Below are 54,458 nucleotides of genomic sequence, written 5' to 3' on the forward strand. Positions count from 1 at the left end.
ACGGCGGTCAGGCGTGCCGCGCGCCCGCCGACGCCAGGCCGAGCCAGGTGTGCGGGTTGCCCTCCCAGCACCAGCCGAGTTTCGGGGCGCGCTTGCTGATCCACAGCGCCGGGACCCGGCGGTCCCCGCACCGTGAACCGCCCAGCGAGAAGCACTTGTTCTTGACCAGGACCTCCGGCACATGGGTCAGCAGGGCGATGCCCTCCTCGACGGTGAGCGGTGTGCGGCCCCGCTCCGCGACGGTGGCCAGCGCGTCGCCGGGCACGACCCCGCAGAACTCCTCCCCGCGCTCGACGTCGAACAGCAGGTGGACGCCGTCCCGCCCGGGCGGCCGGGTCGTGCCGGTGGCGACGAACCGCTCCAGGGCGCCCGGTTCGAAGCTGCGGTCGACGAACCCCGGCAGCCGGCCGTCGTGCAGCGTGGTCAACGGCATGGTCCCTTCGACCGGGGCGAGTTCGCGTCCGACGACCAGGACGAAGGGCACCCGGCCGGTCGCGGCGGGCTCGTACGCCGGGTACGCGGCCCGGTCCGTGCGGGCGACGGCCTCGGCACGCAGCGGCGCCACCAGCTCGGTGAACTGCTCGGGGGAGCGGTCGGACAGGGCCGGATAGCCGAGCGCGACGAGGGTGCGGACCTGCCGGTCGAACTCGGCGGCGGCGTCGAGGGCGGGGGCGGGGGAGTGCGGCGTGTCGGTCAAGCGGGTGTGTCCTTCCGGGTGCGGGTGCGGGTGCGGGTGCGGGTGCGGGTGCGGGTGCGACGCGGGGGCGCGGTCAGGCCGGCCGGCCCTGGATCCTGGCCAGGGAGCCGGTTTCCAGGGCGCACCACAGGGCGCCGTCGTGTACGGCGATGCCGTGCGGTTCGCAGTCGGTACGGGAGAGCGGGTACGAGGTGACGCGGCCGTCGACGGTGATCCGGCCGACCCGGCCACTGCCCCACTCGGTGAACCACAGCGCGCCGTCGGGCCCCGCCGTGAGCGCGTGCGGCCGGGCCGCGGGGTCGGACAGCGGGTACTCGGTGATGTCGCCGGTCACGGTGATCCGGCCGATCCGCCCGGCCCCGATCTCGGTGAACCACAGGGCGCCGTCGGGCCCCGCGGCGATGCCCACCGGCGCGGCGCCCCGCGTCGGCAGCGGGTACGCGGTGCCGTGGCCGTCGGCGGTCAGCCGCCCGATGGCGTTGCCCTGGTTGAGCGTGCACCACAGGGCGCCGTCCGGCCCGGTCGTGAGGGCGGAGGGGAAGGCGCCGGGCGCGGGATGCTCGGTGACCTCGCCGTCCATGGTGACGCGGCCGACGCGGTCGGCCGAGGAGAGCGTGAACCACATGGCACCGTCCGGCCCCGCGGTGATCCCGAACGGCCCGCCCTCGGGGGTGAGAGGCGCGAAGGACGTGTAGTGGCCCTCGGGGGTGATCCGGCCGATGCGGTGCGCCCGGTACTCGGTGAACCACAGGGCGCCGTCGGGCCCCGGCGCGATCACGGTCGGCCCGTCGCCGACCGGATGGACGGTGACCCGCCCGTCGTCCGGGTCCCTGCGGGCGACGGCGCCCCGGTGGACCAGGGTGAACCACAGGGCGCCGTCCGGTCCTTCGGTGAGCGCGTAGGGGCCGGCGTCCGCGTCGCTCACGGTGAACTCACGCACGGAGTCGGTGTCGTAGCTCTCGTTGAATTCGTTCATCGATAGTAAGTTTACTCAGAGGCTACTCTGGCCGTCAACATAAAAATACTACCGAGGTAAGATTTGCCCATGGATCCGAACACCACCCCGGCGCTGGGCCTGCGCGAGACCAAGAAGCGCGAGACCCGGCAGCTGATCTCCGACCACGCCACCAGGCTCTTCATCGAGCGCGGCTTCGAGCACACGACGATCGCGGAGATCGCCGACGCCGCCAGGGTCGCCAAGAAGACCGTGACGAACTACTTCCCGCGCAAGGAGGATCTCGCCCTGGACCACCAGGACGAGTTCGTCGCCGCCCTGGCCACCACCGTGACGGCACGCGGGGCCGGCCAGACCCCGCTGACGGCCCTGCGCCACGCCTTCCTGGCGGCCGTGGGCGCCCAGGACCCGGTCGCGGGCTTCGCCGGACAGGCCTTCACCCGCATGATCGCCGACAGCCCCACCCTCACCTCGTGCCTGCGCGGCCTGCTCGACCGGCGGGAGGAGGCACTGACCGCGGCCCTGGCCGACACCACGGACACCCCGCCCGACGACATCACCCCGCGGACGGCCGCGGCCCTGCTGGGCGGGGTCCACCGCGTCCTGTTCCACCGCATCCAGGAACTGACCCTGGCGGGCCGCGCCAACCCGGAGATCGCCGAGGTGCTGGCGCGGGAGGCGCCCCGGGCCTTCGACCTGCTGACACCGGCCCTCGCGGAGTACGGGCGCCGCTCCTAGCGGGTGCCGTACCGGCCGGGCCGGTGCGCCCCGGCGCCCGGATGCGCGGTCACCGGAGCGGACGCAGACTGGCCGGGTGAGCGGATCGCAGACGAAGCGGGACCCGAGCGCGCCCGGTGCCGGTCGCCGTCCTCCCTCCCAGTCGCTGGCCCTCGCCGCCATGATGTTCGCGGTGGCGATGACGTTCATCGACCAGACGATCGTCTCCATCGCGGCCCCCGACATCGTCTCCGAACTGGGCCTGTCGGCCTCGGGCATGCAGTGGGTGATCAACGCCTATCTGCTGGCCCTCGCCGCCTTCTTCGCCCTGGGTGGCCGCCTCGCGGACCTGTGGGGCCCGCGCCGCGTGGTCGTGCTCGGCACCCTGGTCTTCGTCGTCTCCTCGGTCCTGTGCGGCTGCGTACCCTCCGGCGACTACGCGCTGACCTGGCTCATCGTCTTCCGCGCCACCCAGGGCCTGGGCGCCGCGCTGCTCTTCCCGGCCGCCCTCGCCGTGGTCGTCGCCGTGTTCCCGGTGGAGCGCCGGGGCCGCGCGCTCGCCCTCTTCTTCGGCCTCACCGGTGCCCTGACCGCCGTAGGCCCGCTGCTGGGCGGCTGGTTGACCGCGTGGACCTGGCGGGCGATCTTCTGGGTCAACGTCCCGGTGGCGATCGCGGCGCTGGTGCTGACGGCGCTGGCAGGCATCCCCGACCGGCGGCGCGAGGAGTCGCTGGACGTGAAGGGCGCGCTGCTGATCGTCGCCGGCATGGGCCTGAGCGTGCTCGGCTTCCAGCAGTCGGCGGCCTGGGGCTGGGACAACGCGGCGACCTGGGTCTGCATCGCGGGCGGTCTCGCGATCCTCTACGTCTTCTGCCGCTACGAACTGCGCACCCGCCACCCCCTGGTCAACCTCGCGGTCTTCCGCGACCGCGCCTTCACGGTGGACGCGCTGGTGCTCTTCTTCGCCATGCTGGCGTTCGTCCCGCTGTTCTTCTTCGCCTCGGTCTATGCCCAGGTCTCGCTCAGCGCCTCACCCAACCAGGCCGCCCTGTACCTGCTGTACTTCTTCGCCGGGTTCGCCATCGCCTCCCAGTGGGGCGGCCGCATCCTCGACAAGCGGGGCGCCCGCCCGGCGCTGCGGATCGGCTGCGCGCTGGGCGCCGTCGGCTTCGCGCTGTGGGCCGGCAAGCTCACCGACCTGTCCATGCACGACCAGTGGCCCTACGCCGCGCTCGCCGGCGCGGGCATCGGCTTCGTCCTCGCCCCCGCGTCGACGGACGCCGTCAACCGCTCGATCGACTCCTCCTACGGCGAGGTCACCGGCATCACCCAGACCGTACGCAACTACGCCGCCAGCGTCGGCCTGGCCGTCTTCGGCACCATGCTGACGCACCGCATGACCGAACGGGTCGAGGAGACCCTCGGTGCGCGCGGAGTGCCGCCGGACGGGCGGCACGCCACGGCCCGGGACGTCACGGAGGCGATCACCGGCAACGCGGACGCCCGCACCCCGACGGGCGACGGCCCGACCGCGACGGCCATGCGGGACGCGATGCCCGCCATCCGCCTCGACTTCGCCGAGGCCAACCGGTGGGTCTTCTACGGCATGGCCGTCGCCCTCGCGATCGGCTACCTCTGCGCCCTGCGGCACCCGGGCGGCCGGGCGGACGGCGTGAACGCGGCGCCGGGACAGTCCGGTCCGCACGCTTCGGCCACCGGCGCCCCGGTCACCGGCGCTCACGGCGACGGGAGTTGAGACGGGCGGCCTGGCGCGTCAGATGGTCGCGCTCGGCGAGCCCGGGCGCCTTGTGGGCCGCCTCGGCGTACAGCCGCGCGGCCGTGTCCAGGTCGCCGTCGCGCTCGTGCAGGTACGCCGCCACCGCGGTGTGGCGGGGCAGCGTGTCGTCCAGCGCCGCGAGCGCCGCCAGACCGGCGCGCGGCCCGTCGGCCTCTCCGACGGCGACCGCGCGGTTGAGCAGGACGACGGGGTTGTCGGTCAGGCGCGCCAGCTCGTCGTACCACTCCACGATCTGCACCCAGTCGGTCTCCCCGGCGGTGGGCGCGTCGGCGTGCAGGGCGGCGATCGCGGCCTGGGCCTGGAACTCGCCCAGCCGGTCCCGGGCGAGCGCCGCCTGGAGGATCCGCACGCCCTCCGCGATCGACGCGGTGTCCCACCGGCCGCGGTCCTGTGCGGCGAGCGGCACCAGACTCCCGTCGGGCGCGGTCCGGGCCGCCCGCCGCGCGTGGTGGAGCAGCATCAGCGCCAGCAGCCCGGCCACCTCCGGGTGGTCGACCGAGGCCGCGAGCTGCCGGGTGAGCCGGACGGCCTCGGCGGCGAGGTCGACGTCACCGGAGTAGCCCTCGTTGAAGACGAGGTACAGGACGCGCAGCACGGTGGCGACGTCGCCGGGCCGGTCGAACCGCACACCGGACACGGTGCGCTTGGCCCGGCTGATCCGCTGCGCCATGGTCGCCTCGGGCACCAGGTACGCCTGGGCGATCTGCCGGGTGGTCAGCCCGCCGACCGCGCGCAGTGTGAGCGCGACGGCCGAGGACGGCGTCAGGGACGGGTGCGCGCACAGGAAGTAGAGCTGGAGCGTGTCGTCCACGTCCGGGGCCGGGCCGGGCGCCGGTTCCTCCTCGACGCGGTCCTCGCGCCGCCGGCGGGCGGTGTCGGCGCGGGTCGCGTCCAGGAACCGCCGCCAGGCGACCGTGACCAGCCAGCCCTTCGGGTCCCGCGGCGGGTCGGCCGGCCATCCGCGGACCGCCTCGACCAGCGCGTCCTGGACCGCGTCCTCGGCCGCCGCGAAGTCGGCTCCGCGGCGGACGAGAACGGTCAGCACGCCGGGCGTGAGACTCCTGATCAGGGCCTCGTCCATCGGCTGGGTCAGTCCGTGACGGTCGGGGAAGCGGTCAGGAACGGACGCAGCTCCAGCCACTCGTGGATCGGCTTCCCGCCCGCACCCGGGGCGGCGGACAGCTCCCCGGCCAGCTCGACGGCGCGCTCGTAGCTGTCGACGTCGATCACCATCCAGCCGGCGATGAGGTCCTTGGTCTCGGCGAACGGCCCGTCGGTGACCGGCGGCTTGCCCTCACCGTCGTAGCGGACCCACGTCCCTTCGGGGGCGAGCGCCTGCCCGTCGACGAACTCACCGGTCTTCTCGAGCCGGTCCGCGAAGTCGTGCATGTACCGCATGTGGGCCGAGATCTCTTCGGGCGTCCACTGGTCCATCGGCGCGGAGTTGACCGGCTCCGGGGCGCCTCGGTAGTGCTTGAGCAGCAGGTACTTGGCCATGATGGGTGGTCTCCTCGGTGCTGGTGCGGCCCATTGTGGCCGCCTTCACCCCTGGGACGGAGCGGAACGCGCGTTCTCGACACGGCCGGCGGGCCGGGCGGAAACTTTTTCCGAGACGTCTCTCAGGACCCCTTCCACGCCGTGCAGGAAGGTCTCGGAGATCAGCTCCGGGTCGAAGAGGCACCCGGCCGCCATCGCACCGTCCCGGAGCATGACGAGGTGTCGCCCGGCGGCGACGCCGTCACCGCCGCCGACCTGCGCCAGCAGCTCCGTGACGGTGTCCAGGAACCACTGCCGGTGGGCCAGTACGGCCCGGTGCACGGGGTGGGCCGGGTCCGGGTACTCGGCCACGGCGTTGAGAAAGGCGCAGCCGCGGAAACCGGGGGACCGGATCCCGTCCACGATGGACCGCGCGACGGCCCGGACCTGCCCGGCGGCGGACGGACTGCCGTCCCTTGCGGCGGTCACCTGCGCCCGGATGCCCCGGTCGGCCTGGTCGAGGTAGGCGAGGATGAGGTCTTCCTTGCCCGAGAAGTGCCGGTACAGCGTGGCGCGGGTGACCTGCGCCTCCGCGGTGATCCGGTCGATGCCGACCGAGTGGATGCCCTCGGCGTAGAAGATCCTCGTGGCGGTGCCGAGCAGCCGGGTTCGCGCTTCGGAGGGGGTGCGGGCGGCGGCTTCTGTGCTCGGGCTCATGCGTCCACCGTATCAAGGTGGCGAGGTAGAACGTTCGGTCTTGACAGGGGAGGCGGAAGGCCGTTGACTGCGTGACGAGACCGAACGTTCTACCTCACGTTCTGCCTCTCCAGATTCTGCTCGCCCGCCGCCCCGAAAGGCCCTCACCGTGGAAACCGTCGCAGTCGCACCGCCCGCCGGCGTCCCCGTCCCCGTCACGCTCCGAAAGCTGTACTTCTTCCGCTTCGCGTTCGCGGCCGTGTGGGCGGCCCTGCTCTTCACCAGCGCCGACGCGCTGGGCCCGCTGAGCACGGCACTGCTGCTGATCTACCCGCTGTTCGACGTGGCGGCCGCGGTCGTCGACGTCCGGTCGGCGCGGGCGAACGGCGGCCCCACCACGCCCCTGTACGCGAACATCGCGATCAGCTCCCTGACCGTCCTCGCCCTCGCCCTCGCCGCGACCTCGGGCATCCCTGCCGTCCTGCGGGTCTGGGGCGCGTGGGCGGTCACCGCGGGAATCGTCCAGCTCGTCGCGGGTGCCGTCCGCCGCGGGCTGGGCGGACAGTGGCCGATGATCGTCAGCGGCGCCATCTCCACGCTCGCCGGCCTCTCCTTCGTCACCCAGGCCGGCGCCGAGGACCCCTCACTGAGCAGCCTCGCGGGCTACGCCTTCCTCGGCGGCGTCTTCTTCCTGGTCTCCGCCCTCCGCCTGGGCCGCGGGGGACACGGTTCGGCCTGAGGGGACCGCGGCGACGAAACGGCTTGTCCGGCACGCGGCCGTCCCGGGAAGATCGTCACTCGTGCGCCTCGACGAACTCAACACCCAAGAACGCCGGTTGTGGGACGCCTTCCCCAAGGGCCGCCCCGTCGACCTCCGGGACGATCCCTCATCCCCGGACCCGGTGATCCGGTCCGAGGTCGTGGCGGCCCTGCTGCTGGGCGCGAACGCCGACCACACCCCCGGCGACCGCCCCGCCCTCCGGCTCACCGGCGCGCACCTCACGGGCCCCCTGGACCTCGGCTTCACGGAGGTCGCCGTACCGGTCCGCCTCACCGAATGCCGCTTCGACGAAGCGCCGTTGCTCCAGGGAGCCCGGACCCGTGAGCTGGCCCTGACGGGGTGCGTCCTGCCCGGGCTCGTGGCCGACACGGCGCAGATCGACGGGAGGCTGGTCGTCTCCCACTGCACCCTGACGGGCCCCCTGGTCCTCACCCGCACCCAGATCAACGGCGACCTGGACCTGCGCGACACGGTGGTCCGCTTCCCCGCCGGGGAGGCCATACCGGCCGTCCACGCCCAGGTGGGCGGCGACGCGCTGTGCGCGAACCTGGACGTCGAGGGGACGTTCCGACTCTCCGGCGCCTCCATAGAGGGCGAGTTCGACCTGGAGGGCGCCTCACTCCGCGCCCCCGGCGGCAACGCCCTGGACGCCTACCACGTCCGTGTCGCCGAGGACTTCACCTGCCACCCCGGCTTCAGCGCCGAGGGCCGGATCATCCTCTCCGGCGCCACCGTCGCGGCGGCCATCGGATTCTGCGGGGCCCGGCTGAGCAACCCGGGCGACATCGCCCTGGAGGCGGTGGACGTCACGGTCGACCGCAACTTCGACCTGGGCCTCGGACTCACGGTCGACGGCGAGGTGAGGCTCGACGGCACCCGCGTCGGCACGGAACTGAGCTTCCGCGACGCCGAACTGACCCGCAAGGACGGCACCGCCCTGTCCCTCCGGGCGACCCAGGCCCGGGAAACCGACCTCCGCACCCGCCGGCCGATCGACGCGGTGGTGGACGCCCGCAACGCCCGGCTGGGCACGCTGTACGACGCCCAGGAGACCTGGCCCACCGACCTCCGCCTGGCCGACGCGACGTACGAGGCCCTGGCGTTTCCGCTCCCGGCCTCGGAACGCGTCCGCTGGATCCGGCGCACCACCGGCGACTACCTCCCCCAGCCGTACGAGCAACTGGCGGCGGCCTACCGGCGGCTCGGCCACGAGGACGAGGCCCGCACGGTCCTGCTGGCCAAACAGCGCCACCGCCGTGCCACCCTCCCCCCGCACACCCGCCTGTGGGGCCACGTCCAGGACGTCTCCGTCGGCTACGGCTACCGCCCCCTCCGCGCCGGCCTGTGGCTCCTGGCCCTTCTGGCCTGCGGAGCCCTCTACTTCGCCCAGCACACCCCCGCCCCCCTCGAAGCGGCCAAGGCCCCGCCCTTCAACGCCGTCTTCTACACCCTCGACCTCCTCGTCCCGATCATCACCTTCGGCCAGGAGCCGGCCTTCGCACCACGAGGTTTGGGCCAGTGGCTGTCCTACACCCTGATCACGGCGGGCTGGATCCTGGCCACGACGGTCACCGCGGGGGTGTCCCGCGCACTGAGCCGACAGTGACCGGCCGCCCGGCCGGCCACCTTCGGCTACCTTCGGCCCATGGCGCTGAACGAGATCACCCGAGCCGCGATCCTGCAGTCCGTCGCGGAGTACGACCGGCTCGACCGCGACGCGTTCCTCCACCGGTACGGATTCGGGCCGTCGCGTACCTACCTGCTCAGGATCGGCGGCAAGGACTACGACTCGAAGGCCGTGGTCGGAGCGGCACACGGGTACCTGCCCGACCGCGACCCGCTGGGCAGCGACGAGTTCTCCGGCGGCAAGGACCACGCCGTCAAGCTGCTGCGGAACCTCGGCTTCGAAGTCGTGCTCCGCGCGGCGGACTGAGACCCGACGCCGCGACAGCGGGTGTCGACCACGAGGGGACGCCGTCGGGGATCCGGCCTTCCAGGTCGTGCCCTCCAGGTCGTTCAGCAGTGCTTGGATCGGGTGCGGGGCCGGTGGCGCGGGGCCGGCGCCTTCGGTGCCTGCCCCGCACCGGTGCGTGCGGTCAGCCCTTGCCGAGCAGTTGGTTCATCTGCTCGATCTCCGCGCTCTGCGAGTCGATGATCTCTCCGGCCATCTTCCTGGCCGGTCCGTGGACGCCGTCGGTGCGCTCGGTCCTCGCCATCTCGACCGCGCCTTCGTGATGCTTGATCATCAGCTCCGTGAACGCGGTGTCGAAGACCTTGCCCGAGGCGTTCTCGAGCCCGGTCATCTCCTCGGCCGTCATCATGCCGCCCATGTCGTGCATGGAGTGGTCCATGGCACCCTCGGCGGGCACGTCCTCGCCCCACGAGGTCAGCCAGCCGGAGAGCGTCCTGATCTCCGGGCCCTGGGCCTTCTTGATGTCGGCGGCGAGCTTCTTCACCTCGGCCGACCGTGCACGGTCGGGCGCGAGGCCGGCCATCTCGACGGCCTGGCGGTGGTGGGGGATCATCCCCTTCGCGAAGGCGACGTCGGCAGCGTTGTGCTGCCCCTGTGACGCCGACGCCGACGCCGATGCCGGGGCGGAGGAGGACGCGGTGGCGGCGTGGCCGCCGTGCCCGGCCGAGCCGTCGCCGCTGCCGTCGCCGCCACAGGCGGCCAGGACCAGTGCTGCCGCGCCCGCGGAGGCTACGACGGCGGTGCGGCGCATGAGGGAACGCTTGCGGATCATGGTGGTGCAACTCCTTGACGACGCGCGCCGTCGCGCGGCACGCGGTGGGAACGGATGGAGAGCGTGCGCAAGCACGGCACCCGTCACCGGCAAGGGCCGGGTGCACGGGAGCCGGGCGGGCCGCTCTATATCCGCAGGAGCTGCAGCTCGAAGAGGTCGGGCGGAGCCCGGCCGTCATGCGGTGCACCCGGGAACGCCGCGACGGGTGCGGGGGTCACGGGCGCGTCCAGCGGGGCGCCGGTCAGCGCGGGCGGCGTGTACGCCGAACCGATGCCGGCCGCCGCACACGTCCCGTCGGCATGATCGAGGTGGCCCGGTCCGCCGTTCGTGTGCGTACATCCCCCGTCCGCGTGCGGCACGCCGTCCGCCGCGGTCATCACCATCTCGTGACCGGCACCCGCCTGCCACGGCGGCATCGCACCGGGGGCGAGGCCGTGCATGCCCAGCAAACCGGCCAGCACCGCCGGCACCAGCAGCAGAAACAGCCGCCCGGCCGGACGGATGCTTGATCGGGTGCTGCTGGCCACGCGCTCATCGTACGGGCCTCTCGTGGTGCGCCCTCGTAGGAGACCATCGGGTCACGCGAACACCACCAGGAGGAACCGGTGTCACACCCGCGACGGTCCACCCCCGAGGAGACGCTCGTCGAGGCGAAGAAGCGGCTGAGTCTCCCACGCATCGTCGTGATCTGCGGCTCCACCCGTTTCATGGCCGAGATGACCGAGGCCGACGTACGGGAGACCGAAGCCGGAAGGATCGTCGTCAAGCCGGGCTGCGACATGAAGTCGCCGCACGCGCTCTGGTCCGACCCCGTCGAGGCCGAGGCGCTGAAGGCCCGACTCGACGAGCTGCACCGGGCGAAGATCCGGCTCGCCGACGAGGTACTCGTGATCGGCGACTACATCGGAGACAGCACCCGAGCCGAGATCGCCTACGCCCGGTCGCTGGAGAAGCCCGTGCGGTTCACTCACCCCGAAGTCGACCCCGACAGCTGACCGTCCACTGTCGATGCCCCGCCCACCGGCTTCTCCGGGGCGATCTCGGCGATCAGACCTCGACCGCGCGACCGGGGCGGGCCGGCGGTGGCGACTCCGCCCTTGGGCCTGATCGATCCACGCCTTCCTGAATTCAGGATTCCCTGTATCGTTACCTCGTGCTGACTGTCGCCCCCGACATCGAGGTGCTGGCCCGCTTCGGCCGCGCGCTCGCCGACCCGATTCGCTGCCGCATCCTGCTCGCCCTGCGCGAAGCCCCCGCGTACCCGGCCGACCTCGCCGACGCACTCGGCGTCTCCCGGACCAGGCTGTCGAACCACCTGGCGTGTCTGCGCGACTGCGGCCTGGTCGTCACGGTCCCCGACGGGCGCCGCACCCGCTACGAGCTGGCCGACGAACGGCTCGGCCACGCACTGGACGACCTGCGCACCGCCGTGGTGGCCGTCGAGACCGATCGCGTGTGCGCCGATGCCGACGAGAAGGGGTGCTGCTGACCATGAGTGCGGAGACGCCCCTGTCCCTCGGCCCTCCCCCCGCCCGCCGAGAGGCGCTGGCGAAGCGGATACGGCTGCTGGTCGCCGCGACGATCACCTACAACGTCGTCGAGGCGGTCGCCGCACTCACCGCCGGCTCGCTCTCCTCCTCCACCGCGCTGATCGGCTTCGGCCTGGACTCCGTCATCGAGGTGTCCTCCGCGGCCGCGGTCGCCTGGCAGTTCTCCGCAGTCGACCACGAGGTGCGCGAGGCCCGCGAGAAGACGACGCTCCGGATCATCGCGGTGTCGTTCTTCGCGCTCGCCGCGTACGTCACCGCCGACGCGGTCCGGGCGCTGATCGGAACCGGTGAGGCCGAGCGCTCCGTCCCGGGCATCGTGCTCGCCGCGCTCTCACTCGCGATCATGCCGTTCCTGTCCGCCGCTCAGCGCAGGGCCGGGCGCGAGCTCGGCTCCGCCTCGGCAGTGGCGGATTCCCGGCAGACGCTGCTGTGCACCTACCTCTCGGCCGTGCTGCTGGTGGGCCTCGTCCTCAACGCCACCCTCGGCTGGTCCTGGGCCGACCCGATCGCCGCCCTGGTCATCTCCGGCATCGCGGTCAGGGAAGGCCGCGATGCCTGGCAGGGCAAGGGCTGTTGCGCCCCCGCCCCTACGGTCGCGGCGGGGGCCGTTGCGGCCGATACCGAGGACTCGTGCGGCTGCGGTCGGGATCAGCCTTCTTCCCGTGGTGGTGCCGCCGTGCGTGGGGCTCGGTGAAGCAGGTCAGTAGTAGAGGAGGGTCTGGCCGCTGCCGAGTCGTCTCAGGCCCATGCCCTCCAGCGACTTGTCCTGCTCCTGACGTTGATCAAAGGCGCGCAACTCGTCGACCACCGAGGACGGCAGCGAGTCCGACACGTCGGTGATCAGGGTCCGGAGCGATGTGCCGAGCAGGGCCGCGGCGTCGTTGAGGGCTGCGAGCGGGTACAGGTTCTCGCGGGCGTCGCCGAGGCGCGCCTGCGCCATGCCGACGGCGACGAGGCCGCGGCGCAGCGTGTCCACGGACCCGGCACGGACGGCGGCCGAGGCCATGCGCTGTCCGTACACGCTGAGTACGGACGCGCTCCGCGTGCCCAGATCGTCGATCGCCCGTTGCCTGACGGGGGCGGTGCCCTTGAGGTACGAGGTGATCACCGCGTCGACGGCGGCGTCCCGTTCGTGGGGAAGGGGATGGCGCAGATAGCCGTCGAAGCGGCTGTCCTTGAGGCGGGACACGGGTACGGGCGGGGCCGCCCCGGGGCCCCGACCCTTGTCCGAAGGGCGTCGGCTCAGGGCCACACCAGGCAGTACGGCTGGTGCCCCGCCTCGTGCAGCCGGTGCGAGAAGTCCTGCCACTCGTGCAGCAGCTGGTACACGTTGAACGCGTCCCGCGGGCCGCCCCGGTCCGGGACCGTGGACCATATGAAGGCTGCCGCACCGACCGCCTCCTCGCCGATGCCGCGCAGGGGGTCGACCACGGTCATCGGGAGTTTGACGACCGCGTAGTCGGGGTGCAGGACGACCAGTTCCAGCGGGGGCACCTTGTGCAGGGGGACGCCCTCGATGCCGGTGAGGACCATGGCGGCCATGGTCTCCGGCTTGATCTTGGTGAACATGCCGTTCATCCCGAGCTCGTCGCCGCCCAGTTCCTCGGGGCGCATCGAGATCGGGACGCGGGCCGCGGTCGCGCCGTCGGGCGCGCCGAAGTACTTGTAGGTCACCCCCACCCGACCACCATTCCCGCTCCCCGCCCCCAGCCGGTCGGCCCGCCGGTCGAGCCGGTCGGGCTCGCCCGGGGTGCCGTGTGCCTGACGTGCTTCGGACGCTTCCTCCGCCTCGCGTCGGTGCCTTCCCCGCCGGGCACGTCGAGGACCCAGGTCATCGGTCCCCTCGCCCAGTCCGCCACCGCGATGCATATCTCCACCCGACTGCTTTTCTAGGACGCGTGGCCCCCGCCGCGCAACCCGATCATCGTGTCAGTGACCTCCCCCACGGCCGCTCGCCGAAACGTGCGGTGGGACATATGCCCGCCGGACGGTCGGCAGCCCCGTCCGCGTCGCCCCGGTGAGCTGCGTGGATGAGTTCCAGTCTGGCAGACGGCACGGCATTGGGGGCGGTTGTCTACCCTTGACGAAGTCACCCTGGGCAACCAGAGGCCGCGCAGGGTCCGATACGTCGGAGAAGGTCGAGAAGGTCGGAGAAGTCGCAGGTCATGAGCGAACTGGCATATCCATACGAAGCACCGGCCTCGCAGGCTCTGTTCGACCGCGCCGCGGCCGTCACGCCCGGCGGTGTGAACTCCCCGGTGCGCGCCTTCCGCGCCGTCGGCGGCACGCCCCGGTTCATGGTGTCCGGCACCGGGCCGTATCTGACCGACGCCGACGGACGTGAGTACGTCGACCTCGTCTGCTCCTGGGGGCCGATGATCCTCGGGCACGCGCACCCCGAGGTGATCGCCGCCGTGCAGGAGGCCGTCGCGCGCGGGACGTCCTTCGGTACGCCCGCCGAGGGCGAGGTCGCGCTCGCCGAGGCCATGGTCGAGCGGGTCGCGCCGCTGGAGGAGGTCCGGCTCGTGTCCAGCGGGACCGAGGCCACCATGTCCGCCATCCGGCTCGCCCGCGGGTTCACGCAGCGCACCAAGGTGATCAAGTTCGCCGGGTGCTACCACGGCCACGTCGACTCGCTGCTGGCCGCCGCGGGCTCCGGCGTCGCCACCTTCGCGCTGCCCGACACCCCCGGTGTCACCGGGGCCCAGGCGAGCGACACGATCGTGCTGCCGTACAACGACCTCGACGCCGTGCACGCCGCCTTCGCCGCCCACCCCGGCGAGATCGCCTGCGTGATCACGGAGGCCTCGCCCGGCAACATGGGCGTCGTGCCGCCGCTGCCCGGGTTCAACCAGGGGCTCAAGGACGCCTGCGCCGCCAACGGCGCGCTGTTCGTGTCCGACGAGGTCATGACCGGGTTCCGGACCAGTCGCGCCGGGTGGTACGGCGTGGAGGGGGTCGTTCCCGACCTGATGACCTTCGGGAAGGTGATGGGGGGCGGGTTCCCCGCCGCCGCGTTCGGGGGGCGGGCGGATGTCATGGCGCACCTCGCGCCGGCCGGGCCCGTCTACCAGGCAGGCACCCTCTCCGGGAACCCGGTCGCCACCGCCGCCGGGCTCGCCCAGCTGCGGCTCCTCGACGACGCGGCGTACGAGAAGGTCGACGCCGTGTCCGCGCAGATCCAGTCGCTGGTGACCGAGGCGCTCGCCAAGGAGGGCGTCGCGCACCGGGTGCAGACCGCCTCCAACATGTTCTCCGTGTTCTTCACCGACCGGCCGGTCGTCGACTACGAGGACGCGAAGGCGCAGGAGTCCTTCCGGTTCACCGCCTTCTTCCACTCCCTCCTCTCGAACGGCGTCTACCTGCCGCCGTCCTCCTTCGAGTCCTGGTTCGTGTCCACCGCCCACGACGAGCGGGCCGTCCAGCGCATCGCCGACGCCCTCCCGGCGGCGGCCCGCGCGGCCGCGGAGGCGACGGCATGAGCGACCACGGCATGAGCGACCACGGCAAGCACGACCGCGACGAAGAGCTGACCGTCGTCCACGTCATGCGGCACGGCGAGGTCGAGAACCCCACCGGTGTCCTGTACGGGCGGCTGCCCGGCTACCACCTCTCCGAGCTGGGCCGGCGCATGGCCGAGCGGGTCGCCGAGCACCTCGCGCCCCGCGACGTGACGTACGTCGTGGCCTCCCCGCTGGAGCGGGCGCAGGAGACGGCGACCCCGATCGCCAAGACGCACGGGCTCGACCTCGACACCGACGCCCGCCTCATCGAGGCCGACAACGTCTTCCAGGGCAAGACCTTCGGCATCGGTGACGGCGCGCTGCGCCGCCCCGCCAACTGGAAGCACGTGGTCAACCCGTTCAAGCCGTCCTGGGGCGAGCCGTACGTCGACCAGGTCGTGCGGATGAAGGGCGCGATCGACGCCGCACGGGACCGGGCGCGCGGGCACGAGGCCGTGGTCGTCAGCCACCAGCTGCCGATCTGGATCCTGCGGTCGTACGTCGAGCGGCGGCGGCTGTGGCACGACCCGCGCAAGCGGCAGTGCACGCTGGCGTCCCTGACCACGTTCACCTACCGGGGCGACAAGATCGTCTCCGTCGGCTACACCGAGCCCGCCCGCGACCTCGTCCCGGCCCACCTCCTCGCGGGGGCCAGGCCGGTGAAGGGGCAGGGAAAGGCGTACGGGGCCTGACGGTCGCCCCGGGCCCCGGGTCTCGGCCCCCGCGCCCCGGCGTCCGGGTCTCGGCCCCGAGCCCCGACCCCCGGGTCCCGGCTCCTTTCTGTGGGTCCGCTGTCCGCTGTTACCCAACCCGCACAAATTTCCGGAACCCGCTCGTTCGTCGCGTCCTCTCACCTAGTGACCACCAAGGACGCGACGAACGAGGTTGCGATGCGCACTTCCAACCGCACTCTCACCCGCAGGGGAATACTCGGACTCGGCGCGGGGGCCGCGGCGGCGGTCGGGCTCGCGGGCTGCGGTACCGGTTCCCACCCCTCGTCGGACGGCTCGCACCAGGCCGGTGACGCCGGGAAACCGTCGCCCTCCGGCAGCGGCAAGGCCCCGGCGAAGCCCATCGGCGACGGCTCCACGTCGTACACCGGCAAGCAGCCGCACCAGCCGGACGCTCCCGTGCCGCTGGAACCCGGCCAGACGCCGCCGCAGTTCGTCGTCTTCTCCTGGGACGGCGCGGGCGAGGTCGGCAACGGGCTCTTCCCCCGCTTCCTGGACCTGGCCCAGGAGCACGGCGCGCACATGACGTTCTTCCTCTCGGGCCTGTACCTGCTGCCCGAGTCGAAGAAGCGCCTCTACGACCCGCCGAACAACCCGCGCGGCGCCTCCGACATCGGCTACCTCACCGACGAGCACATCAAGGCGACGCTCACCAACGTCCGCCGGGCCTGGCTCGACGGTCACGAGATCGGCACCCACTTCAACGGCCACTTCTGCGGGGGCGGCGGCAGCGTCGGAAACTGGACGTCCGCGCAGTGGCGCAGCGAGATCGACCAGGCGAAGTCCTTCGTCAAGGAGTGGCGGACCAACAGCGGCTGGACCGACCTGCCGTCCCTGCCCTTCGACTACGACAAGGAACTCGTCGGCGGCCGCACGCCCTGTCTGCTCGGCCAGGACAAGCTGCTGCCCACCGCCCGCGAGCTGGGCTGGCGCTACGACGCCTCCTCGCCCGGCGGCCGCCAGGTGTGGCCGGTGAAGAAGGACGGGATCTGGGACCTGCCGTTGCAGCAGATACCGTTCCCCGGCCACTCCTTCGAGGTCCTCTCGATGGACTACAACATCCTCGCCAACCAGTCGGTCAACTCGACCAAGGCCCCCGCGCACAACTACCCGGGCTGGCGCGAACAAGCGACGAACTCGTACATATCCGGCTTCAAGCGGGCGTACGAGTCGAACCGGGCGCCCTTCTTCATCGGGAACCACTTCGAGGAGTGGAACGGCGGCATCTACATGGACGCCGTGGAGAACGCCCTCAAGCACATCGCGCGGGAGAAGGAGAAGGGCGAGGACATCCGGCTGGTCTCCTTCCGCCAGTTCACCGACTGGCTGGACGTGCAGAAGCCCGAGGTGCTCGCCAAGCTGCGGACCGTCGAGGTGGGCCAGCAGCCGGCCGGGGGCTGGAACGCCTTCCTCAAGGACACCTCCTCCCCGGGCTCGACACCCTCCGGGAACGCCGCCTGAAATGCGGGTTTCCGGCCGCGAGGGGGGTGCGCAAGATCCTCGGAACGGACATGCGAAACTTTTCACATGAGTGCCGCCAGCCGCGCCCCCCTGCGCTCGAACCGCACGAACCGCACCGCCGCCCGCGCCCGGCGCCGCGTCCGTAACCGGGCCGTCGTCGCCGTCGGCGCGGCCGCCGCGGCGCTCCTGGTGTCCGCCTGCGGCTCCGGCGGCACCTCGGGCGGCGGCGGCCAGACCGGCTTCATCACCGGCTCCGACGGCATCGCCACCGCGAAGCAGGGCGAGCGCGCCGACGCCCCCGAGCTGTCCGGCGAGACCGTCGACGGGGGACAGGTCGACGTCGCCGACTACAAGGGCAAGGTCGTCGTCCTCAACGTCTGGGGCTCGTGGTGCCCGCCCTGCCGCGCCGAGGCCAAGAACTTCGAGAAGGTCTACCAGGACGTCAAGGACCAGGGCGTCCAGTTCGTCGGCATCAACACCCGCGACACCTCCACCGGCCCGGCCCGCGCCTTCGAGAAGGACTACGGCGTCACCTACCCGAGCCTGTACGACCCGGCGGGCAGACTGATGCTCCGCTTCGAGAAGGGCACCCTCAACCCGCAGGCCGTCCCCTCCACGCTCATCATCGACCGGGAGGGCAAGGTCGCCGCGCGCACCCTCCAGGCGCTCAGCGAGGAGAAGCTGCGCAAGATGCTCGCCCCGTACCTCCAGCCGGAGAAGTGACGTGTCCGCAGTGACCACCCTCGCCGCCGAGGGCTACAACGGCACGGTGCTGAACGGCGCCCTGCTCGTGGCCCTCCCCATCGCGCTCCTCGGCGGCCTGGTCTCCTTCTTCTCGCCCTGCGTCCTGCCGCTCGTCCCCGGCTACCTCTCCTACGTGACCGGCGTCACCGGCACGGACCTCGGCGAGGCCCGCCGCGGCCGGATGGTCGCCGGAGCCTCCCTCTTCGTCCTCGGCTTCACCGCCGTCTTCGTCTCCAGCGGCGCGCTCTTCGGCTACTTCGGCTCCACGCTCCAGGAGGAACGCGGCACCCTGACCAAGGTGCTCGGCGTGCTCATGATCCTCATGGGCGTCTTCTTCGTCGGCCTCATGCCCTGGTTCACCCAGCGCGAGTTCCGCTTCCACAAGCGTCCCGTGACCGGCCTGGTCGGCGCGCCGCTGCTGGGCGCGCTGTTCGGTATCGGCTGGACGCCCTGCATCGGTCCGACTCTCGCGTCCGTCCTCGCGCTCTCCGCCGACCAGGGCACCGCCGGCCGCGGCGCCATACTGACCATCGCGTACTGCGTCGGCCTCGGCGTGCCCTTCGTGCTCGCCGCGGTCGCCTTCCGCAAGGCGCTCGGCGCCTTCGGCTGGATCAAGCGCCACTATGTCTGGGTGATGCGAATCGGCGGCGCCATGATGATCGCGACCGGCGTGCTGCTGCTGACCGGCGCGTGGGACAGCATCGTGCAGGACATGCAGACCTGGTCCAACGGCTTCACTGTAGGGATCTGACCGATGAGCAACACCACCACGGGCAAGACCCCGACGACCGACGAGGAACAGGACCTCGGCGCCGCCGGCTCCCAGCTGTCCACCGCCCCCAAGGAGGAGGCCCCGAACCTCCCCTCGCTCGGCGTGATCGGCTGGGCCCGCTGGTTCTGGCGCCAGCTCACCTCCATGCGCGTCGCGCTGCTCCTGCTCCTGCTGCTGTCCCTGGGCGCGATCCCCGGGTCGCTGATCCCGCAGGACGGCGTCGACGCCATGAAGGTCGAGGAGTTCCGCCAGAACCACGACATCCTGGCGCCGGTCTACGACAAGCTCGGGCTCTTCCACGTCTACAGCTCGGTGTGGTTCTCCGCGATCTACATCCTGCTGTTCGTCTCCCTCATCGGCTGCATCGTCCCGCGCACCTGGCAGTTCGTCGGCCAGCTCCGCGGGCGTCCGCCCCGCGCCCCCCGGCGCCTGGACCGGCTGCCCGCCTACACCACCTGGCGCACCGGGGCCGAGCCCGAGGAGGTCCGCGAGGCCGCCCTGAAGCTGCTGAAGAAGCACCGCTTCCGCGCGGACGCGGACGTCGCCGGTGACGCCGTCACGGCCGAGAAGGGCTATCTGCGGGAGGTCGGCAACCTCGCCTTCCACATCGCGCTGATCGTGATGCTGATCGCCTTCGCCTGGGGCCAGCTGTTCAAGTACGAGGGCAACAAGCTGATCCTGGAGGGTGACGGCTTCTCCAACACGCTCACCCAGTACGACGACTTCAAGTCCGGGAACCTCTTCGACGCGGCCCACGACCTGGCCCCCTTCAGCTTCACCCTGAAGGACTTCCACGGCACCTACGAGGCGACCGGCCCCAACCGCGGCACACCCCGCGTCTACGAGGCCAAGGTCACCTACAGCGAGGGTGCCCACGGCGCCGAGAAGTCGAAGACCATCGAGGTCAACAAGCCGCTGGAGATCGACGGCTCCAAGGTCTACCTCGTCAGCCACGGCTACGCCCCGATCCTGACCGTCAAGGACGCCAAGGGCGACGTCGTGATGGACAAGCAGGCGGTGGCCCTGCTGCCGCTGGACGCCAACGTCACCTCCTCGGGCGCCGTCAAGGTCATGGACGGCTACCGCAACGCCAAGGGCGAGAAGGAGCAGCTCGGCTTCAACGCGTTCTTCCTGCCGACGTACGGCGGCAAGGGCAGCACGATGCTCTCCAGCTTCCCGGCGCTGATCAACCCGATGCTCGCGCTCTCCGCCTACCACGGGGACCTCGGCGTCGACGCGGGCATCCCGCAGAGCATCTACCAGCTCGACAAGACCAACCTGGAGGAGTTCAAGGGCTCCGACGGCAAGCTGTTCAAGCAGCAGCTCAAGGTCGGCGACACCATGACCCTCCCGAACGGCGCCGGCTCGGTCACCTTCAACGGTGTCCAGGAGTGGGCCGGCTTCCAGGTCACGCAGCAGCCCGGCAGCGGCTGGGCCCTCGGCGGTGCCGTCGTCGCCATCCTCGGTCTGGCCGGGTCCCTGTTCATCCAGCGCCGCCGGGTCTGGGTGCGGGCCGTGCGCGGCGCCGACGGCGTCACCGTCGTGGAGATGGCAGGCCTCGGCCGCAGCGAGTCCGCGAAGGTCCCCGAGGAACTGGGCGCCCTCGCCGGTGCCCTGTACGACCGGGCACCCGACGCACCCGACGCACCCGACGCACCCGACGGGCCCGAGAACGACGACACCCCCGATTCCCCCGACACCCACGTCGTACCTGCCGAAGGGGCTGAGAAATGACTCTCGCCGCCGCAACCGAGTTGGCCGCCGCGACCAACGAGCACCTCGCGAACGTCAGCAACACGCTGATCTACTCCTCGATGGCCGTGTACACCCTGGCCTTCTTCGCGTACATCGCCGAGTGGCTCTTCGGCAGCCGCAGCAAGGTCGGCCGCACCGCCGCCGCGCTCACCAGCGACACGGCCGGTGCCAGGGCGAACGCCGGGTCCGGTCCGGCCGTCACCGTGAAGAAGGCCGGCGGCACCGCCGTACTGGAGCGCCCCGAGGTCGTCGTGCGGACCGCGTCCGGCACCCGTGACGTGCCCGACGGCCCCGGTGCGCACGGCGGCACCGAGAAGGGCGACCTGTACGGGCGGGTCGCCATCTCGCTCACGGTCCTCGCCTTCGCCATCGAGGCGGGCGGCGTCCTCACCCGCGCCCTGTCGGTGGAGCGGGCGCCGTGGGGCAACATGTACGAGTTCAACATCACGTTCACGACGGTCGCCGTCGGCGTGTACCTCGCGCTGCTCGCCCTGAAGAAGAACATCCGCTGGCTCGGCCTGCCGCTGACCACCACGGTCCTGCTCGACCTCGGTCTCGCCGTCACGGTCCTCTACACCGCCAGCGACCAGCTCGTCCCGGCCCTGCACTCGTACTGGCTGTACATCCACGTCTCCACGGCGATCTTCTGCGGCGCGGTCTTCTACGTCGGCGCGGTCTCCACGATCCTGTACCTCTTCAAGGACAGCTTCGAGAACAAGCTCGCCTCCGGCGGCACCCCCGGCCGCTTCGCCAGCTCGGTCCTGGACCGGCTGCCCGCCGCGGCCTCCCTCGACAAGTTCGCCTACCGCGTCAACGCCGCCGTCTTCCCGCTGTGGACGTTCACGATCATCGCGGGCGCGATCTGGGCGGGCGACGCCTGGGGCCGCTACTGGGGCTGGGACCCCAAGGAGACCTGGTCCTTCATCACCTGGGTCGCCTACGCCGGCTACCTGCACGCCCGCGCCACCGCCGGCTGGAAGGGCCGCAAGGCCGCCTACCTGGCCCTGATCGCCTTCGGCTGCTGGCTCTTCAACTACTACGGCGTCAACATCTTCGTCTCCGGCAAGCACTCCTACGCGGACGTCGGCCTGGGTGCCCTCCAGTCCGTCGGCTTCTGAACAAGACACGGCGAAAGGCCGGTTCCGGTGACCCAGGTCACCGGGACCGGCCTTTCGCGTGCGCCGTCCGGGAACCGTGGGAGTCGTACTTCGACGGCGGCGACGGGCGCCCGCACGCGGGCGGCGTCCTGCTCACCGAGCAGTGGGCGGCGGACCGAAGTCCCCGCGGGCGACGCCGGTGACGACGTCCCGCAGCCGCTCGACGTACAGCCGCAGGTTCTTGTGGGCGACGTCCGTGTCCGGATAGCGGCTCGCGAACCACAGGCCCTCGGGGAGCCGGGTCACCCAGGCGCACACCTGGTCGCCGTACGAGACCCTCAGCAGTGCGTACGCCGTCCGGTCCGGCCAGCTGTCGGCGCCGGGGACGCCGCGGGCGTCGACGTACGACACGATCGAGTACAGGTCGGGCGAGGTCGGCCGGAAGTCCGTGCCGAGCAGGCGCAGCACGCGGTCGATCGGCATGCGGGACAGCCGCCGGTTGGCCTGGAGTTCGGCGCGGACGGTGGCGAGGGCGCTGGGGAAGTCGTGGGCCCGGTCCACCGGGACCTCGATCGGCGCGCCGCCGACGTACCAGCCGACGGACTCCGTCCACTGCGACCGCGACCGGGTGTGGAAGGGCACGACCGTGCGGTAGACGGGCTCGCCCCCGATCTCGTGGACGATCAGCGCGGTCGCGGCCAGCACGCCGACCAGGCTGCCGCCGTGGGGGCGGCAGTACGCCTCGAACGCGGCGGCGTCGGCCGCGTCCACCAACGGCTCGCGCAGCAGCCGCTGTTCGGGCAGCGCGCCGCCGGGCCGGACGCCGAGGTCGACGGGGAAGGAGGGCAGCCGCCCGTCGCAGCGCCGGATGAACTCCCGCCAGCGGGCGACGATGTCGTGGTCGCCGTCGATCCGGTCCGCGTCCGCCCGCTCGGCCTCGCAGAAGTCGACGTAGGAGCCCACCCGGGGGTGCGGCACGGTCCGCCCCGCGACGCCCGCGGCGTACAACTCGCCGACCTCGGCGGGGATGCGGTAGATGGAGTACGCGTCGACGTTGCTGTGGTCGAAGGCCATGTAGACGCTGACGCCGTCGTCGCGGACGACCGCCGTGTAGATGAGGTTGGGCCAGCGCAGCGCGTCCGCGACCCGGTCGAAGCGGTCCTGGAGGTGCCGGGCCAGCTCCGCCGCGTCCGGAAAGTCGCCGACCTCCTCGCGGTGCAGCGCCACGGCGTCCGCGTCGAGCGTGAACCGCCGCATCGTGTCGCCGCTCTCGCCGCTCCACCGGAAACCGCTGCGCAGCGTCTCGTGCCGGAGGGTCCAGGCCCGCAACGCCTCCTGGAGCACGTCGAGATCGACCGGCCCCGGGATGTCGAAGGCGGCCCCGAGCCAGGTCGGCACGAACAGTCCGTCCTCGCGCACCGACCGGGCCGTCCGGATGTGCGACTCCTGGATGTACGCGGGCGGGCGCGCGTCCTCGGGCAGCGCCGCCGCGATGTCGAGCGTCGCGGGACTGAGCGTCCACTCGACGAGGCGCCCGGGCCGGATCTCGCAGCGCTGGATGTCGGTCATTCGCACGAGGAGGTCTCCGTTCGCAGATGTACAGACCCGACCAAGGGAATGCCGTCCGCGCGGCCGCGTACCTGCCGTGTCGGCACTGTTCAACGGAACGGATGGCCTCTCGAACGCCGATACGCCCCCACAGTCCGTGCACCCTTCACCAGTCCCCCCTTCCCCCTTCACCTCTCACTCCAGCCCCGCTTCAGCCGCACTCCAGATAGGCGTGCAGGGCGCCCGCCCCCGCCAGCATCGCCCGCGTCCGCGCGGTGAGGGCCCGCCCGCGCGCCTCGATCGCCGCCCGCAGCGCCTCGCTGCTCCCCGCGCGCCGCAGGTCTTCCAGCACGGGCCGGATCTGCTCGAAGAGGTGGTGACTGCGGCGCAGCGCGCGCACCACCCGCGCGTCCCGCACGTCCCCGGGCCCGTACACGCGGTACCCGGTGCCGCGCTCCCGCCCGGGCCCGAGCAGCCCCGCGTCCTCCCACACCCGCAGCGCGGACGTCCGTACGCCGACCAGCGCGGCCACCTCGCCGATACGCAGCCCGGACGGCTCGCCGGAACGCGGCGGCGGCGCGTCGGCCTCCCGACCGGCCAGCGCCTCCAGCGCCTCACCGGCGGCCCGCAGCGACACCCGCTCCTCGTGCAGCGCCGCGTGCGCCGCGTCCACCAGGGCGAGGGCACCGGCCACGTCCCCGTCGTGCACCGCCCGCATCACCCGCGTCGCCGTCACCGCCCCGTACCCCGGCTGCAACGCCCGGTACGTCAGCAGCGCGTCCCGGTGCCGCTCGCCGAACACCCGGTACCCGGCGTCGGTCCGCCCGGCCGGGGGCAGGACACCGGCGCCCTCGTAGTTGCGCACCTGCTGCGTCGACAGCCCGACGGCCCGGGCCAGATCGACGGTACGCAGATGACGCTCGCGATTGCTCACCGAGCGCAGCCTATGCGGGACCGGACGGCCATAATGCCGGGCATGTCGCTCCAGGGGACGGACGCCCACCGGAACACCGAAGGCACACTCCCGGCGCTGGTCGCCCGGGCCGTGGCGGCGGCACGGGCGCACGGCTTCCCCTACTCGTGCCGCCCCGAACAGGGCCGCCTGCTCCGCCTGCTGGCCGCGGGGGCTCCGCACGGCATCGCCGAGACGGGCACGGGCACGGGCTGCGGCGTGGGCCTGGCCTGGCTGGCCTGCGGTGCCCGCCCGGGCGTCAGGCTGGTCGGCGTCGAACGCGACGCGGAGCGGGCCCGCGTGGCCAGGCAGGTCTTCCGGGACCACGGGGAGGTCGAGATCCTCCACGGCGACTGGCGACGCGTCGAGGAACACGGCCCGTACGACCTGCTGGTCCTGGACGGCGGAGGCCAGGCGAAGGGCGACGGAGCCGCCGACCCCGCCCGTCTGCTGACCCCCGGCGGCACGCTGGTGGTCGACGACTTCACCCCGGCCACCACCTGGCCACCCCTCTTCGACGGCGCCCCCGACCGCCCCCGGCTCCACTGGCTGGAGCACCCAGCACTGCACACCACCGAACTCCGCCTGGCGCCGGACCTCAGCGTGATCGTCGCAACCCACTGGCCGCGGCGCGCATGAACGCGGTCGGTGCGGCTCAGGCACGGCACTCCAGTGCCGCGTGGTCGGCGAAGCACCCCGCCGATAGCGGGTGCGCCGCGTCTCCCGAGTGTGCCCGCGCTGCCACTCCTCCACATCCCCGGGGCGAGGCGGGGACCCGACGTCGCACCGCAGTCGGCTTCGGTCTCCGCGCTGCCGTCGCCGGCGGCCCGTGCGTGCGCGCGGCGCTCGGCCAGCCCAGAGCGACGCGTTGGAAAGGTACCGACAGGATGGACAGGCCCGAGGTCAGCGCGGCGATCTGCATCAAAAGCAGCCACAGCTGCGACAACGGCGGCAACTGCGTGGAAATCGCCCCTGGTTTTGCCGGCGTCGTCCCGGTCCGGGACAGCAAGCGCCCTGACGGCCCAGCCCTGTTCGTCGGCCTCGCCGCCTGGTCCGCGTTCGCCGCAGCCCTGCGCTGACGCCGGAACCCGGGTTTCCGCGTTCCGGAGCTTCGGGCGACCTCCTACAAGGACTACTCAGGGAAAAGACCCCTGCCAAACCCCGCCCCACCCGCCCACGGCCTCGGCTCACTCGCCTGGGTGAACATCACTGGTTGGGCTGGATTTCGGTACCCCCAACTCCCTTACTGTCAGCGCAACGACCGCTGACATATGTCAGCCCCCGGCGGGGACTAGCGATCCTCGCGGGGGCCTGACCACCGAGGAAGAAGAGAGCTTCCTGATGGGTACCCCAAACCTTAGCGTGCCCGCACGCGCCGAGTCCGCCGCTGACGACAATCGCCCCCGTTCGGGCGTCATCCACGACAACGTCCGCCACACCGCCGACTTCACGGTGGTCGGCAACCACCTCGCCCAGCATCCGCACCTCTCCCTGCTGGCGATCGGCCTGGGCCTGTACGTCCAGTCCGTACGCGGCGGTACTCCCGTGGACATCAAGAGCCTGACCGCCCGCTTCAAGGAGGGCGCGGTCCGCATCAGCGCGGCGCTGCGCGAGTTGGAGGCCCACGGCTACCTCCGCCGCGAACGGAACCGCGCCCCCGACGGCCGTATCGTCACCCGCACCGTCTCCTGCAACGACCCCCGGGCCCGGCGTCGGCCGACGGACCCCGAACGCCCCGCCCGACGGACGGGCCCGGCGCGACCCGAACGTACGGGACCGCAGCGTAGGGCCCACCCGCGCCGTACGGCGGGACGCAAGGCGCTCCCCGCCGTACCGCAGGCCGGCGGCGAGATCCCCGGGCTCCTCCAGACCGCTGTCGACCTCCTCACCGACCTGCGTCGGCACGACTCCCGACTGATGCTGTCGGCCACCGACACGGCCCACCTGGCGCCCGGCGTCGCGGCCTGGCTGGAGCGGGACGTCCTCCCCAGCGGCGTACGCCACGCCCTGACCACCGGCCTCCCGGACGACCCACTGCACCGCCCGGCCGCCCTCCTCGCCCACCGCCTCACCGACCGGCTGCCACCACCGCCCCCGTTCCGCACGCAGTCGGCCGTCGTACCGCCGCCGCGCCACCCACTCCAGAACTGCGAGGGCTGCGACCGGGGTTTCCGCGCCCCCGAGACCGAAGACCGCTGCCGCGACTGCCGCACGGCAGCCGCCTCCCATCCCTGAGACCGCAAGGAACCCCATGGTCAGCCCGCCCCACGAGGCGATGCACCGCATCTTCCAGCACGACCCCGGACTGTTCAGTCGCGTCTCACGCTTCCTCGGCATCGACCTCCCGAAGCCCATCGGGGCGACGGCACTGCCGACCGACCTCACCGAGGCCAGCCCCGTCGAACGCCGCGTGGACACGCTCCTGCGCTTCGAGACCGCAGAGCAGGGGGCCTTCCTGCTGGCCGTCGAGGCTCAGGGCAAGAAGGACCCGGACAAGCCCGCGAGCTGGGCGTACTACGTCTCGTACCTGTGGACGAAATACCGGCTGCCCGCGGCGCTCCTGGTCGTCTGCCAGGACTACGCCACGGCGAAATGGGCGCAGCGGTCGGTGACCAGCGGACCGCCCGAGCTGCCCACCCTCACACTGCGGCCCGTGGTCGCCGGCCCCCACAACATGCCGGTGATCACCGACCCGGACGAAGCCCGTACCGACCTGATCCTGGCCAGCCTGGCGGCCATCACACATGCCGCGGAACCGGTCGTCAATGCGATACTGAAGGCCCTGTCCACCGCCCTGCGGGACGCGCCCGAAGACATCGCCGCCCCCATCGTCGAATTCACCGCACACGGACTGGGCAACCGCCCGGCCAAGCACCTCTGGAGGAACCTGGTGGCCGTGGACCTCTCCTTCTACAAGTCGTACATCTCCGAAGAGATCCGCGACGAAGGCCGCGCACAAGGCCGGGAACAAGGCCGGGAACAAGGCCGCGCCCAGCAGGGCGCCCAGGACGTCCTGCTGGTCCTGGAACAGCGTGGCCTCGCCGTCTCCGAAGATGTACGCGGACGTATTACTGCCTGTGACGACCCCGGCGTCCTCCGCCACTGGCTCGCACGGGCCGTCACCGCTCCGACGGCCGAGGCGATCTTCGAAGACGAGTGACGCGGCGAGGCCCTGGGCCGTGGCGGGGGAAGCCACGGCCCAGGGCCGGTCTGTGGGGGCAGCGGCTGCTACTCGGCGTCGGCGACGCTTGCGGTGACGCTCTGGACGGCCTTGAGGGCGAGGTCCGGGCGCTCGGTGTGGATGTAGTGGCCGCTGCCCTTGGCGGTGGTGAGCTTCGCTGCGGTGGAGAGCTGCTGCCACTCCTGCTGGCCCTTGGCCCACATCTTCTCCAGGGCGGGACCGTAGTCCGGAACCGCGGCGTACTGGGACTCGTGCTTGAGGATCTCGACGGGGATGTCCCCGGCGGAGTGGACCGGGCCGTCGGCGATCAGGAACTGCTCGGGGTTCTGGCCCTCGTTGGCCGCGATCGCGCCGTCCCGGACCTGGGTCGCGCCGCCGGTGGCGTCGGCGGGGATGGTGCGCTTCATGTCGCGGGTGAGGTGGGGGACGGTGGCGTCGAGGAGGACCAGGCCCTTGACGCGGTCGGTGTGGTCGGGGGTGTAGCGGGCGGCGATGTAGCCACCCAGGGAGTGGCCGGCCAGGACGACGGGCCGGTCTCCGGCGAGGTGGTCGAGGAGCTTGGTGAGCAGGACGCTGGTGTCGTTGACGGTCTGGAGGGTGCCGGGAGCGGGCTTGTCGCTCTTGCCCTCGCCCAGGCGGTCGTAGGAGCAGACCCGGTCCGTCCTGCTCAGGGACTTCTGCAGGGCGGCCATGTTGCCCAGGCCTTCGCCGCCGCCCGCCATCAGCACCACCAGCGGCTGGTCCGCGTCCGAGTGGCCGGAGCAGGAGACGTTGACCGTGTGGCCGTCGACGTCGATCTTCTTCGTGCCGGTGAAGGAGGGTCCCGCGTCCGTGGAGTCGGAGTCGGCCTTGCCGTATTCCTCGTTCAGGACGAGTCCCGCGCCGGCCACGGCGCAGACGACGGCGATCGCGGCAATCGCCTTGGCGAAGGTGCGGAACATGGGGGGCCTCCAGCAGACAAGGGTGGGGTAGGGACACGGTGGTGGGGGGAGTTCTCTCGGTCGGCCTGTGTGCTCGGCGACTGATGAAGACTCTATGGATCCACCGGCCCCGGATCGTCACCCCGCGGTGGACACCTGCCCGTAGCTCCCTCGGGGGACAGCGCCCATCGGCCCAGGCGACGCCCCGGGCGTCCCCTACGCCCCGTCCGCGCTGATCGACCGCCAGATCCGCTCCGGCAGGATGCGCGCGGCCTCGTCCAGGTCGACGTCCCGGACCCCGGACAGGTGGCGCCCCGCAACGCTGGACGCGATCTAGGACAGCGCGTCGTACACCGCGACCGCGAGCCGGACGAACGAGCGGATCAGCGGGTTCGGGTCGGTCCGGGGCCAGGCCACCACCACGGGGCTCGGCGGCAGGCCCGTCAGCGGGACCACGGTGAGCCCGTCGGCGGGCACGTGGTCGGCGAGGGTCATGCCGACCGTGCCGTTCCACAGCACGACCTGCTGACACTCCCGCACGGTGCGCACCACCGGCCCCGGCCGCGGCTCCCCGCCGTTCCAGTACGCCTGCCACAGCGGGTCCGTGCCCTCCGGGAAGCGGAACCAGCGGCGGTCGGCCAGCTCGGCCGGTGCCAGGCTCGCCCGGCCGGCCAGCGGATCGTCGGCGCGCAGCAGGGCGCCCACCGGGTCGGCGCGCAAGGTGTGCGTGGTCAGGCCGGTCGGGTCGAAGGGGCCGCGGGTGAGGGCCACGTCGACCAGACCGGCGTGCAGCCCGCAGGTGGGGTCGGTCAGGTCGGTCTCGCGGACGGTGACCTCGACGTGCGGATGGCGCCGGCGGTAGGCGTCCGCCAGCCGGACCACGTCCGGGTCGGCGCTGTCGCCGAGGATGCCGACGGTGAGGGTCGCGGCACCGGCCGCGGCCGCCACGCGAGCGGGTATGCGTTCGGCCCGGTCGAGCAGGGCGCGCGCCTCGTCGAGCAGCACCGCACCGGCCCCGGTGAGGGTGACGCCCGCGGAGGTGCGGTGGAGCAGCGTGGCGCCGAGGTCCGTCTCCAGTGCCCTGATCGCCCGGCTCAGCGGCGGCTGGCTCATGTGCAGGCGGACGGCCGCCCGGCCGAAGTGGAGTTCCTCGGCGACCGCCACGAAGTAGCGCAGCGTACGTAGCTCCATCCTGCGACGATACCCGTGCGGTATCGAGTGCGCGGAACAGGTCTTGGACGCTCCCGGTGCCCCGGCGGTGGAATCGGGGCATGACCGACGCACCGCACAGCAGTGAGCGCGAGCCCGAGCCGCCGAGGCCGGGCACGGACCCCGCCGTCTCCGTGGTCGGACCGGACGACGGCGAGACGATTCTCCTCGGCACCACCCGCATGCGCGTCCTGGAGGACGGCAGCCACACCGGCCACCGCCTCGGCATGGCCGAGTCCGTACTCGCCCCGCACACCCCCGGACCGCCCCAGCACCGTCACGCCCGGCACGACGAGGGCTTCTACGTCGTCTCCGGCACCGTCCGGTTCACGGTGGGGGACGAGGACATCGACGCGACGGCCGGCACCCTCGTGATGGTCCCGCCCGGCGCGCCGCACACCTTCGCCAACACCACCGGCGAACCGGCCCGCATGCTCAGCACCTTCACCCCCGACCTGTACGTCCAGTACTTCCGCGACCTGGAGGAGCTGTACGCCGACGGCCGCACCCCGACTCCGCAGGAGAGCCTCGGGACGATGAGCCGCTACGCGACCGAGCCCGCCACCGGCTTCGCCCAGGCCCAGGCCCGGCCCCGGGGGACCGGGTCGTGAACGTCGCGTACTGGATCGTCGCCGGTCTCCTCGCCGCCTTCTACCTCTACGGAGGCGCGGTGAAGACGGTGCGCAGCCGGGACGCGCTCCGGCCGATGATGGCCTGGGTGGACAGCATGCCGATGCCCGCCGTCCGCGCCGTCGGGGTGGTCGAGGTGCTCGGCGCGGCCGGGCTGGTCCTGCCGCCGCTGACCGGCGTCGCGCCCTGGCTTGCCCCGGCCGCGGCCGTCGGGTTCGTGGTCCTGCAGATCGGCGCGACCGGGGTCCACCTGCGTCTGGGGGACCGGCAGGTCGCCCTCAACCTCACCCTCCTGGTCACCGCCGCGGTCACCGTCTGGCTCGCCACGGCCCGGCTGTGACCCGGCGTCCGCCGTCAGCCGCGTGGCGGCGGAGTGCCCCGGGCCGCGTCCATGAGCCGGCCCGCGAGGTCCGCGACGAGGCCGCGCAGCTCGTCCGGCCGCTCGACGAGGAACGGGCGGTCCAGCGACGCGAGAAGGCCCGGCAGCCAGTCGAGGCGCTCGGCCCGGATCTCGACCCGGCACCATCCCTCACCCTCGCCGCCCTCGCCGCCCTCGCCGTCCTCCGCGGCCACGATCGCCACGCTGCCCGGCAGCCGGGCGCGGATCTCCTCGGCCGTCCCCCGGACCCGGACCGTCACCTCGTGCCGGTAGGGCGCGGTGGCCAGCGCCGTGAGCACCCGCTCCGCCGGACCGGGCCCCGGCGGCGGTTCGAAGGTGCCGGGCAGGACCCGCGCGCCGTCGATGCGGTCGAGGCGGAACGTCCGCTCCGCACCGACCGAGAGGTCCCAGCCCGTCACGTACCACCGGCCCGCGTGCGCGACGAGCCCGTACGGGTACAGGGTGCGTTCCCCGCCGCGCCCGCCCTCGCGCCTGCCGCCGGTGTACCGGATCGCCAGCGGCCGGTGATGGCGCACCGCGTCGGCGACCGGGAGCAGGACGGCGGCCTCCGGGGCGGCGGACCCGGCCGGCGCGGTCGTGAACGTGAGCGAGTCGAGCACCGCGTCCAGACGGTGGCGCAGCCGCTCCGGCAGCACCCGCCGGACCTTCGCCGCCGCCGTCTCGCCCGCCGTGCCCGCCGCCGCCGTGGTCCCCGTCCGCCGGCCGGCGACCAGGCCCAGCAGTACGGCCAGCGCCTCGTCGTCGGTCAGCATCAACGGGGGCATGCGGTGGCCGGGGGCGAGCCGGTAACCGCCGTAGCGGCCGCGCACCGACTCCACCGGCACGTCGAGGTCGACGAGGTGGTCGACGTACCGGCGCACCGTGCGCTCGCCGACGCCGAGCCGGTCGGCCAGTTCGGCCACGGTGCGCACCCCGCCGGACTGGAGCAGTTCGAGCAGGGTGAGGACACGGGACACGGGACGGGACATGCCCGTAAGTCTGCCGCCGATACCGGCCGGATTATGACCGGTATCGCTCCTAGCGTGGGAGCCGTAAGCACTTGATCGGCCGTTCGGCCCCAGGAGGCACCCCATGAACCTCGTCTCGCTCCGCGTCATCACCGACGACGTCGCCCGTCTCGTCGGCTTCTACGAGCGCGCCACCGGCCTGCGCGCGACCTGGGCCACCGAGGACTTCGCGGAACTGCGCACCCCGTCCGGGACGCTCGCGATCGGCAGCACCCGCACCGTGCCGCTCTTCGCCCCCGGCTCCGCCCACCCGGCCGACAACCGCAGCGTGATCATCGAGTTCCTCGTCGACGACGTGGACGCCGTGCACCGGAACCTGACCGGCTTCGTGGACGAGTTCGTCAAGGAACCCACCACCATGCCCTGGGGCAACCGCGCGCTCCTCCTGCGCGACCCCGACGGCACCCTGGTCAACTTCTTCACCCCGGTCACCCCGGCCGCCACAGAGAAGTTCGCCGACGTCGCCCGCTGACGGCCCCCCTATGCTGGACCCGCCCGCAGGGGCGAGAACCGCACGCCGGGAGGGATCTGTGTCAGCGCTGGAGCCGGACGACCCGCGCTCCGTCGGGGAGTACCGGCTGCTGAGCCGGCTGGGTGCGGGCGGCATGGGCCGGGTCTTCCTCGGCCGGTCCCCCGGAGGGCGGCTCGTCGCGGTCAAGGTGGTGCACGCCGAGCTGCTGCGCCGGCCGGAGTTCCGCGACCGCTTCCGGCGCGAGGTCCGGGCGGCCCGGATGGTCAGCGGCGCCTTCACCGCACCGGTCGTCGACGCCGACCCGGACGCGCCGCTGCCCTGGTTGGTCACCAGCTACATCGCCGGTCCTTCGCTGGAACAGGCGGTGGCCGAGCGGGGGCCGTTCGACCCACAGGCCGTACTCACGCTGGCCGCGGGGCTCGCCGAGGCGCTGGTGTCGATCCACGCCGCGCACCTCGTCCACCGCGACCTCAAGCCCTCCAACGTGCTGCTCGCCGAGGACGGGCCGCGCGTCATCGACTTCGGCATCGTCCGCAGCGTCGACGCCGACTCCCTCACCGGCAGCGGGCACATGGCGGGCTCCCCGGGCTTCATGTCCCCGGAGCAGGTCAACGGGGACGAGGTCACCTGGGCCAGCGACGTGTTCTGCCTCGGCGCGGTGCTGGCCTACGCGGCGACCGGCGCGAACCCCTTCGGCGCCGGACCCACGCCCGCGCTGCTCTACCGCGTCGTGCACAACGCCCCGGACGTCGCCGCCGTCACCGACCCGGCCCTGCGTTCCCTGATCGCCGACTGCCTCGCCAAGGACCCGGCCCACCGCCCCGCCCCGCGCGAGATCCTCGCCCGCATCGGCCCGCTGGGCGGCGAGAGCGCCACCGCCCTGCCGCACGCCCAGCAGTGGACGCCGGCCGTCCGGCCGACCCGCGCGGACGCCGTGCCCACGCAGATCGTCCCGCCGGCCGCGGCACCCCCGGCGCATCAGCACACCCGCGTCGACACCGCACGTCCGCAGGCCTACGGGGCGGCGCCCGCACCGGCGGACGTACGCCCGACGGCGACCGGGGCGGGCGGCCGCCGGAGCCGACGGGCCTTCCTGCTCTCCGGCGCGGGCGCGCTCGCCGCCCTCGGCGTGGGGACCGGGTTCTGGCTCAACCGCCCGGCGGACCCGGGCCCGGCCGACGGTTCCGCGCCCGCACCCTCGCCGTCGCCCTCGTCCGCGCCCACGCCGCCCCCGGGCCTGGTCGGACTCTGGCCCCTCGACGAGGCCTCCGGCCAGGTCGCGCGGGACACCGCGGGCGGACACGACGGCACCGTGACCGGCGTCGCCTGGCAGGGCGCCGGGGGAGGCGCCGTCTTCGACGGGACCGGCAGCCAGATCGTGACCGCCGGTCCGGTGCTGAAGACCGGCGCGGGCCGCAGCTTCACCGTCGCCGCCTGGGTCCGCCTCTCCGTCGTGCCGGGCGTCTTCGCCACCGCCGTCAGCCAGGACAGTGCCGACGCCAGCGGCTTCTACCTCCAGTACTCCAGCGAGGACCAGGGCTGGGCCTTCGCCCGCCCCGGCCGGCGCGCCGTCGGCCGTACCGCTCCCGCCGCGCATGTCTGGACCCACCTGACCGGCGTCTGCGACGGCCCGGCACGCAAGCTGCACCTGTACGTCAACGGCGTCCAGGAGGCGGTCGTCGAGGACACCGGCCCCGCGGCCGCCACCGGCGCCTTCATGATCGGCCGGGCCTCCTTCGACGGGCAGCCCCGCGACTTCTTCCCCGGCGCCGTCCGCGACGTACGGGCCTTCGACCGGGCGCTCGGTCCGGAGCGGGTCGCGACACTCGCGTGACCCGGCTGACGGGAGCTCACCGGCGCTCGGTGGAGCGGCAGTTGGGGCGGTCGTGCTAAAGATGTAGCTTCCGATGAGTGGCCGCGGCACCCGCACGGAGCACGCGGCGCCGGCGAACGGGGAGAGAGTTGAGCGGGGAAGCCGGATCCGGCCTCACGGGCAGTGGTGCCGAGCCGTTGGAGGACGACGACCCGCGCCGGATCGGACCGATCCCGCTGCTGGGCCGGCTCGGGGCCGGCGGCATGGGCCGCGTCTACCTCGGCGTCCACGAGGGCCGGTACGCGGCCGTCAAACAGGTGCTGCCGTCGGTCGCCGGGGAGGACAAGGACTTCCTGCGCCGTTTCGGGCACGAGCTGGACAACCTCGCCCGGCTGCCCGAGGAGGCGACGGCGCCGCTGCTCGCGGGGGACCGGGAGGCCCGGCCGCCGTGGTTCGCCACCGCCTACGTCCCCGGCCTCACCCTGCGCGAGGCCGTCGACCTGCACGGGCCCCTGCCCGCCGAGGCGCTGTGGCTCGTCCTGCGGGAGGCCGCCACCGGACTCGCGGCGGTGCACGCGCTGGACATGGTCCACCGGGACCTGAAGCCGTCCAACGTGATGCTGACCCTCGACGGACTCACCCTCATCGACTTCGGCGTGGCCCGGGCCGCCGACCAGAGCCAGTTGACCAGGACCGGCATGGTGGTGGGCACGCCCGCCTACATGTCGCCCGAGCAGGCCTCCGGGAAGCGGGCGTCCAGCGGCGTCGTGGACGTCTTCGCGCTGGGTTCGGTGATCGCGTACGCGGCGTCCGGCCGCCCGCCCTTCGGCGACGAGTCCGGGCACGCCGTGCTGTACCGCATCGTGCACGAGGAGCCCGACCTCCAGCCGCTGCGGGACCTGGACCCCGAACTCGCCGACGTCGTCGCCTCCTGCCTGGACAAGGACCACGAGGGCCGGCCCACCGCCGCCGAACTCGTCGAACGCGCCGAGGCGCACGGCACGTCGGCGGCCCCGCCGTGGCCGCGGGACATCACCGAGCGGCTGTCCGAGCGGGCGGCCTTCGCCGCCCGGGCCCCGGAGCCCGTGCACCTGGCGCCCGAGCCGGACGAAGCGGATGATGCGGATGAAGCAGGCGGAGCCGGCAAAGCGGCACCGCTCCCGCCGTCCGCCCCCGTGGTCACGGGCGGACAGCCGGAGAAGCGTGAACGGCGGCGCCGCACGAAGGTGCTGGCGTTCGTGATCCCCGTCGCCGTGACCGGGGCGACGCTCGGCTTCACGCTGCTGCCGTACGCGATGAACGACGCGGACCGGGACGGGAACGCGGCCGCGCCGCCCGCGGCCACCGGAACGGCCGCCCCGGCCCCCACCGCCTCCGCCACCGGCCCGAGCGCCTCCGCCTCCGCCGGCCCGGACGGTGGGAAGAAGGACGGAAAGGACAAGAACGAGGACAAGGGCAAGGGTGCGGACGAGAAGGGCGGGAAGGACGGCGACGGCGGCGCACCCGACGGAGGCGGAGGCGGGAGCGGGGACGCGGCCGCTGCCGCGCAGGGCGCGTCCGGCGGCGGCTCGGATTCCGGCTCCTCCGGCTCGGGGGGCTCCGCCGGCGCGGGAGGGTCGTCCGACGCGGGGGGATCGTCCGACTCGGGTACGTCCGCCGGCGCCGGAAGCGGATCAGGGGCTGACGGCGACGGCGACGGCGGCTCGGACGACGGCGGCTCCGCGTCGGGCAGCTTCATGCTGAAGAACGGATCGAGCGGGAAGTGCATGTACGTCGGCACCCCCATCGACGACGGCGCCTGCTCGGGCGACATCGCCGTCTTCCGCTACCAGAGCACCTCGGGCGGAGCCTTCAGGATCCTCAACGTGGGCACGGCCCAGTGCATCCACTCCAGGAGCGCGAACGCCTGGCTCGTCAAGGGCACCTGCGGCTCGTTCGGAGGCGAGTGGAAGGAGGGGGCGAACGGTTCGCTCCGGAACCTCAACACCGGTGGCTGCCTCGACCTCAACCGCCGGGCGTCCATGATCGGCCTGACGACCACGACGTGCACCGGCTCCGCCTCCCAGCGCTGGACCAGGACCTAGATCCCGGCCCCGCCCCGGCCCGGTCCTAGTCCTTGCCCGGTCCTAGTCCTTGCCCCGGTCCTGGTCTTTGTCCCCGTCCTTGTCCCTCTCGTCGTCCTTCTTCAGGGACTTCAGGAAGTCGGGGTTGTCGTCCGGCGCCACCCACTGCCGCCGCCCGCCGCCGCCCTGCCGGGGCGAGGAGCCGGCGGGCTGCCGCTTCTTCCCGGCGATGATCCAGGAGATCGAGCCGACCAGCGGGAAGAGGAGCACGAGGATCGCCCACAGCGGCTTGGGCATGTGGCGGATGTCCGCGTCCTTCGTGCTGATGCAGTCGATGAACGCGTAGACGCTCAGGGCCAGTGGAACGAGGAACATCAGCACCCGGAGCATGGGCTTCTCCAGCTCAAGCGAGGGGGTGGGGACGCGTCAGGCCCCCAGGTACAGGGCCAGGGTAGCCGCTCGGGGATACTGGACGGCATGGCTTACGACGATCTTCGCTCGCTGCTCAGGGCACTGGAGCGCGAGGGCGACCTCAAGCGCATCAAGGCCGAGGTGGATCCGTACCTGGAGGTCGGGGAGATCGTCGACCGGGTGAACAAGGCGGGCGGGCCCGCGTTGCTCTTCGAGAACGTGAAGGGCTCCGACATGCCCCTCGCGATGAACGTCTTCGGCACCGACCGCCGCCTGCTCAAGGCCCTCGGCCTCAAGTCGTACTCCGACATCTCGGACAAGATCGGCGGGCTGCTCCGCCCCGAGCTGCCCCAGGGCTTTGTCGGCGTGCGCGAGGCCTTCGGGAAGCTCGGCACGATGACGCACGTACCGCCGAAGAAGGTGAAGCCGGGCAGCGCGCCCGTCCAAGAGGTCGTCCTCACCGGCGACGACGTGGACCTGGACCGCCTCCCGGCCCTCTTCACCTGGCCGGACGACGGCGGCTCCTTCTTCAACCTCGGGCTCACCCACACCAAGGACCCGGAGACCGGCATCCGGAACCTGGGCCTCTACCGCCTCCAGCGCCACGACAGGCGCACCATCGGCATGCACTGGCAGATCCACAAGGACAGCCGCAACCACTACCAGGTCGCCGCCCGCCGCGGCGAGCGCCTGCCGGTCGCCATCGCCTTCGGCTGCCCGCCCGCCGTCACGTACGCCTCCACCGCCCCGCTCCCCGGCGACATCGACGAGTACCTGTTCGCCGGGTTCCTCCAGGGCAAGCGGGTCGAGATGGTCGACTGCAAGACGGTCCCGCTCCAGGTCCCCGCGCAGGCGGAGGTGGTCCTGGAGGGCTGGCTGGAGCCGGGCGAGATGCTCCCCGAGGGACCCTTCGGCGACCACACCGGCTTCTACACCCCGCAGGAGCCCTTCCCCGCCCTGAAGATCGACTGCGTGACGATGCGGAAGCGCCCGCTGCTCCAGTCGATCGTGGTCGGCCGCCCCCCGACCGAGGACGGACCCCTCGGACGGGCCACGGAGCGCTTCTTCCTCCCGCTCCTCAAGATCATCGTCCCGGACATCGTGGACTACCACCTCCCCGAGGCCGGCGGCTTCCACAACTGCGCGATCGTCTCGATCGACAAGAAGTACCCCAAGCACGCCCAGAAGGTGATGCACGCCATCTGGGGCGCCCACATGATGTCCCTGACCAAGCTGATCGTGGTCGTCGACTCCGACTGCGACGTCCACGACCTCCACGAGGTCGCCTGGCGAGCGCTCGGCAACACCGACTACGGCCGCGACCTCACCGTCGTCGAAGGCCCGGTCGACCACCTCGACCACGCCTCCTACCAGCAGTTCTGGGGCGGCAAGGCGGGCATCGACGCGACGAAGAAGCTGCCCGAGGAGGGGTACACCCGCGACGGGGGCTGGCCGGACATGGTGCTGTCCGACCCGGAGACGGCGGCGAAGGTCGACCGCCGCTGGAAGGAGTACGGACTGTGACGTCGGCTTCCGCCGCCCTGCCGCAGCAGCCGGGGCGCACCAAGGCGTTCCTGCGCCTGGTGATGATCGAGCACTCGGTGTTCGCGCTGCCCTTCGCCTACATCGCCGCGCTGACCGCGATGTACCTGTGGGACGAGAACATCCACTGGGGCAGGCTGCTCCTGGTCACCGTCGCCATGGTGGGCCTGCGCACCTTCGCGATGGCGGTCAACCGGATCATCGACCGCGAGATCGACGCCCGCAACCCCCGCACCGCCCACCGCGAACTGGTCACCGGCGCCATGTCGGTCAAGCACGCCTGGACCGGCGCGCTGATCGCCCTGGTCGTCTTCCTCGGCGCGGCGGCCCTGCTCAACCCGCTCTGCCTGGCCCTGGCCCCCGTCGCGGTGATCCCGATGGTGGTCTACCCGTACGGCAAGCGGTTCACGAACTTCCCGCAGGCCATCCTCGGTCTCGCCCAGGCCATGGGCCCGATCGGCGGCTGGCTGGCGATCACCGGCGAGTGGTCCTGGGAGGCGGTGATCCTCGGCCTCGCGGTCGGCATCTGGATCGGCGGCTTCGACCTGATCTACGCCTGCCAGGACGTCGAGACCGACCGGCAGGTCGGCGTGAAGTCCGTCCCGGCCCGCTTCGGCGTCCCGGCCGCCATCTGGGGCGCCCGCGCCTGCCACACGGTCACCACCGCCCTGTTCGTCTGGTACGCCGTCGCCACCGGCGCCGGTGTCTTCTTCTGGCTCGGCCTGCTGATCGTCGCGGGCGCGTTCCTCTACGAGCACACCATCGTGCGCCCCACCGACCTGACCCGCCTCAACAGGGCGTTCTTCAGCGTCAACGGCTTCATCGGCATCGCCCTCTTCGTGTGCGCGCTGCTGGATCTGCTCGTGCGGGGCCTCACGGTCTGAAAACCCTGAGCCTGCGACTAGGCTCGGCACCATGAAGCCAGGACAGACGCAGCGCGTGCCTTGGATCGTGGGGGTGTCCGGGGCCTCCGGCACCCCGTACGCCGCCGCCGTGCTGCGTGCGCTGCTCGCCGCCGGCGAGAGTGTCGACCTGGTGGTCAGCCGGGCCTCGCGGCTCACCCTGCTCGACGAGACCGGCATCTCCTTCCGCGACGCCCACTGGCGGCACGACCTGCGCGAGTGGCTGGCCCGCGGAGCCGACGGAAAGCCGGACACGTTCGACGCGGACGTCTCCGGCGTACGGCACTGGAGCGCGGGCGACCTCGCGGCCGGGCCGTCCTCGGGGTCGTACCCGACGAAGGGCATGCTGATCGTGCCCGCGTCCACGGCCTGCGTGGCCGGTGTCGCGCTCGGGCTGTCCAAGGACCTGCTCCAGCGCACCGCGAGCGTGACCCTCAAGGAGCGCCGCAGGCTGGTCGTGGCCGTACGGGAGACCCCCCTGGACGGCCGGACGCTGCGGCACCTGGTGACCCTGGACGACGCCGGCGCGAGCGTGGTGCCCGCCTCCCCGGCCTTCTACGCGGGGGCGACGCACATCCAGGACCTGGTGGACTTCGTCGCCGGACGCGTCCTCGACGCGGCGGGCGTCGGGCACGACCTCTACCGCCGCTGGCGCGGCGACCTCGGCGGGGCCCGCCCCACCGGCTGAGCACCAACTCCCCCCACACGTTTGTTACCCACATCTTCAGAACTCTTCAGTGGAAGGCTTCGATCGCATGGACGCGGTGGACAGGCAGCTCATCCAGGCCCTGAGAGAGAACGGCAGGGCCTCCTACGCGGAGCTGGGGCGCCTCGTCGGACTCTCGGGACCCAGCGTCACCGACCGCATCAACCGGCTGGAGGCAGCCGGAGTCATCACCGGATACCGGGCCACCGTCGACGCCGCTTCCCTCGGTCTCGGCGTCACCGCCCTGATCGGCGTCTCGCTCTCCGACGCCGCCGACCACGAGGACGTGGCGCAGCGCCTCAAGGAGCTGCGGGAGATCGAGGACTGCTGGTTCATCGCCGGTGACGACTCCTACATGCTCAAGGTGCGCGCGGCCGACGTGGACGGCCTGGAGAGCATCATCCGGCGGCTGTCGGGCACCAAGGGCGTGTCCCGTACCCGTACCACCATCGTTCTCTCCACCAAGTGGGAGAACCGGGTGGGCGAGCTGCCCGAAGAGGTCCAGTAACCGGGGCGTACGGTTGACCCGTCTGTCTCAGAAAGAGGTATCGCATGGACGCCGGGCTCAAGCGCGAGCTGGAGCAGAAGGTCCGCTCCGGTGAGCGGCTGACCCGCGAGGACGGCATCGCGCTGTACGAGTCGGACGATCTCGCCTGGCTCGGCGGCCTCGCGCACGAGGTGCGGACACGGAAGAACGGCGACGTCGTCCACTTCAACGTCAACCGCCACCTCAACATGACCAACGTGTGCACCGCCTCCTGCGCGTACTGCTCCTTCCAGCGCAAGCCGGGGGAGAAGGACGCGTACACGATGCGCATCGAGGAGGCGGTGAAGCTCGCCAAGGCGATGGAGGGCGAGAACCTCACCGAGCTGCACATCGTCAACGGCCTGCACCCCAACCTGCCGTGGCGCTACTACCCGCGCTCGCTGCGCGAACTGAAGGCCGCGCTGCCGGACGTCTCGCTCAAGGCGTTCACCGCCACCGAGATCCACCACTTCGAGACCATCTCCGGGATGTCCGCGTCCGACATCCTGGACGAGCTGATCGACGCCGGTCTGGAGTCCCTCACCGGCGGCGGCGCAGAGATCTTCGACTGGGAGGTGCGGCAGCACATCGTCGACCACCGCACCCACTGGGAGGACTGGTCCCGCATCCACCGCCTGGCCCACGAGAAGGGCCTGAAGACCCCGTGCACCATGCTCTACGGCCACATCGAGGAGCCCCGCCACCGCGTGGACCACGTGCTGCGGCTGCGTGAACTCCAGGACGAGACGGGCGGCTTCCAGGTCTTCATCCCGCTGCGCTACCAGCACGACTTCGTGGACATGAAGGACGGCAAGGTCAGGAACCGCCTCCAGGCGCGCACGCAGATGGCGACCGGCGCGGAGGCCCTGAAGACCTTCGCCGTCTCGCGCCTCCTCTTCGACAACGTCCCGCACGTCAAGGTCTTCTGGGTCATGCACGGCGTCCAGACCGCCCAGCTCGCCCTCCAGCACGGCGCGGACGACATGGACGGCTCGGTCGTCGAGTACAAGATCACGCACGACGCGGACGACTTCGGCACGCCGAACAAGCTGACGCGGGAGGACCTGCTGGACCTGATCCGCGACGCCGGGTTCCGGCCGGTCGAGCGCAACACGCGGTACGAGATCCTCCGGGAGTACGAGGGGGCCGACCCGGCGCGCCGGGAGTCGCCGCAGCCGATGCGGGTGTGAATTTCCGGTTGTTCTTCGGGTGCGGGTGAGTGGGGGCTGGTCGCGCAGTTCCCCGCGCCCCTGAGTCGCCACAGTCCCGGCGTCTTGTAAGCAGGCGCTGGGGACATGCCGCTGAGGGGCGCGGGGCTGTATCGATGTGCGGCTCCGCCGCGTGGGCGCGACCAGCCACGAACCACCCGCACCCGGCATCGCATCCGAACCGTTCCCGGCGGGTACCCGCACCGCATGGCCACCGAGGACGACTACACAGCGCAACCCTTCGTTCCCGCACGCGGCGGCCTCCCCGCCCTCCGCAAGGCCGCCGCCGACTGCCACGGCTGCCCCCTGCACAGGGCCGCCACCCAGACCGTCTTCGGCGCCGGCAGGGCGACCGCCCGCGTCATGCTCGTCGGCGAACAGCCCGGCGACCAGGAGGACCGGCAGGGCAAGCCCTTCGTCGGCCCCGCCGGACACCTCCTCGACCGGGCGCTGGCGGAAGCCGGCCTCGACCCGGCGGACGCGTACGTCACCAACGCCGTCAAGCACTTCAAGTTCACGCAGGCCGAGCCCCGCAAGCGCCGTATCCACAAGGCGCCCACCCTGCGCGAGACGGCGGCCTGCGGTCCCTGGCTGGCCGCCGAGCTGGACCGCGTGGAGCCCGAGCTGATCGTGGTGCTGGGCGCCACGGCCGGCAAGGCGCTGCTCGGCTCGTCCTTCCGGGTCAGCCGGGTGCGCGGCACGGTGCTGGAGGAGGAGATCCACGGGCGTCCGGAACGGCTGGTGCCGACCGTGCACCCGTCGGCGGTGCTGCGGGCCGAGGACCGGGACGCGGCCTACCGGGGACTGCTCTCGGACCTGAAAGTCGCCGCACGAGCACTCGGGTAATAGCTACTATGGCTCGGTGTCCCTTACTTTCACTTTCGATCCGGCCGTCACCCCCGACCTCCGTGACGGCGTCCTCGACCTGTGGACCGACGTCTCCAACGCCGGCGGCTCCGTGGGCTTCGTGCCGCCGGTGACGCGCGAGGACGTCCGCCCCGAGCTGCTCAAGCACCTGACGGGCATGGCCGAAGGGCGTACCCGCCTCCTCGTCGGACATGACGCGGAGGGCAGGGTGGCCGCCACCGCGTTCCTCGCCCTCAACACGCACCGGCTGATGAAGCACTGGCTCTGGCTCTACACGGTCATGGTCCACCCGCGCCACCAGGGCCGCGGCTACGGCCGGGACCTGATGACCGCCGCCGCGGACGCCGCCCGCACCTGCGACGGCATGGAGGCGATACGCCTCACCTGCCGCGGCGGGCTCGGCCTGGAGCGGTTCTACGAGTCCTGCGGCTACAAGGAGGTCGGCCGGGTCCCCGGCGCGATCCGGGTCGCCCCCGGCGACGACCGGGACGACGTCTTCATGCTGCTGCCCCTGGCCTGACCCCCCGGCCGAGGCCCGACCGACCCCCCTGCAAGATCGACGGCCCGGCATGTTTCACTGGACAGTGCCTCTTTGTGCCAGAAACGGAAGAGTGGATTGAGATGCTCCGCTACACGCTGATGCGCCTCGGGATCTTCGCAGGCTGCCTCGTGGTCGTCTGGGGGCTCGTCTACGCCGGAGTGTTCCCGCGCGGCCTCGGCGACTCCAACGGCATGTGGATCCTCCTGCTCTCCCTGCTCATCTCCGCCCCCATCAGCTACGTCGCGCTGCGCAAGGAGCGGGACCGCGCCTCGGTCCAGGTCGTGGGCCGGGTGGACCGCATGAAGGCCAACCTGGAGGCCAACCGCGGCCAGGAGGACGGCGCCGACGACACGGCCCGCGCCCAGGGCCAGACCTCGTAACGTCCGTCACGCACCCGCACGCCCCGGCTTCCGAAATTCACCGGAACCGGGGCACTTTGCTTTTTGCGGGCAGTAGTGCACTCCCACCTCTCAAAGTATGGCTTTGAGTGTCTCAAAGCACGGGTGTTAAAGTCGTGTGCATGAAGCAAGCAGCCGCGCCCACCACACCACAGCGCCTCGCGCTCGTGGCGCGCCTGCACGTGGACCTCTGCCGGTGCGCGTCCGCGAACTGTCGCCCCTGACGTTCCCCCCTCACCAGTCGTCCCCACGTCAGCTCAGCGCGTCCCATCCCGCGTCCCGTCCCCCTACGGAGCATGTCCGTGTCTTCACCCTCTTCTTTCACGAAGTACCTCAAGGTGCCCTTCTGGGCCCAGATACTCGCCGGTCTCGTCCTCGGCGTCCTGCTGGGCTGGCTGGCCCGCAGCCAGGACGTATCGTGGCTGGTCACCACCCTGGAAAAGATCGGTGACACCTTCATCGGCCTGCTGAAGCTGGCCGTCGCCCCGCTGGTCTTCTTCGCGATCCTCGTCTCGATCACCAACCTGCGGAAGGTCAACAACGCGGCCCGCCTGGCGTCCCGCACCCTCCTCTGGTTCATGATCACGTCGCTGATCGCGGTGGCCATCGGCCTCGTCATCGGCCTGGTCACCAACCCCGGCGCGGGCACCGGCCTCACCGCGGCCGACGGCGCCAAGCCCGAGCACACCGGTTCCTGGATCGACTTCCTGACCGGCATCGTGCCGACCGACGTCATCACGCCGTTCACCGAGCTGAACGTCCTCCAGATCGTCTTCATGGCCGCCGTCGCCGGTATCGCCGCCCTCCAGCTCGGCGAGAAGGCCCAGCCGATCCTGAACCTGAGCGAGTCCGTCCTCGAACTCCTCCAGAAGGCCCTGTGGTGGGTCATCCGCCTCGCCCCGCTCGGCACCGTCGGCCTCATCGGCAAGGCCATCGCCACCTACGGCTGGGACCTCATCGGCAAGTACGCCACCTTCACCGCCGACATCTACGTCGGCTGCGCCCTCGTGATGTTCGTGGTCTACCCGACGCTGCTCGCCACCGTCGCCAAGGCCAGCCCGCTCCAGTTCTTCAAGGGCGCCTGGCCCGCCATCCAGCTGGCCTTCGTCTCCCGCTCCTCGGTCGGCACCATGCCGCTGACCCAGAAGGTCACCGAGCGCCTCGGCGTCCCGAAGGAGTACGCGTCCTTCGCCGTGCCGTTCGGCGCGACGACCAAGATGGACGGCTGCGCCGCGATCTACCCGGCGATCGCCGCGATCTTCGTCGCGCAGATCTTCGACATCCAGCTGGGCGTCGGCGACTACCTGCTGATCGCCTTCGTCTCGGTGGTCGGCTCCGCCGCCACGGCCGGACTGACCGGCGCCACGGTCATGCTCACCCTGACCCTCTCCACCCTGGGCCTGCCCATGGAGGGCGTCGGCCTCCTCCTCGCCATCGACCCGATCCTGGACATGATGCGGACGGCGACGAACGTCGCGGGCCAAGCTCTCGTGCCGGTGATCGTCTCGGCCCGCGAGGGAATCCTCGACCGCAAGGCCTACGACGAGGCGCACGCCTCGCCGATCGACGAGCCGGAGCGGGAGAAGCAGGCGTCGGAGCCGGTTCCGGTCGCCGCCTGACCGTCCCGTCCGGGGCGCTGACGTCCTGAACACCGCCGCACGGACCGTACGCTGATTCGCATGGGTGCAGGGAAGACCAAGCGGATGCCGCGTGCGGTCCGTCAGCAGCAGATGCTGGACGCCGCCGTGAGCGTCTTCGGCCGGCGCGGGTACATGGCGGCGTCGATGGACGAGATCGCCGAACTGGCGGGCGTGTCCAAGCCGCTGGTGTACCTGTACCTGAACTCGAAGGACGACCTCTTCAGCGCCTGCATCGACCGCGAGGCCCGCGCCCTCACCGAGGCGGTGCGGGCCGGCGTGCGTCCGGGGCTGTCCGCCGACGGACAGCTCTGGTCGGGGCTGCGGGCGTTCTTCACGCACACCGCGCGGCACCCGGACGCCTGGCGGGTGCTGCACCTGCACGCCCGTACGCACGGCGAGCGGTTCGCCGCCGAGGTGGCGGTGATGCGCGAGGACATCGTCGCCTTCGTGACGCAGCTGATCGCCGCCGCGGCGCGCGACGCGCACCGGGACCCGCACCTGGCCGAGGGCGAGGTCGCCGGGCTGGCCGAGGCGCTGGTCGGCGCCGCGGAGTCGCTCGCCGACTGGGCGGGCGCCACCGAGGGCGTCACCGCGAAGCAGGCGGCGGCGACCCTGATGAACTTCGCCTGGGCCGGCCTGGGCGACCTGATGGCGGGACGGCCGTGGTCCGCGCCGGAGGAACCCGGACCGGAGGCGGAGCCCGCGCCGGTGGCTCAGGCCGCGGGGTAGGGTCCGACCTCGCCGGACAGGTGGAGGCGCCCGTCGCGGGCGCCGCGCAGTTCGAACCGGCCGCCCGCGCCGCCCCCGCCCTCCCCGGCCCCGGCCCCGTACGCCACCGTCCCCGGCAGCAGCACGGGTGCCCGGAACTCCGCCCGTACCACGGCCGCGTCCGGCGTCCCGTGCTCGGCGAGGCACCGGGCCACGGTCCACATGCCGTGCACGATGGCCCGCGGGAAGCCGAACAGGCGGGCGGTGAGCGGGTGCAGGTGGATCGGGTTGCGGTCCCCGGAGGCGGTGCCGTAGCGGCGTCCGACGTCACCGGCGAGTCGCCACTCGGCGCGTACGGGGAGGGGTTCGCGGTCGGCCGAGGGCGTCTTGCCGGCGGAGGGCGGGGCGGTGGTGCGGTGCCGGGCCAGGTAGGTGCTGCGGGACTCCCACACGAGGGTCGTGCCCGTGCGGACCTCCGTGACGACCGTCGCCTCGGTGCCGCGCCGGTGCGGGGCCAGCCCCTCGACGTACACGGTGAGTTCGTACCCGGTGGTCGCGGGCATGACGGCCCGGCGGGTGATGCCGATGGACGTGTGGACGAGGCCGAGCAGGGGCAGCGGGAAGCCCCGGCCGCTCATCAGGCGCATGGCCAGCGGGAAGCCCAGCACGTGCGGATAGGTCACGGGAAGCGCGTCCGCGCCGGTCGCGAACCCGCACACCCGCTCGTACGCCGCGAGCCGCGCGAGATCGACGCGCAGGCCGGGCAGGACCAGCCGGGTGCGGGGGAAGTCCGCGTCCGGGCGGGGGCGCTTGAGGGGCGACAGCAGCGCGCCGCGCGCGAGGAGCGGGGTCAGGGCGGGGACGCCGGTCAGGGTGCTGGGGGTGGGGGCCGCGGTGGTCATCACGCCCCCAGCAGGCTCTGGCCGCAGACCCGTACGACCTGGCCGTTGACCGCGCCGGAGGCCGGGTGCGCGAGCCAGGCGGTGGTCTCGGCGACGTCGACGGGCAGTCCGCCCTGTGCGAGGGAGTTCATGCGGCGGCCGGCCTCGCGGATGAGGAGCGGGACCGCCGCCGTCATCTTCGTCTCGATGAACCCCGGCGCCACCGCGTTCACCGTCACCCCGTGATCGGAGAGCGCGCGCGGCGCCAGCGAGCGGACGAGTCCGACGATGCCCGCCTTGCTCGCGCCGTAGTTGGTCTGGCCCGCGTTGCCCGCGAGGCCCGCGATGGAGGCCGTCGCCACGATCCTGCCGCCCCGGTTGACGGCGCCCGCCGCGAGCAGCGCGTCCGTGGTGCGCAGGACGCTCGCGAGGTTGACGTCGAGCACGGAACTCCAGCGGTCGGCCGGCATGTTGACCAGGCGCCGGTCGCGGGTGATGCCCGCGTTGTGGATGAGGACGTCGAGCCCGCCGGGCAGCGCGGCGGCGATGCGCTCGCCCGCGTCCGCCGCGGTGATGTCGAGCGCGAGCGCGGTGCCCCCGAGGCGTTCTGCGGCCCGGCGTGCCGCCTCCTCGGCCTGCGGCACGTCGAGGACGACGACCTGGGCGCCCTGCCCGGCCAGCGTCTCGGCGACCGCCGCGCCGATGCCCCGCGCGGCGCCGGTGACCAGGGCGGTGCGCCCGGCGAGCGGCAGCGCCCAGTCGTCGGGGGCGGCGCCCTCGCCCGCCGTCCCGACCTCGATCACCTGGCCGCTGACGTAGGCGGAGGCGGGGGAGAGGAGGAAGCGGAGGGTGGACTCGGCGGGCGCCGCGTCGGTGAGCCGTACCAGGTTGACCGTCCTGCCCCGTCCGATCTCCTTGCCGAGCGAGCGCGTGAATCCCTCCAACGCCTGCTGGACGGCGGCCTGGTGGTGGTCGGCCGGGTCGAGCGGGGCGCCGAGCACCACCACACGGCCGCTCGCGGCGACGGACCGTACGACGGGGTGCAGTGCGGTGTGCACCTCGGCCAGCGCGTCGACGTCCCGTACGCCGGTGGCGTCGAGGACGACGGCGGCGGGCCGGCCGTCCTCGTCCCGGGGCAGGCCGGTACGGGCCAGGACGGGTGCGAGGTCGAGCTCCGGCTTGCCGGCGGTGAGGTGCAGCAGGCCGCCGTCGAGCGCGTCCCGCCGCAGGGCCGCGGGCTGCGGCAGCCCCAGCCGGCGGGTGAGGAACCGGCCGGGTGCGGTGCCGGTGAAGCTGAGATAGCGGTCGGCCATGTCTGTCTCCCAGGCGGTTGCGACGGGTCCAGAGGTCTTCGGGGGTCTTCGGAGTTTTCGGGGGCTTCGGGGGCTTCGGAGGGCGGTCCTGCGCAGAACTACTTACTCTGGAGTAAGGTTACCGGAGGTAAGCCTATGTCACGGGTGAGGAGCAGGTCGAGATGAGCCCTCTGGCACACCAGCCCACACGCCGCGTCGCGGTCATCGGCGGCACGCGCGTCCCCTTCGCCCGCTCCGACGGGCCGTACGCCACCGCCTCCAACCGGGAGATGCTCACCGCGGCCCTGGACGCGCTGGTCGAGCGGCACGGCCTCCAGGAGCCGGGCGCGGTCGGCGAGTTCGTGGCCGGTGCGGTCCTCAAGCACAGCCGGGACTTCAACCTCGCCCGTGAGACCGTCCTCGGCTCGGCCCTCGACCCGCGCACTCCCGCCTACGACATCCAGCAGGCCTGCGGGACCGGGCTCCAGGCCGTGATCGCCGCCGCCAACAAGATCGCCCTCGGACAGACCGAGTCGGCGATCGCGGGCGGCGCCGACACGGCGAGCGACGCCCCGCTCGGCGTCAACGACCGCCTGCGCCGCATCCTCCTGGAGGCCCGCCGGGCCAAGTCCACCGGGGGCAGACTGAAGGCCCTGGCCAAGATCCGCCCGGGACACCTGGTCCCCGACATCCCGCGCAACGCGGAGCCGCGCACCGGCCTGTCGATGGGCGAGCACGCCGCGGTCACCGCACGGGCCTGGGGCATCTCCCGTGAGGACCAGGACGCGTTGGCCGCCACGAGCCACCAGCGGCTGGCGGCGGCGTACGAACGCGGCCTCTTCCAGGACCTGGTGGTCCCCTTCCGCGGCCTGGCCCGCGACCAGAACCTGCGCCCCGGCTCGACCGTCGGGAAACTGGCCGCGCTCAAGCCCGTGTTCGGCCTCGACGCCCCCGGCCCCACCATGACGGCGGGCAACTCCACGCCCCTGACGGACGGCGCCGCGACGGTGCTCCTGGCGAGCGAGGACTGGGCCGAGGCCCGGGGCGTCGAACCCCTCGCCTACCTCACCGCGTACGAGACGGCGGCCGTGGACTTCGTCGGCGGGGACGTGGCCGGAGGCGAGGACGGGCTGCTGATGGCGCCCGCGTACGCGGTCCCGCGGATGCTGGAGCGGGCCGGGCTCGGGATCGGGGACTTCGACCTCGTCGAGATCCACGAGGCGTTCGCGTCGCAGGTGCTGGCCACACTGGCCGCCTGGGAGAAGCGCGGCCTGGCCCCGGTGGACCGGGCCCGCCTGAACGTGGCAGGCTCCTCCCTCGCCACCGGCCACCCCTTCGCCGCCACCGGCGCCCGGATCGTGGCCACCCTGGCCACGCTGCTCGCCGAGCGGGAGGGGCCGGGGCGCGGCCTGATCTCGGTCTGCGCGGCGGGCGGCCAGGGCGTGACGGCCATACTGGAAAGAACGTGACTTACCCTCAGGTAACCCCCAAGACTGCACACCTCCGGCGCGGGAAGATCGTGGAACGCGCACCAAGTCCCCACCTGAGCGCCGTACGATCCCGGAACTGACCGTCGGTAACCCATGTCCGCGGAACCGGCGATGAACGCCTCGGCGCGCGAGGCACGTACGTCATGCAGCAGAGCAGCGACAGCAGAAGCAGTGTCTTTGCTGCACGTCCCAGGAGCCGCCCGTGTCCACCCCGCTTCCGTCCTTCGCCGCATCCGCCGCCTACGCCGACTCGCCCGGCCCCACCCTGGTGGCGCCCGAGACGCGGATGCTGGACGGGGCCGTACGGGAGGCCTACGTACCGCCGTTCGCGCCACCGGTGCGCCGCGGGTCCCTCGCCGACCTCCCCTTCGACAACGCGGCGGCGGTCCCGGGTCAGGTCGTCCTCAGCCGCAGGTCGCCGGAGGGCGACTGGTCCGACGTCACGGCGGCCGAGTTCGCCGGGCAGGTGCTGGCGGTCGCCAAGGGAATGATCTCCGAGGGCCTGATGCCGGGCGACCGCATCGCGATCATGGCGCGGACGACGTACGAGTGGACGCTGCTCGACTTCGCCGCGTGGGCGGCGGGCCTGGTCACCGTCCCGATCTACCCGACCTCCTCGCTCTTCCAGACCCGCTGGATCCTCCAGGACTCCGGCGCCGTCACCCTGGTCACCGAGACCACCGCGCAGGCCGCCGCCCTCGGCCCCGAGCTGGACCGCATCCCCGACCTGGGGCATCTGTGGGTCATGGAGAAGGGGCACGTGGAGCGGCTGGCGGAGCTGGGCGCGCGGGTGCCGGACGCGGAGGTGGAGGTGCGCCGCGGCATGCTCGGCCCGTCCACCCTCGCCACCCTGATCTACACCTCCGGCACCACCGGCCGCCCCAAGGGCTGCGTGCTCACCCACGGCAACTTCTTCGCCGAGGTCGACAACGCGATCGAGCTGCTCTACCCCGTCTTCAAGGCGGAGACCGGCGAGGAGCCCTCGATCCTGCTCTTCCTGCCGATGTCCCACGTCTTCGGCCGCATGGTCGCCGTGGCCTGCGTCCGCGCCCGGGTCCGCCTCGGCCACGCGCCGAGCCTGAAACCCGAGGACCTGCTCCCGGACCTGGCGGCCTTCCGGCCGACCTGCCTGCTGACCATCCCGTACATGCTGGAGAAGGTCTTCAACAGCGCCCGCGCCAAGGCCGAGTCCGGCGGCCGGGCCTCGGCCTTCGACCGCGCGGTCTCGGTGGCGGTGCGCTACGGCGAGGCCAGGGAGGCCCGCCAGACGGGCACCGGCGGCGGCCCCGGCCGCGGCCTGAAGACCGCCCGCTCCTTCTACGACCCCCTCGTCTTCCGCAAGATCCGGGGCGCCATGGGCGGCCGGGTCAAGTACGCCATCTGCGGCGGCTCACCGCTCGGCCGCCGCCTGGCCGCCTTCTACGCCGGCGCCGGCATCGAGATCTTCGAGGGCTACGGCCTCACCGAGACCACCGCCGCGGCCACCGTCACGCCCCCGCTCAAACCGCGCCTCGGCACGGTCGGCTGGCCGCTGCCCGGCACCCGCATCCGTATCGCCGCCGACGGCGAGATCCTCGTCGCGGGGGAGCAGGTCCTGCACGGCTACTGGGACCCGCAGGCCGGGGGCGTCGTCCAGGCCGCACCCGACGGCTGGTTCGCCACCGGTGACATCGGCAGCCTGGACGACGAGGGCTATCTGACGATCACCGGCCGCAAGAAGGAGCTGCTGATCACCGCGGGCGGCAAAAGTGTCGCCCCGGCCCCGCTGGAGAACTGGCTGCGCTCCCACCCCCTGGTCTCCCAGTGCATCGTCCTGGGCGACCGCAGGCCCTACGTCTCCGCCCTGTTCACCCTCGATCCCGACGGCGTCAACCACTGGCGCCGCATGAACGGCAAGCACCCGGTGCCGCCGGAGCTGCTGGTGGACGACGACGAGGTCCACGCGGTGCTCCAGCGCGCCGTCGACGAGGCCAACAAACTCGTCTCCCGCCCGGAGTCCATCCGCCGCTTCGCCGTCCTGCCCAGGGACTTCACCGAGTGGGAGGGCCACCTGACCCCCTCCATGAAGCTCCGGCGCGAGGTGATCATGCGGGACTTCGCGGGGGCGGTGGAGGGGCTGTACGAGGGGTAGGACGGCGTCGGCGGGCAGCGGCGGGCAGCGGGGGGCAGCGGCGGTTCAGCGGCGTTCAGCGGCGGGCGATGAGGCAGGCCTGCGGGACCTGCGAGGACGTGCTCGCCTCCTGTGTGCGCACCGTCCGGGACAGCACCGTGAAGCCGGTCTGCTCCAGCAGCTCCGCCATCGGCTCGGGCCGCCGCCGTTCGAAGGACAGGGCGACCGGGTGGCCCCACGGCCGGTCGTGGTGGAGAGGCTCGTCGCCGACCTGGAAGCCGAGCAGCAGATGCCCGCCCGGGGCCAGCACGCGCCCGACCTCCGCGAAGAGGTCCGGCAGCCGCTCCCACGGCGTGTGGATCGACGAGTACCAGGAGACGGCCCCCGCGAGAGCGCCGTCGGGCAGGTCCAGCTCCAGCATGGACCCCTGCTCGAACCGCAGCCCCGGATTCTCCCGGCGCGCGATCGCGAGCATCGACGCGGACAGGTCGAGGCCGAAGACCCTGAGGCCCAGCGAGGCCAGGTGCGCGGTGACCAGGCCGGGCCCGCAGCCGAGGTCGGCCACCCGCCCCTCGGTCCCCACCAGCTCGGCGAAGGCGCCCATCAGCGCCCGGTCGAGGGGGGCGTCGTCGAGCGCGGTGCGGAACCGGGCGTGGTAGTCCTCGGCGATGGCGTCGTAGAACGTCCGGGTGGTGGTCACGAAGGCGGCGTCAGTCATGGCGGGACTCTAGGGGCCGGCACTGACAGCCGCCCCGGACGGCCCGGAAAGGGCAGGAGCCCCGTCGCCGAAACCGGCGCGGGGCTCCTTGGGTACTGCTGTCAATCAGACAGGAGTGACATTCTCCGCCTGCGGACCCTTGGGGCCCTGCGTGACGTCGAAGGACACCTGCTGGTTCTCCTCGAGGGACCGGAAGCCGGTCGCGTTGATCGCGGAGTAGTGGACGAAGACGTCGGGGCCGCCGCCTTCCTGGGCGATGAAACCAAAGCCCTTTTCGGCGTTGAACCACTTCACGGTTCCGGTAGCCATAAGCCCTCCTTGGGCCCAAAGGGTTGCCCTGCTCCAGAACCAGCAAGTGTGAAGACTTTGAATGCCGCACAACTGCATACGTCTGAGAACGACGAGAGCCCGCGGTCACATGCTCCGCAGGCTCTGTACTGCAAGGGAAACCAAACTGCAACTTGCTGTGAGCCTAGCACGCAGGCCCCCGAGCGCAACAGAGGTCAAGATCACTTCACCCGGACGTTTGAACGCCTGCGCCGTTCGGCTGACGCCGGGGGTCGCCGACGGGCGGATGGGGGCGGAGGGCTAGCCTCCCGATGTGGACAATTCTCGCACCCGGCCGCGTGTCGGCCACATCCAGTTCCTGAACTGCCTGCCCCTGTACTGGGGGCTCGCGAGAACAGGCACGCTCCTCGACTTCGAGCTGACGAAGGACACCCCGGAGAAGCTCAGCGAGCAGCTGGTGCGCGGTGATCTCGACATCGGTCCCGTCACCCTGGTCGAATTCCTCAAGAACGCCGACGACCTCGTCGCCTTCCCCGACATCGCCGTCGGCTGCGACGGCCCCGTCATGTCCTGCGTGATCGTCTCCCAGGTCCCGCTGGACCGCCTGGACGGCGCCCGGGTCGCCCTCGGGTCGACCTCACGCACCTCCGTACGCCTGGCCCAGCTCCTGCTGGCGGAGCGCTTCGGCGTCCAGCCGGACTACTACACCTGCCCGCCGGACCTGAGCCTGATGATGCAGGAGGCCGACGCGGCCGTCCTCATCGGGGACGCCGCCCTGCGCGCCAACATGATCGACGGCCCGCGCTACGGCCTCGACGTGCACGACCTGGGCGCCCTGTGGAAGGAGTGGACGGGTCTGCCGTTCGTCTTCGCGGTCTGGGCGGCCCGGCGCGACTACGCGGAGCGCGAGCCGGTCATCACCCGCAAGGTGCACGAGGCCTTCCTCGCCTCCCGCAACCTCTCCCTGGAGGAGGTGGAGAAGGTCGCGGAGCAGGCCGCCCGCTGGGAGGCCTTCGACGAGGAGACCCTGGCGAAGTACTTCACCACCCTCGACTTCCGCTTCGGCGCCCCGCAGCTGGAGGCCGTCACCGAGTTCGCCCGCCGCGTCGGCCCCACCACGGGCTTCCCGGCGGACGTGACGGTGGAGCTGCTGCGGCCCTGAACGCCCGGGGCGTCGCGGTGGGCGGCCCACTACCCTGCTGGCAGGTACCGGCGTACGGGGGAGGGGTGGACGCCATGCGGCCGCTCGAAGTCGACGAACCCACCGTCGTGGGGCCCTACCGGCTGCTCGGCAGGCTGGGCTCCGGCGGCATGGGCCGGGTCTACCTGGGCCGCAGTGCGGGCGGCCGCACGGTCGCGGTGAAGATCGTGCACCCGCACTTCGCGCTGGACGAGGAGTTCCGGGCCCGGTTCCGGCGCGAGGTGGCCGCCGCACGCCGGGTCGGCGGCGCCTGGACCGCGCCCGTGCTGGACGCGGACCCCGAGGCGCGCGTGCCGTGGGTCGCCACGGCGTACGCGGCCGGTCCGTCCCTGACGTCGGCCGTCGCGGACGGCGGCCCGCTGCCCGCCCACTCGGTACGGGCACTCGGCGCGGGCCTCGGCGAGGCGCTGGCCGCGGTGCACGAGCTGGGCCTGGTCCACCGTGACGTGAAGCCGTCCAACATCCTCCTGACCCTCGACGGCCCCCTCCTGATCGACTTCGGCATCGCCCGCGCCACGGACGGCACGGCTTCCCTCACCTCGACCGGGGTGTCCATCGGCTCCCCCGGCTACATGTCCCCCGAGCAGATCCTCGGCAAGGGCGTGACCGGCGCGGCGGACGTCTTCTCGCTGGGCGCCGTGCTGGCGTACGCGACGACGGGGCAGCCGCCCTTCCCGGGTGACTCCTCGGCCGCCCTCCTCTACAAGGTCGTCCACGAGGAGCCGCGCCTCGACGGCCTGGACGACGGAGAGCTGCGCGAGCTGGTCGCGTCCTGCCTGGCGAAGGACCCGTCCGCCCGACCGGCCCCCGCCGAGGTGGCCCGGTGCCTGGCCCCCGAGGGCGCGGCCCGCCTGGTGAGCGGCGGCTGGCTGCCGGGGGCGCTGGTGGAGCGGGTCAGCCGGAGCGCCGTACAGCTGCTGAACCTGGAGGCGGGGGAGGCGGAGACCGGGGCCTCGGGGCCCGTCGGGTTCAGCCGGCCGTCGGTCACGGCGGGTGGCGACGTTGGGGTGGCGGCCCCGGCGTCCGGTGTCTTCGGCCCGCCCCCGGTGATGCCGACGCCCACGTCGCCCTCGTACCCACCCTCGTCGCCTGCCCCTGCCCCCGCCCCTGCCCCCGCCCCTTCTCCCGCCCTCCCGTCCGTTCCCGGCCCGAGGGATCCCGGGCCGCCGAACGACGACGCGGGCGCCGGGGCGGGCACGACACACCCTCCGGGCAGGCTCGCCCTCTCCGTCGCGGCGACCTCGACGCAGGGCGCCCAGGGACGCGGCCGGCGGATCAGCTGCACCGTGGCACTGGCGGTGGCGGGAGCGCTGGCGGCGGTGACGGTGGGGTCGGTGTTCGTCCTGGACCTGCTGCC

At 72.3% G+C, this 54,458-nt stretch carries 58 protein-coding genes and 1 pseudogene (1 of these 59 only partly in view); 39 read left to right on the forward strand and 20 right to left on the reverse strand.

The features are described 5' to 3' along the window. Positions 1–7: 7 nt before the first annotated feature. Together ACFYZ3_RS25395 and ACFYZ3_RS25400 are read right to left on the reverse strand one after the other, a co-directional pair. Entirely contained in the window at positions 8–697 is a 690-nt protein-coding gene (locus ACFYZ3_RS25395) for a DUF5701 family protein (RefSeq protein WP_388521937.1), read from the reverse strand. Positions 698–770: 73 nt separating this feature from the next. After that, the gene (locus ACFYZ3_RS25400) at positions 771–1,673 is read right to left on the reverse strand and encodes a virginiamycin B lyase (RefSeq protein ID WP_388521940.1); all 903 of its coding nucleotides are present in this window, start codon (positions 1,671–1,673) and stop codon (positions 771–773) included. 69 nt (positions 1,674–1,742) lie between these two features. Here ACFYZ3_RS25400 and ACFYZ3_RS25405 point away from each other — a divergent pair, with 69 nt between their 5' ends. Next, complete coding sequence (locus ACFYZ3_RS25405) at positions 1,743–2,390, forward strand: TetR/AcrR family transcriptional regulator (protein ID WP_388521942.1); 648 nt, start codon at positions 1,743–1,745, stop codon at positions 2,388–2,390. A gap of 160 nt (positions 2,391–2,550) precedes the next feature. Further along, positions 2,551–4,125 (forward strand): MFS transporter, encoded by a 1,575-nt coding sequence (locus ACFYZ3_RS25410; protein ID WP_388522254.1) that lies wholly within the window; start codon positions 2,551–2,553, stop codon positions 4,123–4,125. Here the strand turns inward: ACFYZ3_RS25410 and ACFYZ3_RS25415 are convergent. From ACFYZ3_RS25415 to ACFYZ3_RS25425, 3 genes are read right to left on the reverse strand one after another with little or no spacing between them, the layout of a single operon-like run. Then, the gene (locus ACFYZ3_RS25415) at positions 4,097–5,248 is read right to left on the reverse strand and encodes an RNA polymerase sigma factor (protein ID WP_388521945.1); all 1,152 of its coding nucleotides are present in this window, start codon (positions 5,246–5,248) and stop codon (positions 4,097–4,099) included. The genes ACFYZ3_RS25410 and ACFYZ3_RS25415 overlap by 29 nt on opposite strands. An 8-nt stretch (positions 5,249–5,256) precedes the next feature. Continuing rightward, entirely contained in the window at positions 5,257–5,664 is a 408-nt protein-coding gene (locus ACFYZ3_RS25420; protein ID WP_361009712.1) for a YciI family protein, read from the reverse strand. Positions 5,665–5,709: 45 nt separating this feature from the next. Continuing rightward, the gene (locus ACFYZ3_RS25425; RefSeq protein ID WP_388521949.1) at positions 5,710–6,360 is read right to left on the reverse strand and encodes a TetR/AcrR family transcriptional regulator; all 651 of its coding nucleotides are present in this window, start codon (positions 6,358–6,360) and stop codon (positions 5,710–5,712) included. A 148-nt stretch (positions 6,361–6,508) separates the two neighbouring features. On the opposite strand from ACFYZ3_RS25425, the gene ACFYZ3_RS25430 reads away from it, so the two are divergent. The 3 genes from ACFYZ3_RS25430 (at position 6,509) to ACFYZ3_RS25440 (ending at position 9,053) form a co-directional block, all read left to right on the forward strand. Next, positions 6,509–7,078: a hypothetical protein gene (locus ACFYZ3_RS25430; protein ID WP_388521952.1), complete on the forward strand. Its 570-nt coding sequence runs from the start codon at positions 6,509–6,511 to the stop codon at positions 7,076–7,078. Between the two features lie 61 nt (positions 7,079–7,139). After that, positions 7,140–8,726, forward strand: coding sequence for an oxidoreductase (locus ACFYZ3_RS25435; RefSeq protein WP_388521955.1), 1,587 nt, complete (start codon positions 7,140–7,142; stop codon positions 8,724–8,726). 39 nt (positions 8,727–8,765) lie between these two features. Further along, positions 8,766–9,053, forward strand: a complete 288-nt coding sequence (locus tag ACFYZ3_RS25440; protein ID WP_388521958.1) for a hypothetical protein — start codon at positions 8,766–8,768, stop codon at positions 9,051–9,053. A gap of 163 nt (positions 9,054–9,216) precedes the next feature. Here ACFYZ3_RS25440 and ACFYZ3_RS25445 read toward each other — a convergent pair whose 3' ends face one another. Then, on the reverse strand, positions 9,217–9,864 hold the full coding sequence (locus tag ACFYZ3_RS25445) for a DUF305 domain-containing protein (RefSeq protein WP_388521961.1): 648 nt from the start codon (positions 9,862–9,864) through the stop codon (positions 9,217–9,219). A gap of 125 nt (positions 9,865–9,989) precedes the next feature. Continuing rightward, positions 9,990–10,391 carry a DUF6153 family protein gene (locus ACFYZ3_RS25450; protein ID WP_388521963.1) on the reverse strand — a complete coding sequence of 134 codons (402 nt, stop codon included), beginning with the start codon at positions 10,389–10,391 and terminating at the stop codon, positions 9,990–9,992. Positions 10,392–10,469: 78 nt separating this feature from the next. Here ACFYZ3_RS25450 and ACFYZ3_RS25455 point away from each other — a divergent pair, with 78 nt between their 5' ends. The 3 genes from ACFYZ3_RS25455 to ACFYZ3_RS25465 all read left to right on the forward strand — a co-directional run bounded on the left by ACFYZ3_RS25455 (position 10,470) and on the right by ACFYZ3_RS25465 (position 12,108). Beyond that, positions 10,470–10,859: a hypothetical protein gene (locus ACFYZ3_RS25455; RefSeq protein ID WP_388521966.1), complete on the forward strand. Its 390-nt coding sequence runs from the start codon at positions 10,470–10,472 to the stop codon at positions 10,857–10,859. 158 nt (positions 10,860–11,017) lie between these two features. Further along, positions 11,018–11,353, forward strand: coding sequence for an ArsR/SmtB family transcription factor (locus tag ACFYZ3_RS25460; RefSeq protein WP_388521968.1), 336 nt, complete (start codon positions 11,018–11,020; stop codon positions 11,351–11,353). Between the two features lie 2 nt (positions 11,354–11,355). Further along, positions 11,356–12,108, forward strand: a complete 753-nt coding sequence (locus tag ACFYZ3_RS25465) for a cation transporter (RefSeq protein WP_388521971.1) — start codon at positions 11,356–11,358, stop codon at positions 12,106–12,108. A 6-nt stretch (positions 12,109–12,114) separates the two neighbouring features. Here ACFYZ3_RS25465 and ACFYZ3_RS25470 read toward each other — a convergent pair whose 3' ends face one another. Together ACFYZ3_RS25470 and ACFYZ3_RS25475 are read right to left on the reverse strand one after the other, a co-directional pair. Next, the gene (locus tag ACFYZ3_RS25470) at positions 12,115–12,603 is read right to left on the reverse strand and encodes a hypothetical protein (protein ID WP_388521974.1); all 489 of its coding nucleotides are present in this window, start codon (positions 12,601–12,603) and stop codon (positions 12,115–12,117) included. 53 nt (positions 12,604–12,656) lie between these two features. Then, positions 12,657–13,094 carry a hypothetical protein gene (locus tag ACFYZ3_RS25475; protein ID WP_003974483.1) on the reverse strand — a complete coding sequence of 146 codons (438 nt, stop codon included), beginning with the start codon at positions 13,092–13,094 and terminating at the stop codon, positions 12,657–12,659. A 485-nt stretch (positions 13,095–13,579) separates the two neighbouring features. Between ACFYZ3_RS25475 and hemL the strand changes: the two genes are divergently transcribed. From hemL to ccsB, 7 genes are all read left to right on the forward strand, one after another. Next, complete coding sequence (gene hemL / locus ACFYZ3_RS25480; RefSeq protein WP_388521977.1) at positions 13,580–14,896, forward strand: glutamate-1-semialdehyde 2,1-aminomutase; 1,317 nt, start codon at positions 13,580–13,582, stop codon at positions 14,894–14,896. Between the two features lie 11 nt (positions 14,897–14,907). Next, entirely contained in the window at positions 14,908–15,609 is a 702-nt protein-coding gene (locus tag ACFYZ3_RS25485; protein WP_388522257.1) for a histidine phosphatase family protein, read from the forward strand. Between the two features lie 198 nt (positions 15,610–15,807). Further along, positions 15,808–17,109, forward strand: coding sequence for a hypothetical protein (locus ACFYZ3_RS25490; protein WP_388521980.1), 1,302 nt, complete (start codon positions 15,808–15,810; stop codon positions 17,107–17,109). 66 nt (positions 17,110–17,175) lie between these two features. Next, complete coding sequence (locus ACFYZ3_RS25495; RefSeq protein ID WP_388521983.1) at positions 17,176–17,832, forward strand: TlpA family protein disulfide reductase; 657 nt, start codon at positions 17,176–17,178, stop codon at positions 17,830–17,832. 1 nt (position 17,833) lies between these two features. Further along, entirely contained in the window at positions 17,834–18,604 is a 771-nt protein-coding gene (locus ACFYZ3_RS25500; protein WP_388521986.1) for a cytochrome c biogenesis CcdA family protein, read from the forward strand. Positions 18,605–18,607: 3 nt separating this feature from the next. Beyond that, positions 18,608–20,359 carry a cytochrome c biogenesis protein ResB gene (locus ACFYZ3_RS25505; protein ID WP_388521989.1) on the forward strand — a complete coding sequence of 584 codons (1,752 nt, stop codon included), beginning with the start codon at positions 18,608–18,610 and terminating at the stop codon, positions 20,357–20,359. Continuing rightward, the gene (gene ccsB, locus ACFYZ3_RS25510; protein ID WP_388521992.1) at positions 20,356–21,498 is read left to right on the forward strand and encodes a c-type cytochrome biogenesis protein CcsB; all 1,143 of its coding nucleotides are present in this window, start codon (positions 20,356–20,358) and stop codon (positions 21,496–21,498) included. Before ACFYZ3_RS25505 ends, ccsB begins: the two co-directional genes overlap by 4 nt. Before the next feature lie 132 nt (positions 21,499–21,630). On the opposite strand, the gene ACFYZ3_RS25515 is transcribed toward ccsB, so the two are convergent. Next, positions 21,631–23,052 carry a condensation domain-containing protein gene (locus ACFYZ3_RS25515; protein ID WP_388521995.1) on the reverse strand — a complete coding sequence of 474 codons (1,422 nt, stop codon included), beginning with the start codon at positions 23,050–23,052 and terminating at the stop codon, positions 21,631–21,633. Between the two features lie 184 nt (positions 23,053–23,236). Then, complete coding sequence (locus tag ACFYZ3_RS25520) at positions 23,237–23,959, reverse strand: MerR family transcriptional regulator (RefSeq protein WP_388521998.1); 723 nt, start codon at positions 23,957–23,959, stop codon at positions 23,237–23,239. A gap of 42 nt (positions 23,960–24,001) precedes the next feature. Here ACFYZ3_RS25520 and ACFYZ3_RS25525 point away from each other — a divergent pair, with 42 nt between their 5' ends. From ACFYZ3_RS25525 to ACFYZ3_RS25540, 4 genes are all read left to right on the forward strand, one after another. Next, positions 24,002–24,616 (forward strand): O-methyltransferase, encoded by a 615-nt coding sequence (locus tag ACFYZ3_RS25525; protein ID WP_388522000.1) that lies wholly within the window; start codon positions 24,002–24,004, stop codon positions 24,614–24,616. A 248-nt stretch (positions 24,617–24,864) separates the two neighbouring features. Further along, positions 24,865–25,056, forward strand: a complete 192-nt coding sequence (locus ACFYZ3_RS25530; RefSeq protein WP_388522003.1) for a DUF397 domain-containing protein — start codon at positions 24,865–24,867, stop codon at positions 25,054–25,056. A 262-nt stretch (positions 25,057–25,318) separates the two neighbouring features. Further along, the gene (locus ACFYZ3_RS25535; protein WP_388522006.1) at positions 25,319–26,212 is read left to right on the forward strand and encodes a helix-turn-helix domain-containing protein; all 894 of its coding nucleotides are present in this window, start codon (positions 25,319–25,321) and stop codon (positions 26,210–26,212) included. Positions 26,213–26,228: 16 nt separating this feature from the next. Continuing rightward, positions 26,229–27,137 carry a hypothetical protein gene (locus ACFYZ3_RS25540; protein WP_388522009.1) on the forward strand — a complete coding sequence of 303 codons (909 nt, stop codon included), beginning with the start codon at positions 26,229–26,231 and terminating at the stop codon, positions 27,135–27,137. A 68-nt stretch (positions 27,138–27,205) separates the two neighbouring features. Here ACFYZ3_RS25540 and ACFYZ3_RS25545 read toward each other — a convergent pair whose 3' ends face one another. From ACFYZ3_RS25545 to ACFYZ3_RS25555, 3 genes and pseudogenes are all read right to left on the reverse strand, one after another. Next, a complete protein-coding gene (locus tag ACFYZ3_RS25545; protein WP_388522011.1) occupies positions 27,206–28,099 on the reverse strand; it encodes an alpha/beta fold hydrolase in 894 nt (297 codons plus the stop codon). A gap of 195 nt (positions 28,100–28,294) precedes the next feature. Continuing rightward, positions 28,295–28,396, reverse strand: a pseudogene (locus ACFYZ3_RS25550) (TetR/AcrR family transcriptional regulator); the annotation flags it as partial. 15 nt (positions 28,397–28,411) lie between these two features. Then, positions 28,412–29,269 (reverse strand): LysR family transcriptional regulator, encoded by an 858-nt coding sequence (locus ACFYZ3_RS25555; RefSeq protein ID WP_388522014.1) that lies wholly within the window; start codon positions 29,267–29,269, stop codon positions 28,412–28,414. 80 nt (positions 29,270–29,349) lie between these two features. Here ACFYZ3_RS25555 and ACFYZ3_RS25560 point away from each other — a divergent pair, with 80 nt between their 5' ends. Together ACFYZ3_RS25560 and ACFYZ3_RS25565 are read left to right on the forward strand one after the other, a co-directional pair. Continuing rightward, a complete protein-coding gene (locus ACFYZ3_RS25560) occupies positions 29,350–29,898 on the forward strand; it encodes a cupin domain-containing protein (protein WP_388522017.1) in 549 nt (182 codons plus the stop codon). Beyond that, the gene (locus ACFYZ3_RS25565; RefSeq protein ID WP_388522019.1) at positions 29,895–30,257 is read left to right on the forward strand and encodes a DoxX family protein; all 363 of its coding nucleotides are present in this window, start codon (positions 29,895–29,897) and stop codon (positions 30,255–30,257) included. The genes ACFYZ3_RS25560 and ACFYZ3_RS25565 overlap by 4 nt, the downstream gene beginning before the upstream one ends. Positions 30,258–30,271: 14 nt before the next feature. On the opposite strand, the gene ACFYZ3_RS25570 is transcribed toward ACFYZ3_RS25565, so the two are convergent. Then, entirely contained in the window at positions 30,272–31,285 is a 1,014-nt protein-coding gene (locus ACFYZ3_RS25570; RefSeq protein ID WP_388522022.1) for a helix-turn-helix transcriptional regulator, read from the reverse strand. A 103-nt stretch (positions 31,286–31,388) separates the two neighbouring features. On the opposite strand from ACFYZ3_RS25570, the gene ACFYZ3_RS25575 reads away from it, so the two are divergent. The 3 genes from ACFYZ3_RS25575 to ACFYZ3_RS25585 all read left to right on the forward strand — a co-directional run bounded on the left by ACFYZ3_RS25575 (position 31,389) and on the right by ACFYZ3_RS25585 (position 35,693). Next, positions 31,389–31,796 (forward strand): VOC family protein, encoded by a 408-nt coding sequence (locus ACFYZ3_RS25575; RefSeq protein ID WP_388522025.1) that lies wholly within the window; start codon positions 31,389–31,391, stop codon positions 31,794–31,796. A gap of 58 nt (positions 31,797–31,854) precedes the next feature. Then, the gene (locus ACFYZ3_RS25580; protein WP_388522028.1) at positions 31,855–33,630 is read left to right on the forward strand and encodes a LamG-like jellyroll fold domain-containing protein; all 1,776 of its coding nucleotides are present in this window, start codon (positions 31,855–31,857) and stop codon (positions 33,628–33,630) included. Between the two features lie 128 nt (positions 33,631–33,758). Next, positions 33,759–35,693, forward strand: a complete 1,935-nt coding sequence (locus tag ACFYZ3_RS25585) for a protein kinase (protein WP_388522031.1) — start codon at positions 33,759–33,761, stop codon at positions 35,691–35,693. A gap of 42 nt (positions 35,694–35,735) precedes the next feature. Here ACFYZ3_RS25585 and ACFYZ3_RS25590 read toward each other — a convergent pair whose 3' ends face one another. Next, positions 35,736–36,062, reverse strand: coding sequence for a PLD nuclease N-terminal domain-containing protein (locus tag ACFYZ3_RS25590; protein ID WP_388522034.1), 327 nt, complete (start codon positions 36,060–36,062; stop codon positions 35,736–35,738). 87 nt (positions 36,063–36,149) lie between these two features. Between ACFYZ3_RS25590 and ACFYZ3_RS25595 the strand changes: the two genes are divergently transcribed. The 11 genes from ACFYZ3_RS25595 to ACFYZ3_RS25645 all read left to right on the forward strand — a co-directional run bounded on the left by ACFYZ3_RS25595 (position 36,150) and on the right by ACFYZ3_RS25645 (position 45,142). Further along, positions 36,150–37,607, forward strand: coding sequence for a menaquinone biosynthesis decarboxylase (locus ACFYZ3_RS25595; protein ID WP_388522037.1), 1,458 nt, complete (start codon positions 36,150–36,152; stop codon positions 37,605–37,607). Then, a complete protein-coding gene (gene mqnP, locus ACFYZ3_RS25600) occupies positions 37,604–38,509 on the forward strand; it encodes a menaquinone biosynthesis prenyltransferase MqnP (RefSeq protein ID WP_388522040.1) in 906 nt (301 codons plus the stop codon). Before ACFYZ3_RS25595 ends, mqnP begins: the two co-directional genes overlap by 4 nt. A gap of 55 nt (positions 38,510–38,564) precedes the next feature. Further along, positions 38,565–39,215 carry a UbiX family flavin prenyltransferase gene (locus ACFYZ3_RS25605; RefSeq protein ID WP_388522260.1) on the forward strand — a complete coding sequence of 217 codons (651 nt, stop codon included), beginning with the start codon at positions 38,565–38,567 and terminating at the stop codon, positions 39,213–39,215. Between the two features lie 67 nt (positions 39,216–39,282). Further along, complete coding sequence (locus tag ACFYZ3_RS25610; protein ID WP_007443788.1) at positions 39,283–39,741, forward strand: Lrp/AsnC family transcriptional regulator; 459 nt, start codon at positions 39,283–39,285, stop codon at positions 39,739–39,741. A gap of 44 nt (positions 39,742–39,785) precedes the next feature. After that, positions 39,786–40,949 carry an aminofutalosine synthase MqnE gene (mqnE, locus tag ACFYZ3_RS25615; RefSeq protein WP_328562033.1) on the forward strand — a complete coding sequence of 388 codons (1,164 nt, stop codon included), beginning with the start codon at positions 39,786–39,788 and terminating at the stop codon, positions 40,947–40,949. A gap of 225 nt (positions 40,950–41,174) precedes the next feature. Then, complete coding sequence (locus ACFYZ3_RS25620; protein ID WP_388522043.1) at positions 41,175–41,813, forward strand: UdgX family uracil-DNA binding protein; 639 nt, start codon at positions 41,175–41,177, stop codon at positions 41,811–41,813. A 16-nt stretch (positions 41,814–41,829) separates the two neighbouring features. Next, positions 41,830–42,354 (forward strand): GNAT family N-acetyltransferase, encoded by a 525-nt coding sequence (locus ACFYZ3_RS25625; protein ID WP_388522046.1) that lies wholly within the window; start codon positions 41,830–41,832, stop codon positions 42,352–42,354. A 101-nt stretch (positions 42,355–42,455) separates the two neighbouring features. Then, on the forward strand, positions 42,456–42,755 hold the full coding sequence (locus ACFYZ3_RS25630; protein WP_003974452.1) for a DUF4229 domain-containing protein: 300 nt from the start codon (positions 42,456–42,458) through the stop codon (positions 42,753–42,755). A 140-nt stretch (positions 42,756–42,895) separates the two neighbouring features. Then, positions 42,896–42,997: a putative leader peptide gene (locus ACFYZ3_RS25635; protein ID WP_309546884.1), complete on the forward strand. Its 102-nt coding sequence runs from the start codon at positions 42,896–42,898 to the stop codon at positions 42,995–42,997. A gap of 72 nt (positions 42,998–43,069) precedes the next feature. Next, the gene (locus tag ACFYZ3_RS25640) at positions 43,070–44,392 is read left to right on the forward strand and encodes a dicarboxylate/amino acid:cation symporter (protein WP_388522051.1); all 1,323 of its coding nucleotides are present in this window, start codon (positions 43,070–43,072) and stop codon (positions 44,390–44,392) included. Positions 44,393–44,452: 60 nt separating this feature from the next. Beyond that, the gene (locus ACFYZ3_RS25645) at positions 44,453–45,142 is read left to right on the forward strand and encodes a TetR/AcrR family transcriptional regulator (RefSeq protein ID WP_388522054.1); all 690 of its coding nucleotides are present in this window, start codon (positions 44,453–44,455) and stop codon (positions 45,140–45,142) included. Here ACFYZ3_RS25645 and ACFYZ3_RS25650 read toward each other — a convergent pair. Beyond that, entirely contained in the window at positions 45,127–46,023 is an 897-nt protein-coding gene (locus ACFYZ3_RS25650; protein WP_388522056.1) for a MaoC family dehydratase, read from the reverse strand. The two genes, ACFYZ3_RS25645 and ACFYZ3_RS25650, sit on opposite strands and share 16 nt — an antisense overlap. Next, a complete protein-coding gene (locus ACFYZ3_RS25655; protein WP_388522059.1) occupies positions 46,023–47,315 on the reverse strand; it encodes a 3-oxoacyl-ACP reductase in 1,293 nt (430 codons plus the stop codon). The genes ACFYZ3_RS25650 and ACFYZ3_RS25655 overlap by 1 nt, the downstream gene beginning before the upstream one ends. Positions 47,316–47,476: 161 nt before the next feature. Here ACFYZ3_RS25655 and ACFYZ3_RS25660 point away from each other — a divergent pair, with 161 nt between their 5' ends. Beyond that, positions 47,477–48,763 (forward strand): acetyl-CoA C-acetyltransferase, encoded by a 1,287-nt coding sequence (locus ACFYZ3_RS25660; RefSeq protein WP_388522062.1) that lies wholly within the window; start codon positions 47,477–47,479, stop codon positions 48,761–48,763. Between the two features lie 223 nt (positions 48,764–48,986). Next, entirely contained in the window at positions 48,987–50,915 is a 1,929-nt protein-coding gene (locus ACFYZ3_RS25665) for an AMP-dependent synthetase/ligase (protein ID WP_388522065.1), read from the forward strand. 55 nt (positions 50,916–50,970) lie between these two features. Here the strand turns inward: ACFYZ3_RS25665 and ACFYZ3_RS25670 are convergent, their stop codons facing one another. Both ACFYZ3_RS25670 and ACFYZ3_RS25675 read right to left on the reverse strand, forming a co-directional pair. Beyond that, positions 50,971–51,612 carry a class I SAM-dependent DNA methyltransferase gene (locus tag ACFYZ3_RS25670; protein WP_388522068.1) on the reverse strand — a complete coding sequence of 214 codons (642 nt, stop codon included), beginning with the start codon at positions 51,610–51,612 and terminating at the stop codon, positions 50,971–50,973. Positions 51,613–51,717: 105 nt separating this feature from the next. Further along, positions 51,718–51,921, reverse strand: coding sequence for a cold-shock protein (locus tag ACFYZ3_RS25675; protein WP_004984723.1), 204 nt, complete (start codon positions 51,919–51,921; stop codon positions 51,718–51,720). Between the two features lie 292 nt (positions 51,922–52,213). Here ACFYZ3_RS25675 and ACFYZ3_RS25680 point away from each other — a divergent pair, with 292 nt between their 5' ends. Together ACFYZ3_RS25680 and ACFYZ3_RS25685 are read left to right on the forward strand one after the other, a co-directional pair. Continuing rightward, on the forward strand, positions 52,214–53,062 hold the full coding sequence (locus tag ACFYZ3_RS25680) for a menaquinone biosynthetic enzyme MqnA/MqnD family protein (RefSeq protein ID WP_388522071.1): 849 nt from the start codon (positions 52,214–52,216) through the stop codon (positions 53,060–53,062). Between the two features lie 74 nt (positions 53,063–53,136). Then, positions 53,137–54,458: the 5' portion of a serine/threonine-protein kinase gene (locus ACFYZ3_RS25685; RefSeq protein ID WP_388522074.1), read on the forward strand. Its footprint extends 424 nt past the window's final position; only the first 1,322 of its 1,746 coding nucleotides appear in the window; the start codon lies at positions 53,137–53,139; the stop codon falls past the right edge of the window.

The sequence above is a fragment of the Streptomyces sp. NPDC001599 genome (assembly GCF_042893535.1).
In the GTDB taxonomy this organism is placed as follows: Bacteria; Actinomycetota; Actinomycetes; order Streptomycetales; family Streptomycetaceae; genus Streptomyces.

Bases quoted from the DNA above. Each gene is read 5' to 3' on its own strand.
- ACFYZ3_RS25590 (WP_388522034.1), bottom strand. From the start codon at position 36,062: ATGCTCCGGGTGCTGATGTTCCTCGTTCCACTGGCCCTGAGCGTCTAC.
- ACFYZ3_RS25630 (WP_003974452.1), top strand. From the start codon at position 42,456: ATGCTCCGCTACACGCTGATGCGCCTCGGGATCTTCGCAGGCTGCCTC.
- ACFYZ3_RS25675 (WP_004984723.1), bottom strand. From the start codon at position 51,921: ATGGCTACCGGAACCGTGAAGTGGTTCAACGCCGAAAAGGGCTTTGGT.
- ccsB (WP_388521992.1), top strand. From the start codon at position 20,356: ATGACTCTCGCCGCCGCAACCGAGTTGGCCGCCGCGACCAACGAGCAC.
- ACFYZ3_RS25655 (WP_388522059.1), bottom strand. From the start codon at position 47,315: ATGGCCGACCGCTATCTCAGCTTCACCGGCACCGCACCCGGCCGGTTC.
- ACFYZ3_RS25420 (WP_361009712.1), bottom strand. From the start codon at position 5,664: ATGGCCAAGTACCTGCTGCTCAAGCACTACCGAGGCGCCCCGGAGCCG.
- ACFYZ3_RS25440 (WP_388521958.1), top strand. From the start codon at position 8,766: ATGGCGCTGAACGAGATCACCCGAGCCGCGATCCTGCAGTCCGTCGCG.
- ACFYZ3_RS25525 (WP_388522000.1), top strand. From the start codon at position 24,002: ATGTCGCTCCAGGGGACGGACGCCCACCGGAACACCGAAGGCACACTC.
- hemL (WP_388521977.1), top strand. From the start codon at position 13,580: ATGAGCGAACTGGCATATCCATACGAAGCACCGGCCTCGCAGGCTCTG.
- ACFYZ3_RS25650 (WP_388522056.1), bottom strand. From the start codon at position 46,023: ATGACCACCGCGGCCCCCACCCCCAGCACCCTGACCGGCGTCCCCGCC.
- ACFYZ3_RS25540 (WP_388522009.1), top strand. From the start codon at position 26,229: ATGGTCAGCCCGCCCCACGAGGCGATGCACCGCATCTTCCAGCACGAC.
- ACFYZ3_RS25660 (WP_388522062.1), top strand. From the start codon at position 47,477: ATGAGCCCTCTGGCACACCAGCCCACACGCCGCGTCGCGGTCATCGGC.
- ACFYZ3_RS25555 (WP_388522014.1), bottom strand. From the start codon at position 29,269: ATGGAGCTACGTACGCTGCGCTACTTCGTGGCGGTCGCCGAGGAACTC.
- ACFYZ3_RS25635 (WP_309546884.1), top strand. From the start codon at position 42,896: ATGAAGCAAGCAGCCGCGCCCACCACACCACAGCGCCTCGCGCTCGTG.
- ACFYZ3_RS25415 (WP_388521945.1), bottom strand. From the start codon at position 5,248: ATGGACGAGGCCCTGATCAGGAGTCTCACGCCCGGCGTGCTGACCGTT.
- ACFYZ3_RS25535 (WP_388522006.1), top strand. From the start codon at position 25,319: ATGGGTACCCCAAACCTTAGCGTGCCCGCACGCGCCGAGTCCGCCGCT.
- ACFYZ3_RS25400 (WP_388521940.1), bottom strand. From the start codon at position 1,673: ATGAACGAATTCAACGAGAGCTACGACACCGACTCCGTGCGTGAGTTC.
- ACFYZ3_RS25505 (WP_388521989.1), top strand. From the start codon at position 18,608: ATGAGCAACACCACCACGGGCAAGACCCCGACGACCGACGAGGAACAG.
- ACFYZ3_RS25405 (WP_388521942.1), top strand. From the start codon at position 1,743: ATGGATCCGAACACCACCCCGGCGCTGGGCCTGCGCGAGACCAAGAAG.
- ACFYZ3_RS25620 (WP_388522043.1), top strand. From the start codon at position 41,175: ATGGCCACCGAGGACGACTACACAGCGCAACCCTTCGTTCCCGCACGC.
- ACFYZ3_RS25545 (WP_388522011.1), bottom strand. From the start codon at position 28,099: ATGTTCCGCACCTTCGCCAAGGCGATTGCCGCGATCGCCGTCGTCTGC.
- ACFYZ3_RS25570 (WP_388522022.1), bottom strand. From the start codon at position 31,285: ATGTCCCGTCCCGTGTCCCGTGTCCTCACCCTGCTCGAACTGCTCCAG.
- ACFYZ3_RS25670 (WP_388522068.1), bottom strand. From the start codon at position 51,612: ATGACTGACGCCGCCTTCGTGACCACCACCCGGACGTTCTACGACGCC.
- ACFYZ3_RS25560 (WP_388522017.1), top strand. From the start codon at position 29,350: ATGACCGACGCACCGCACAGCAGTGAGCGCGAGCCCGAGCCGCCGAGG.
- ACFYZ3_RS25490 (WP_388521980.1), top strand. From the start codon at position 15,808: ATGCGCACTTCCAACCGCACTCTCACCCGCAGGGGAATACTCGGACTC.
- ACFYZ3_RS25410 (WP_388522254.1), top strand. From the start codon at position 2,551: ATGATGTTCGCGGTGGCGATGACGTTCATCGACCAGACGATCGTCTCC.
- ACFYZ3_RS25645 (WP_388522054.1), top strand. From the start codon at position 44,453: ATGGGTGCAGGGAAGACCAAGCGGATGCCGCGTGCGGTCCGTCAGCAG.
- ACFYZ3_RS25640 (WP_388522051.1), top strand. From the start codon at position 43,070: ATGTCCGTGTCTTCACCCTCTTCTTTCACGAAGTACCTCAAGGTGCCC.
- ACFYZ3_RS25465 (WP_388521971.1), top strand. From the start codon at position 11,356: ATGAGTGCGGAGACGCCCCTGTCCCTCGGCCCTCCCCCCGCCCGCCGA.
- ACFYZ3_RS25530 (WP_388522003.1), top strand. From the start codon at position 24,865: ATGGACAGGCCCGAGGTCAGCGCGGCGATCTGCATCAAAAGCAGCCAC.
- ACFYZ3_RS25425 (WP_388521949.1), bottom strand. From the start codon at position 6,360: ATGAGCCCGAGCACAGAAGCCGCCGCCCGCACCCCCTCCGAAGCGCGA.
- ACFYZ3_RS25595 (WP_388522037.1), top strand. From the start codon at position 36,150: ATGGCTTACGACGATCTTCGCTCGCTGCTCAGGGCACTGGAGCGCGAG.
- ACFYZ3_RS25495 (WP_388521983.1), top strand. From the start codon at position 17,176: ATGAGTGCCGCCAGCCGCGCCCCCCTGCGCTCGAACCGCACGAACCGC.
- ACFYZ3_RS25445 (WP_388521961.1), bottom strand. From the start codon at position 9,864: ATGATCCGCAAGCGTTCCCTCATGCGCCGCACCGCCGTCGTAGCCTCC.
- ACFYZ3_RS25610 (WP_007443788.1), top strand. From the start codon at position 39,283: ATGGACGCGGTGGACAGGCAGCTCATCCAGGCCCTGAGAGAGAACGGC.
- ACFYZ3_RS25485 (WP_388522257.1), top strand. From the start codon at position 14,908: ATGAGCGACCACGGCAAGCACGACCGCGACGAAGAGCTGACCGTCGTC.
- ACFYZ3_RS25575 (WP_388522025.1), top strand. From the start codon at position 31,389: ATGAACCTCGTCTCGCTCCGCGTCATCACCGACGACGTCGCCCGTCTC.
- mqnE (WP_328562033.1), top strand. From the start codon at position 39,786: ATGGACGCCGGGCTCAAGCGCGAGCTGGAGCAGAAGGTCCGCTCCGGT.